The 57,088-nt window shown below is 66.8% G+C and carries 49 protein-coding genes and 2 pseudogenes (2 of these 51 running past the window's edge); 31 read left to right on the top strand and 20 right to left on the bottom strand.

The genetic code is table 11. The features are described from left to right. The 4 genes from astB to M3A49_RS13035 all read left to right on the top strand — a co-directional run. Window positions 1-839: the 3' portion of an N-succinylarginine dihydrolase gene (gene astB / locus M3A49_RS13050; RefSeq protein ID WP_266229020.1), read on the top strand. It extends 502 nt beyond the left edge of the window; 839 of the gene's 1,341 nt are visible here — the last part of the coding sequence; the start codon falls outside the window, past its left edge; the stop codon is at window positions 837-839. Beyond that, window positions 823-1,875: a succinylglutamate desuccinylase gene (gene astE, locus M3A49_RS13045; protein ID WP_266229019.1), complete on the top strand. Its 1,053-nt coding sequence runs from the start codon at window positions 823-825 to the stop codon at window positions 1,873-1,875. Before astB ends, astE begins: the two co-directional genes overlap by 17 nt. A gap of 325 nt (window positions 1,876-2,200) precedes the next feature. Beyond that, window positions 2,201-3,001, top strand: a complete 801-nt coding sequence (locus M3A49_RS13040; RefSeq protein ID WP_266229018.1) for an ABC transporter substrate-binding protein — start codon at window positions 2,201-2,203, stop codon at window positions 2,999-3,001. 322 nt (window positions 3,002-3,323) lie between these two features. Further along, window positions 3,324-4,709, top strand: coding sequence for an EAL and HDOD domain-containing protein (locus tag M3A49_RS13035; protein WP_266229017.1), 1,386 nt, complete (start codon window positions 3,324-3,326; stop codon window positions 4,707-4,709). A gap of 64 nt (window positions 4,710-4,773) precedes the next feature. Here the strand turns inward: M3A49_RS13035 and M3A49_RS13030 are convergent, their stop codons facing one another. Together M3A49_RS13030 and M3A49_RS13025 are read right to left on the bottom strand one after the other, a co-directional pair. Further along, window positions 4,774-6,216 carry an HDOD domain-containing protein gene (locus M3A49_RS13030; RefSeq protein ID WP_266229040.1) on the bottom strand — a complete coding sequence of 481 codons (1,443 nt, stop codon included), beginning with the start codon at window positions 6,214-6,216 and terminating at the stop codon, window positions 4,774-4,776. A 48-nt stretch (window positions 6,217-6,264) separates the two neighbouring features. After that, window positions 6,265-8,238: a putative bifunctional diguanylate cyclase/phosphodiesterase gene (locus tag M3A49_RS13025; RefSeq protein WP_266229016.1), complete on the bottom strand. Its 1,974-nt coding sequence runs from the start codon at window positions 8,236-8,238 to the stop codon at window positions 6,265-6,267. Window positions 8,239-8,646: 408 nt separating this feature from the next. On the opposite strand from M3A49_RS13025, the gene M3A49_RS13020 reads away from it, so the two are divergent. From M3A49_RS13020 to M3A49_RS13000, 5 genes are all read left to right on the top strand, one after another. Continuing rightward, a complete protein-coding gene (locus M3A49_RS13020; RefSeq protein ID WP_266229015.1) occupies window positions 8,647-9,939 on the top strand; it encodes an EAL and HDOD domain-containing protein in 1,293 nt (430 codons plus the stop codon). Window positions 9,940-10,101: 162 nt separating this feature from the next. Then, entirely contained in the window at window positions 10,102-10,665 is a 564-nt protein-coding gene (locus M3A49_RS13015) for a peroxiredoxin (RefSeq protein ID WP_266229014.1), read from the top strand. Between the two features lie 137 nt (window positions 10,666-10,802). Then, complete coding sequence (locus tag M3A49_RS13010; protein WP_266229013.1) at window positions 10,803-11,270, top strand: hypothetical protein; 468 nt, start codon at window positions 10,803-10,805, stop codon at window positions 11,268-11,270. A gap of 83 nt (window positions 11,271-11,353) precedes the next feature. Continuing rightward, window positions 11,354-11,896 (top strand): hypothetical protein, encoded by a 543-nt coding sequence (locus tag M3A49_RS13005; protein ID WP_266229012.1) that lies wholly within the window; start codon window positions 11,354-11,356, stop codon window positions 11,894-11,896. A gap of 43 nt (window positions 11,897-11,939) precedes the next feature. Then, the gene (locus M3A49_RS13000) at window positions 11,940-12,203 is read left to right on the top strand and encodes a hypothetical protein (RefSeq protein WP_266229011.1); all 264 of its coding nucleotides are present in this window, start codon (window positions 11,940-11,942) and stop codon (window positions 12,201-12,203) included. A 51-nt stretch (window positions 12,204-12,254) separates the two neighbouring features. Here the strand turns inward: M3A49_RS13000 and M3A49_RS12995 are convergent, their stop codons facing one another. From M3A49_RS12995 to M3A49_RS12975, 5 genes are all read right to left on the bottom strand, one after another. Continuing rightward, complete coding sequence (locus M3A49_RS12995) at window positions 12,255-15,554, bottom strand: efflux RND transporter permease subunit (RefSeq protein ID WP_266229010.1); 3,300 nt, start codon at window positions 15,552-15,554, stop codon at window positions 12,255-12,257. 4 nt (window positions 15,555-15,558) lie between these two features. After that, window positions 15,559-18,681: an MdtB/MuxB family multidrug efflux RND transporter permease subunit gene (locus M3A49_RS12990; RefSeq protein ID WP_266229009.1), complete on the bottom strand. Its 3,123-nt coding sequence runs from the start codon at window positions 18,679-18,681 to the stop codon at window positions 15,559-15,561. 6 nt (window positions 18,682-18,687) lie between these two features. After that, complete coding sequence (locus tag M3A49_RS12985) at window positions 18,688-20,052, bottom strand: MdtA/MuxA family multidrug efflux RND transporter periplasmic adaptor subunit (RefSeq protein WP_266229008.1); 1,365 nt, start codon at window positions 20,050-20,052, stop codon at window positions 18,688-18,690. A gap of 399 nt (window positions 20,053-20,451) precedes the next feature. Continuing rightward, on the bottom strand, window positions 20,452-21,288 hold the full coding sequence (locus M3A49_RS12980; RefSeq protein ID WP_266229007.1) for an IclR family transcriptional regulator: 837 nt from the start codon (window positions 21,286-21,288) through the stop codon (window positions 20,452-20,454). Between the two features lie 473 nt (window positions 21,289-21,761). Then, complete coding sequence (locus tag M3A49_RS12975; protein ID WP_266229006.1) at window positions 21,762-23,309, bottom strand: class I adenylate-forming enzyme family protein; 1,548 nt, start codon at window positions 23,307-23,309, stop codon at window positions 21,762-21,764. Window positions 23,310-23,585: 276 nt separating this feature from the next. On the opposite strand from M3A49_RS12975, the pseudogene M3A49_RS12970 reads away from it, so the two are divergent. Continuing rightward, window positions 23,586-23,976 (top strand): annotated as a pseudogene (locus tag M3A49_RS12970) (LysR family transcriptional regulator); the annotation flags it as partial. A 156-nt stretch (window positions 23,977-24,132) separates the two neighbouring features. Next, complete coding sequence (locus M3A49_RS12965) at window positions 24,133-24,882, top strand: SDR family oxidoreductase (RefSeq protein ID WP_266229039.1); 750 nt, start codon at window positions 24,133-24,135, stop codon at window positions 24,880-24,882. 69 nt (window positions 24,883-24,951) lie between these two features. Here M3A49_RS12965 and M3A49_RS12960 read toward each other — a convergent pair whose 3' ends face one another. Next, window positions 24,952-26,154, bottom strand: coding sequence for an ammonium transporter (locus tag M3A49_RS12960; protein ID WP_266229005.1), 1,203 nt, complete (start codon window positions 26,152-26,154; stop codon window positions 24,952-24,954). A 406-nt stretch (window positions 26,155-26,560) separates the two neighbouring features. Here M3A49_RS12960 and M3A49_RS12955 point away from each other — a divergent pair, with 406 nt between their 5' ends. Next, window positions 26,561-28,342 (top strand): sensor histidine kinase, encoded by a 1,782-nt coding sequence (locus tag M3A49_RS12955; protein WP_266229004.1) that lies wholly within the window; start codon window positions 26,561-26,563, stop codon window positions 28,340-28,342. 43 nt (window positions 28,343-28,385) lie between these two features. Here M3A49_RS12955 and M3A49_RS12950 read toward each other — a convergent pair whose 3' ends face one another. After that, the gene (locus M3A49_RS12950; RefSeq protein ID WP_266229003.1) at window positions 28,386-28,715 is read right to left on the bottom strand and encodes a hypothetical protein; all 330 of its coding nucleotides are present in this window, start codon (window positions 28,713-28,715) and stop codon (window positions 28,386-28,388) included. Window positions 28,716-28,860: 145 nt separating this feature from the next. Beyond that, a complete protein-coding gene (locus tag M3A49_RS12945; protein WP_266229002.1) occupies window positions 28,861-29,442 on the bottom strand; it encodes a DJ-1/PfpI family protein in 582 nt (193 codons plus the stop codon). A 59-nt stretch (window positions 29,443-29,501) separates the two neighbouring features. On the opposite strand from M3A49_RS12945, the gene M3A49_RS12940 reads away from it, so the two are divergent. From M3A49_RS12940 to M3A49_RS12920, 5 genes are all read left to right on the top strand, one after another. Then, window positions 29,502-30,038: a GNAT family N-acetyltransferase gene (locus M3A49_RS12940; RefSeq protein ID WP_266229001.1), complete on the top strand. Its 537-nt coding sequence runs from the start codon at window positions 29,502-29,504 to the stop codon at window positions 30,036-30,038. Then, complete coding sequence (locus M3A49_RS12935; protein WP_266229000.1) at window positions 30,035-30,499, top strand: hypothetical protein; 465 nt, start codon at window positions 30,035-30,037, stop codon at window positions 30,497-30,499. The genes M3A49_RS12940 and M3A49_RS12935 overlap by 4 nt, the downstream gene beginning before the upstream one ends. 125 nt (window positions 30,500-30,624) lie before the next feature. Then, entirely contained in the window at window positions 30,625-31,080 is a 456-nt protein-coding gene (locus M3A49_RS12930; protein WP_254357540.1) for an Rrf2 family transcriptional regulator, read from the top strand. A 105-nt stretch (window positions 31,081-31,185) separates the two neighbouring features. Next, window positions 31,186-31,830 carry an NAD(P)-dependent oxidoreductase gene (locus tag M3A49_RS12925; protein WP_266228999.1) on the top strand — a complete coding sequence of 215 codons (645 nt, stop codon included), beginning with the start codon at window positions 31,186-31,188 and terminating at the stop codon, window positions 31,828-31,830. Between the two features lie 107 nt (window positions 31,831-31,937). Further along, the gene (locus M3A49_RS12920) at window positions 31,938-34,460 is read left to right on the top strand and encodes a mechanosensitive ion channel family protein (protein ID WP_416338951.1); all 2,523 of its coding nucleotides are present in this window, start codon (window positions 31,938-31,940) and stop codon (window positions 34,458-34,460) included. A gap of 23 nt (window positions 34,461-34,483) precedes the next feature. Here M3A49_RS12920 and M3A49_RS12915 read toward each other — a convergent pair whose 3' ends face one another. After that, window positions 34,484-35,740, bottom strand: coding sequence for a CaiB/BaiF CoA transferase family protein (locus M3A49_RS12915; RefSeq protein WP_266228998.1), 1,257 nt, complete (start codon window positions 35,738-35,740; stop codon window positions 34,484-34,486). 186 nt (window positions 35,741-35,926) lie between these two features. On the opposite strand from M3A49_RS12915, the gene M3A49_RS12910 reads away from it, so the two are divergent. The 4 genes from M3A49_RS12910 to M3A49_RS12895 all read left to right on the top strand — a co-directional run bounded on the left by M3A49_RS12910 (window position 35,927) and on the right by M3A49_RS12895 (window position 40,658). Continuing rightward, a complete protein-coding gene (locus M3A49_RS12910; protein ID WP_254357542.1) occupies window positions 35,927-36,880 on the top strand; it encodes an IclR family transcriptional regulator in 954 nt (317 codons plus the stop codon). Window positions 36,881-36,914: 34 nt separating this feature from the next. Next, window positions 36,915-38,105, top strand: a complete 1,191-nt coding sequence (locus tag M3A49_RS12905; RefSeq protein WP_266228997.1) for an acyl-CoA dehydrogenase family protein — start codon at window positions 36,915-36,917, stop codon at window positions 38,103-38,105. 90 nt (window positions 38,106-38,195) lie between these two features. After that, window positions 38,196-39,239: an NAD(P)H-dependent flavin oxidoreductase gene (locus tag M3A49_RS12900; protein ID WP_266228996.1), complete on the top strand. Its 1,044-nt coding sequence runs from the start codon at window positions 38,196-38,198 to the stop codon at window positions 39,237-39,239. 60 nt (window positions 39,240-39,299) lie between these two features. After that, a complete protein-coding gene (locus M3A49_RS12895; RefSeq protein WP_266228995.1) occupies window positions 39,300-40,658 on the top strand; it encodes an MFS transporter in 1,359 nt (452 codons plus the stop codon). Here M3A49_RS12895 and M3A49_RS12890 read toward each other — a convergent pair. Next, window positions 40,655-41,260, bottom strand: a complete 606-nt coding sequence (locus M3A49_RS12890; protein ID WP_266228994.1) for a cysteine dioxygenase family protein — start codon at window positions 41,258-41,260, stop codon at window positions 40,655-40,657. The genes M3A49_RS12895 and M3A49_RS12890 overlap by 4 nt on opposite strands. Before the next feature lie 125 nt (window positions 41,261-41,385). Between M3A49_RS12890 and M3A49_RS12885 the strand changes: the two genes are divergently transcribed. Continuing rightward, on the top strand, window positions 41,386-41,847 hold the full coding sequence (locus M3A49_RS12885) for an Lrp/AsnC family transcriptional regulator (protein ID WP_028204798.1): 462 nt from the start codon (window positions 41,386-41,388) through the stop codon (window positions 41,845-41,847). A gap of 95 nt (window positions 41,848-41,942) precedes the next feature. Continuing rightward, complete coding sequence (locus tag M3A49_RS12880) at window positions 41,943-42,137, top strand: hypothetical protein (protein WP_254355093.1); 195 nt, start codon at window positions 41,943-41,945, stop codon at window positions 42,135-42,137. A 20-nt stretch (window positions 42,138-42,157) separates the two neighbouring features. On the opposite strand, the gene M3A49_RS12875 is transcribed toward M3A49_RS12880, so the two are convergent. Beyond that, entirely contained in the window at window positions 42,158-44,665 is a 2,508-nt protein-coding gene (locus tag M3A49_RS12875) for an FUSC family protein (RefSeq protein WP_266228993.1), read from the bottom strand. A gap of 123 nt (window positions 44,666-44,788) precedes the next feature. Next, the gene (locus tag M3A49_RS12870) at window positions 44,789-45,460 is read right to left on the bottom strand and encodes a VC0807 family protein (RefSeq protein ID WP_051481555.1); all 672 of its coding nucleotides are present in this window, start codon (window positions 45,458-45,460) and stop codon (window positions 44,789-44,791) included. A gap of 232 nt (window positions 45,461-45,692) precedes the next feature. Here M3A49_RS12870 and arfB point away from each other — a divergent pair, with 232 nt between their 5' ends. Next, on the top strand, window positions 45,693-46,097 hold the full coding sequence (arfB, locus tag M3A49_RS12865) for an alternative ribosome rescue aminoacyl-tRNA hydrolase ArfB (RefSeq protein ID WP_266229037.1): 405 nt from the start codon (window positions 45,693-45,695) through the stop codon (window positions 46,095-46,097). A gap of 21 nt (window positions 46,098-46,118) precedes the next feature. Here arfB and M3A49_RS12860 read toward each other — a convergent pair whose 3' ends face one another. From M3A49_RS12860 to M3A49_RS12845, 4 genes are all read right to left on the bottom strand, one after another. Continuing rightward, entirely contained in the window at window positions 46,119-46,601 is a 483-nt protein-coding gene (locus tag M3A49_RS12860; RefSeq protein ID WP_266228992.1) for a hypothetical protein, read from the bottom strand. A gap of 120 nt (window positions 46,602-46,721) precedes the next feature. After that, entirely contained in the window at window positions 46,722-46,982 is a 261-nt protein-coding gene (locus M3A49_RS12855; RefSeq protein WP_133184189.1) for a DNA-binding protein, read from the bottom strand. 303 nt (window positions 46,983-47,285) lie between these two features. Next, window positions 47,286-47,513 carry a hypothetical protein gene (locus M3A49_RS12850; RefSeq protein ID WP_266228991.1) on the bottom strand — a complete coding sequence of 76 codons (228 nt, stop codon included), beginning with the start codon at window positions 47,511-47,513 and terminating at the stop codon, window positions 47,286-47,288. 159 nt (window positions 47,514-47,672) lie between these two features. After that, the gene (locus M3A49_RS12845; protein ID WP_266228990.1) at window positions 47,673-48,395 is read right to left on the bottom strand and encodes a YdcF family protein; all 723 of its coding nucleotides are present in this window, start codon (window positions 48,393-48,395) and stop codon (window positions 47,673-47,675) included. 284 nt (window positions 48,396-48,679) lie between these two features. On the opposite strand from M3A49_RS12845, the gene M3A49_RS12840 reads away from it, so the two are divergent. Beyond that, a complete protein-coding gene (locus M3A49_RS12840) occupies window positions 48,680-48,994 on the top strand; it encodes a hypothetical protein (protein ID WP_069267881.1) in 315 nt (104 codons plus the stop codon). A 236-nt stretch (window positions 48,995-49,230) separates the two neighbouring features. Here the strand turns inward: M3A49_RS12840 and M3A49_RS12835 are convergent, their stop codons facing one another. After that, entirely contained in the window at window positions 49,231-49,518 is a 288-nt protein-coding gene (locus M3A49_RS12835) for a hypothetical protein (protein ID WP_266228989.1), read from the bottom strand. 287 nt (window positions 49,519-49,805) lie between these two features. Further along, window positions 49,806-50,201 (bottom strand): annotated as a pseudogene (locus M3A49_RS12830) (transposase); the annotation flags it as partial. Between the two features lie 425 nt (window positions 50,202-50,626). Between M3A49_RS12830 and M3A49_RS12825 the strand changes: the two are divergent. From M3A49_RS12825 to nusA, 6 genes are all read left to right on the top strand, one after another. Then, on the top strand, window positions 50,627-51,529 hold the full coding sequence (locus M3A49_RS12825; protein ID WP_028204809.1) for a LysR family transcriptional regulator: 903 nt from the start codon (window positions 50,627-50,629) through the stop codon (window positions 51,527-51,529). Between the two features lie 96 nt (window positions 51,530-51,625). Beyond that, window positions 51,626-52,825: a pyridoxal phosphate-dependent aminotransferase gene (locus tag M3A49_RS12820; RefSeq protein ID WP_266228988.1), complete on the top strand. Its 1,200-nt coding sequence runs from the start codon at window positions 51,626-51,628 to the stop codon at window positions 52,823-52,825. A gap of 359 nt (window positions 52,826-53,184) precedes the next feature. Next, a complete protein-coding gene (gene scpB / locus M3A49_RS12815; RefSeq protein ID WP_266228987.1) occupies window positions 53,185-54,156 on the top strand; it encodes an SMC-Scp complex subunit ScpB in 972 nt (323 codons plus the stop codon). 61 nt (window positions 54,157-54,217) lie between these two features. Next, entirely contained in the window at window positions 54,218-55,993 is a 1,776-nt protein-coding gene (gene rluB, locus M3A49_RS12810; RefSeq protein ID WP_266228986.1) for a 23S rRNA pseudouridine(2605) synthase RluB, read from the top strand. Window positions 55,994-56,487: 494 nt separating this feature from the next. Next, entirely contained in the window at window positions 56,488-56,946 is a 459-nt protein-coding gene (gene rimP, locus M3A49_RS12805; protein ID WP_028204813.1) for a ribosome maturation factor RimP, read from the top strand. Then, window positions 56,943-57,088: the beginning of a transcription termination factor NusA gene (gene nusA, locus M3A49_RS12800; protein WP_254355101.1), read on the top strand. Its footprint extends 1,330 nt past the window's final position; only the first 146 of its 1,476 coding nucleotides appear in the window; it begins with the start codon at window positions 56,943-56,945; its stop codon lies beyond the right edge, outside the window. The genes rimP and nusA overlap by 4 nt, the downstream gene beginning before the upstream one ends.

Below are 57,088 nucleotides of genomic sequence, written 5' to 3'. Positions count from 1 at the left end.
CGCCCGCGCTCGGCGACGAAGGCGCGGCCAACCATACGCGTTTTAGCGCGCAGTACGGCGAGCGCGGCGTGGAATTTTTCGTGTACGGGCGCAGCGAATACCGCCGAGGACCGGAGCCCAAGCGCTTCCCGGCGCGGCAGACGTTCGAGGCGAGCCGCGCCATTGCGCAGCGCCACGGCCTGACCGATGCCGGCACGGTGTTCGCGCAGCAGAATCCGGACGTGATCGACGCCGGTGTGTTCCATAACGACGTGATCGCCGTGGGCAACCGCAGCACGCTGTTTTGCCACGAGCGCGCGTTCGTCGACCAGAAAGCGGTCTACGACGAACTGCGCACGAAGCTCGCGGCGCACGACGCGCCGTTCCACGTGATCGAAGTGCCCGAAGCGCGCGTGAGCGTGGCCGACGCAGTGTCGTCCTATCTTTTCAACAGCCAGCTGCTGAGCCGCGCGGACGGCACGCAGATTCTCGTCGTGCCGCAGGAAAGCCGCGAGAATCCTCACGTGGCCATCTACCTCGACGAACTGGTCGCGAGCAGCGGGCCGGTGGACGAGGTGCTCGTGTTCGACCTGCGCGAGAGCATGAAGAACGGCGGCGGACCGGCGTGCCTGCGTCTGCGCGTGGTGCTCAGCGAGGAAGAACGCGCGGCGACGGCGCCTGGCGTGTGGATGAACGACGCGCTCTTCACGCGCCTCGACGGCTGGATCGAGCGGCACTATCGGGACCGGCTCGCGCCGCAGGATCTGACCGATCCGACACTGCTCGTCGAGTCGCGCACGGCGCTCGACGAACTCACGCAGATTCTCGGCCTCGGATCGCTCTATGACTTCCAGCGCTGATACCCCGCTCGAGGACTTTCTCGCATACACGCTCGCGGGCGCGCGCCCAGCCACGCCCGAGGCGGCGCGCGGCGAATGCGCGGGCGGCGTGCGCTGGCAATGGCTCGACGAGGGCGTGCTGGAGCTGGAACCGGCACACGTCGACGACACGACGCGCAGCGTGCTGGTTTCGGCGGGCGTGCACGGCGACGAGACCGCGCCGATCGAGCTGCTCTCGCAACTCGTGGCCGACATCGCGGCGGGCCGCGCGCCGCTCGCCTGCCGCGTGCTCGCGGTGCTCGGCAATGCCGGCGCAATGCGCGCCGGCGAGCGCTATCTCGACGACGATCTCAACCGCCTGTTCGGCGGCCGCCATGCGCGTGTGCCGGCGAGCCGCGAGGCGCCGCGCGCCGTGGCGCTCGAAGCGGCGGCGCAGCGCTTCTTCGCGAAGGCCGCGAGTTCTGCCGATGCGCCCTTCGCGCGCTGGCACCTCGACATGCATACGGCGATCCGCGCTTCGGCGTTCGAGCAGTTCGCGCTGCTGCCGCACACGGGCGAGCCGCCCGCGCGCGCGATGCTCGAATGGCTCGCCGACGCGCGCATCGCGGCCGTGCTGATCCACACCGAGAAGGGCGCGACCTTGTCGTCGTTTACGGCGGAGACGTGTGGCGCGCTCGCCTGCACGCTCGAGCTTGGCAAGGTGCGTCCGTTCGGCCAGAACGATCTGGCTCGCTTCGCCGGCGCCGATGCTGCCGTGCGCCGTCTCGTGGCTGGGGAATTGTCGTTGCCAAAGGGTGCGCAGATGCCGCGCATCTTCACGGTGATCGGCCAGATCACGAAGCAGAGCGCGGCGCTCAAGCTCAACGTGGCCGCCGACGTGCCCAACTTCACGCCGTTCCCACGCGGCGAGGTGCTGGCGGAAGACGGCGCCTACCGCTACGTCGTGCAGCACGACGAGGAGCGCATCGTGTTTCCGAATCCCGGCGTGAAGCCGGGCTTGCGCGCGGGCCTGCTCGTCGTCGACACGACCCGGGAGACGCTCGCCGCGCTCGCTTGAGCGCTAGCCGCAAGCGCACGCGCTTTCACGCGCTTGCGCATCCACGACACCCGTTTGCAGGTTCGAACGCATCGCGTCCGCTCGCTGCCGCGCGGGCGCGCCATGCGCCGCTTGCCGCACGCGCGGCGGGGCGGCGCCATCGCGGTACAATCGCGCCCTCGCGGTTGCTGCGGCGCACCACACACGGTGCGCGCGCTTGAGCCGTGGTTTTGGCGCAGCGATCCTGTGCCGGCGCCGGGAAGCCGTTTTTTAGCGGCGAATCGAGCCATGAAGCTGCCTGTACGGGCTTCGCCGGCGCACCCAATCTGACTGGAAAGAGACACTGATGAAGACGAACTGGAACAAGCTGGCAACGCTCGCATTCTGCGTGGCCGCCATGACGGCAGGCGCGGCAGGGGCCGCACACGCCGCCGATATCAAGGAAATCCGCTTTGGCGTGGAGGCGTCGTACGCGCCGTTCGAATCGAAGTCGCCCGCAGGCGAACTGCAGGGCTTCGATATCGACGTGGGCAATGCCGTCTGCGCGAAGCTCAAGGCAAAGTGCGTGTGGGTGGAAAACTCGTTCGACGGCCTGATTCCGGCGCTGCAGGCGCGCAAGTTCGCCGCGATCAATTCCGACATGTCGATTACGGACCAGCGCCGCCAGGCCATCGACTTCACCGACCCGATCTACGCGATTCCGAACCAGATGATCGCGAAGAAGGGCAGCACGCTGCAGCCCACGCCCGAGTCGCTCAAGGGCAAGCACGTGGGCGTGCTCCAGGGCACGATCCAGGAAACCTACGCGAAAGCGAAGTGGGCGCCCGCAGGCGTCGACGTCGTGCCGTACCCGACGCAGGACCAGATCTACGCGGACCTCGTTTCGGGCCGCCTCGACGCCTCGTTTCTCGACGCCGAAGCCGCTTCCAAGGGCTTCCTGAACAAGCCGCAGGGCGCGGCCTTCGCGTTCGCGGGCCCGCAGGTCGTGGACGTGAAGCTGCTCGGCGAGGGCGTGGGCTACGGTGTGCGCAAGAACGACGCGGCGCTCAAGGCCGCGCTGAACGGCGCGCTCAAGGACCTGAAGGCGGACGGCACGCTCGACCGCATCGCGGCGAAGTATTTCGACGTGAAGGTCGTGCTCAAGTAATCGGAAGTTGCTGATAGACCGACCGGCTGGACGAAATCCAGCCGGTCGGTTTTTTTTCGCGCCTTTGCTTCGGATTGCGTATCAAATCGTTCGTGCTTCGAGCGGCAACGCAGTGCCGGCGACGCATGTGGCACTGCAAAAACTACAAAAAAATCCCGCGGATCGCGCAGAACTTCATTTCCGCGCCTTACTTGCCAGGATAAAATCGAGCCAGGAAAGTGCCGCGTCCGGCGCGCCATGTGTGCGAAGCGCAAACGGTTGCGGCATGCCAAGAAACAAGACCAGGGCGCCGCCATGCGCGCGGCGCCGCGCGGGGGACCCCATGAGCTTCAACGCCGCAGACCGGCCGCAGACGACAGGAGTCGCGGGCAGCACGCAGTCGCCGGAACACGCCGGCCCGCCCATCGACGTGTATTTCGCGCGCCAGCCGATACTCGACCGGGAGGGCCTCCTCTGCGCGTTCGAGACGTCGCCGCGCCTCGTGGACCGGCGCGAAAGCGCCGAAATCGAACAAGAGGCCGAAGCGGCCGCCAAAGACCAGGCCTCGGGCCTGACGCCCAAGCCTTCCGCCACGAGCACCGCGCTCCTCAAAAGCTTCGCCGCGCCCGTCTTGCGCGCCTCGCTTGCGGGCCATCCCGCCTGGCTCGATATGACGCGCGACGCGCTTTTTCACGACGGCCTGCAGCGCGTGAGCCCCGAGCGCGTCATGTTCGAGTTGCCCGTAGACATCGGCGCGGATCCGGATCTGATCGCGCGGCTCGTCGAGTTGCACCGCCGCCGCTACCGCTTCGCGCTCGATCATGTGTCGAAGGCAGATGAGTCGCTTGCGAAACTGCTGCCGTATGTGGACGCCATCAAGATCGATATCCGCGAGATCGCGCCCACGGTGCTGCCGAAGTTCGCGAGCGTGATGAAGGCGGCGGGCAAGCTTCTCGTGGCCATGGGCGTCGAGACCCAGGAAGACTATCAGCGCGCGCACGACCTCGGCTTCGACCGCTTCCAGGGCTACTTCTTCGCGAAACCGCACGGCGGCGCGCGCCGCTCCAGCGCGCCGCGCCAGGCGTTGCTGAACCTGCTGCATCTGCTTGCGGCCGAGCCCACGGTCGCGCAGCTCGAAGCGGAGCTGAAGCTCAACCCCGTGCTCGTGATGCATCTGATGCGGCTTGCCAACTCGGGCAGCATGAACATCGGCCGCAAGGTGACGACGCTGCGCGAGGCGATCAATGCGACCGGCACCAACGCCATCGCGCGCTGGACGCAGTTGCTGCTTTACGCGGACGGCCGCAAGATCGCCGCCGAAGACGACCCGCTGCTGCAACTCGTCGCCACGCGCGCGCGCTTCATGGAAATCGCGGTGACGCAGCTTGCCCACGCACACCTCGAAGACGAAGACGCGGCGTTTCTCGTAGGGGTGTTCTCGTTCGTCGAGGCGGTATTCGGCGGCCCGCTCGAAAGCACGCTCGAAGTGCTCACGCTGGCCAAGCCGATCCGCACGGCGATCGTCAAGCGCGAGGGCGCGCTCGGGCGGCTGCTCGAACTTTCCGAGGCGCTGGAGCGCGCGGACTGGGCCCGCGTGGAGGCGCTGTGCGCGGAACTCGAGCCGCTCGACGCCGCGACGGTCGCGGCGATCTCGCTCACGGCCGCGGAATGGGCGGGCGCGTCCGGCCGCGACGCGGAAGACGAGGGGCTGGAACGGATCGAAGATTGAGCGGGCGGGGCGGTGCCGCGAAGCGATGCGGTGCGCCCCGGCTCAGTCGGGACTCAGTTGAGAGTCAGGCAGTCTGCGGAACGTGCGTGAAGAAGCGCGCGAGCTGCTGCGCGAGATCGTTCAACGCGCTCATCTCTTTCTGTGAAATGCGGCGCGGCTCCTGGTTCACGAGCCAGTCGCCATACATCAGCGCGACGGGCTCGACGCCAGGGGCGCCCACCGGCAGCAGGACGAACGCGCGCGCGTCGTCGAAGCTCGAGCGATACCAGCCGGGCAGGCGCGCGAGAATCTTCGCATCGCGCGCATTCTCGATGAAGATGCCGACCTTGTTCGCGATGGCGAGGTGAAACACGTCGGGCTGGAACGCGGCGGAAAACGCGAGCTTGGGCAGCACATCGCCCATGTGCGCGCCGAAGCCGTGCTGCGCCTCGAACATATTCGCCCCGCGTCGCACGAACACCACGCTGCGTGCGAAACCCAGGCCCGCGAGCACGGTTTCGGTTGCGAGCGTGAGGGCGGTGCTCAGTGCGCTGTCGGCCGGCAATGCGCGCAGGTCCTCGACGCCGGCCGCAATGCGCGCCTCGGGATCGAGCGCTTCGCGGGCGATGGCGTCGGCGTTGGCGCGCAATTCGACGATCTCGCGCATCACGCCGTCTTCGGCTTCCTCGCGCGCGAGCGCGAGGCTCATCTGCACGAGCACATCGGCATCGGTCGAGAGCGCGCGGCCGTAGTGCTGAGCGAGTTCGGCGATATGCGTCTCGCGCATCTCCTCGGAGAGGCCCTGCGTGGTCAGCACGCGCGCAACTTCCGTCGAATAGTTGGTGATGGCGCGCAGCCACTGCACGTCGCGCGGTCCCTTGTCGGCCGGGTCGTACTGGCGCATGCCCTCACGGATCGTGTCGGGCAGGCGCCAGCGCGTGGCGGCTTCGAGGCCGAGTTCTTCGAAGGTCACGCCGAGCACTTCGAGGCAGGCCTCGTCGTCGCTCGAGCCTTCATCGATCTCGCGGCGGATCTGGTCCCACTCGGGTTCGAGATAGAACACCACGAGCAGCTTGCCCACCTGGCGCATCAGCGTGCAGACCACGGCCTCTTCGCCCGCGCGCAGGTCGCCGTGCTCGGTGAGCTTGCGCGCGACGCAGCCCGAGAGCATGGTGCGGTTCAGTTCGAGCTTGGCGTCGATGCGGCGCGGCGCGCTGTGGTGAAAGTGATCGACGATCTTCAGGCCGACGACGAGATGGCCGACCGCGTCCATGCCAAGGACCATCAGCGCGCGCGTGACGGTCGTGATGTTGCCGCCGAACGCCATGTACATGGCCGAATTCGCGAGACGCAGCACTTTCTGCGTGAGCGCGAAATCCGAGAGCACGACCTTCACGAGTGCGCTGAAATCGTAGTCGTCGTTCGTCATCGCCGCGACCGTGGTGCGCAGCGATTGCGACAGCAAGGGGAAGTCCCCGCGTTCATTCATGCGGGCCCACAAGCGGTCTAGCAGGACGGCCTTTACCATCTGAACCATGTCAATTTCGCGAAAGCCCTGCTGTTTGCGATGCCCGCATCATTGCACCTCGTGCACGTGCAACGCACCCGAAACGAAGCGTTGCTGCAATTCTTCTGAAGGCAGCGCCTTGCAGACGAGCCATCCCTGGATATGCTCGCAACCCATGTTCGTCAGCAGTTCGCGCTGCGCCTCCGTCTCCACACCCTCGGCCACGAGCTCGAGATCGAGCGTACGCGCGAGCCCCACCACCGCGTTCACGATCGCCTGATCGTTGCGCGAAGTGATGAGGTTCTCGACGAAGCTTCGATCGATCTTCAGCTTCGAGAGCGGGAAGCGCTGCAGGTACGCAAGACTCGAATACCCCGTGCCGAAGTCGTCCACCGCGAAGCGAATGCCAAGCGAGGTGAGCTCTTCGAGCAGCGTTTTCGCATGCTGCGGATCGTGCATGAGCAGGCTTTCGGTGATCTCGAACACGAGCCGGCACGGATCGACTCCGGTGAGCTCGATCGCCTCCTCGACACTTTCCCTGAAACGCGGATTGCGGAACTGCTGGGGCGAGACATTGACCGCCACGTACTGCAGCTCGATGCCTTGCTCGTCCCATTGGGTCAGTTGCATACAGGCAGCCTTCAAAACCCAGTTGCCGAGATAATTAATCAGGCCGACCGATTCCGCAAGGGGAATAAATGTTGAAGGCGGCACGAGACCGTGCAATGGATGTTGCCAGCGGATCAATGCTTCCACGCCGACCACGCCGCGCGACGCGCTGCTCGTGATGGGCTGGAAGTGTAGCGAGAATTCGCCGTTGCGCACACCGTCGTAGAGGTCCGACTCCAGCTTCAGGCGCATGGCGTCGGTGGGATCGTCAACGGGCACGTGCAACGTCAGCGTGTTGCCGCCGATCGCCTTGGCCTGCTGGAGCGCCTGGTCCGCGCGGCGGATGAGCGGCGTGGTGTCGGCGCTGGCATCGGCGTCGCCCGCACCGGACGCACCCGGTTGCTGGTCCGGATGGAACGCAATGCCGATGCTCGCCGAAAGGTGCACGGGCTGATTGCGAAACGAGTACGGCTGCAGGATCGAGGTGAGCAGGCGCCGGCCGAGCGCTTCGGCGGCGGCGCGCACTTCGTCGGGCGCGGCGTGGCGTTGCGGCGTGATCAGAATGGCGAACTCGTCGCTGCCGATGCGCGCGATCATTTCGCCCTGCAGCGCGAGGTGCGTGAGTCGCCGCGCGGTCTCGCGCAGCAGCTCGTCGCCGGCGTCGTAGCCGAGCGCGCGGTTCACGCGCTGATAGTCGTCGAGGTCGAGCAGCAGCAGCGCCACCGGCACGCCGAAATGGTCCGCGTCGGCCTGGGCGCGCTGCAGCGCGGGCGCAAGCGCGGCCTGGTTGGGCAGACCGGTGAGCGGGTCGTGATGGAGCGCGTGGGTGAGCGCGGCCTCGGTGCCTTGCCAGCCCGAGACGTCGAAGCCCGCCACGGCGAAGCCGGCCGTCTCGCCATACTGGGCGCGCTGCACGCGCAGTTCCACGGGCAGCGGGTAGGTGAGCGCCTTGACGAGATCGACCGTGTCTTTTTCCACCGCGCCGCTGTGCGCGGCGCGCGCGATGAGCGCCTCGAGGCGCTCGTGATGCTCGGGCGTGACGATGTCGGCGAGCGTGGCGCCGAGCAGGAACTCGCGGTGATAGCCCGCGAAGCGCAGGCTCGCGTCCGAGACGTAGAGAAAGTGCAGCCTGGCGTCCACGTGCACGAGGAAGTCCACCGCGGCGGCCGTGTTCTCGAACGAGCGCGATACGGCGTCGGCGTAGTCGGGTTCGGCTGCGGCAGGCGAGGGCGGCACGAGCGGTGCGGCGCCTTTGTCATCGGATGCGTCGGCTACCTGCGCTGCGTGCTGTGCCTGCGCGGCATGTGGCGCGTTCGCGTCGCGAGGCATGGGCGGGTCGCCAGCAATACCCTCGAGGCCGGCAAGCGCGTAGAGCCGGTCGACGACCGTGCGCAACCAGCCCTGGCGGGGCGCGGAGATCCTGTTCGCTTCCATGTCTGTCGCTGGCAACCCTTTGTTTGTCTGTGGCGTCCTGGCCGGTTTCCGTATCCGGCTGAAGCCGCCCATCAGAGCAAGTTATCGACCCGGGACGAGAAATCTTTAGCCGCGGCGACCGAAAAAACACCTAACGCCTAAACGTGACGGGAGATCGGTGCGGCGGCGTCGAGATTCGGTTAAAGTGGCGCCGGTCGAGACGCCGTTCGCCATGCGCGATGGGTCGGCGCGCGTGAAGCGCCCGTCTTGCGGGCCGCAGGGGCGGCTCGGCGCGTCGGCGGCCATTACCGGCCATTCCATCCGTACGAGTCATCCGCCATGTCCGATTCATCGTCAGCGTTTGCCGCGCCGGCAAGCGAGGCTGCGCGAGACGATGCGGGCAGGGGCACCCCTGGTTCCGCGCCTTCTATGCCGTCAGCTTCACAACCCGGCCTTGCGCCCGGGTCATCAACCGGTCTGCAGCCGTTCGTCTATCTCGGGCGGCAGCCTATTCTCGATCGCAATGGCGTGCTCAACGCCTATGAGCTGCTGTTCCGCGGCGGCGCGCAGAACCGCGCGGACGTCGACGACGACGCGCTCGCCACGGCCCAGGTGATGACGCGCACGATCGGCCAGCTCGGCGTGCCCGCGGTGCTCGGCCGTCACTACGGCTATGTCAACATCAGCCGCGAGTTGCTGTTCGACGACATCGTGCATCTGCTGCCGCCGGCCCGCTTCGTGCTGGAGGTGCTCGAACACGTGCGCTTCGACGCCGCGGTGCTGGAGCGTCTCGCGCAACTGCGCCGCGCCGGCTACCGCATTGCCTTCGACGACGTGTGCGAGATCACGGAGAGCCTGCTGCGCGCCTTGCCTTACGCGGACATCATCAAGGTCGACCTGCTGCAGACCGAGCGCGCGGCGCTGCCCGGGCTGGTCGCGAGCCTCGCCGCGCATGGCAAGACGCTGATCGCCGAGAAGGTCGAGACGGGCGAGGACTTCGAACTGGCCTCGTCGCTCGGTTTCGAGCTTTTTCAGGGCTACTTCTTTGCGCGCCCGCAGGTGCTGCGCGCGCCGCGCGTGCGGTCGTCACGCCTTGCGCTCGTGCGCCTGCTCGCGCTGGTGGCCAACGACGTCGGCACGGCGGAACTCGAGCGCGAACTGCGCAGCCACCCGGGCGTAGTGGTGCAACTGTTGCGTCTCGTCAATTCGAGCGCGTACTCACCGGGGCGGCCGATTTCGTCGCTGCGCGAAGCGGTGCTCGCGGCGGGCACGCGCCAGATCGCGCGCTGGGCGCAACTGCTGCTCTACGCGAGCGGACGCGACCTGCCCTGGGGCTCGGACCCGCTCGTGCAGCTCGCGGGCACGCGCTCGCACTTCATGGAGCTTGCCGCGCGCAGCCTGAGCCCGCAGGACCCCGATTTCGCCGATGCCGCCTTCATGACCGGCATCTTCTCGCTCGTGCACGTGCTGGTGGGTTCGACGCCCGAGCACACGCTCGATCGTCTCGGCCTCGCGCGCGAGATCGTCGAGGCCGTGGACGGTCATCGCGGCGAGCTCGGCGCGCTGCTGCGCATCGCCACCGCCGCCGAGCGCGGCGATCACGATGGCGCGCAGCGCCTCGCGCGCGAGGCGGGCGGCATGTTCAACGCGCTCACGCCGCCGCTGCTCGGCGAGTTGAACCTGTGGGCCGGAGCGTGGTTCACGGCCTACGCCGAGGGTTGAAATCAGGTTGTAAGCTTTGCGCCGGGGCGCGCGCTGCGAGTGCCGCAATTGTGTGATCCAATATTGGTATCGCCGCGGCGTCATGCGTCTCATTTGCATGATGGGCAAGACCCGCGGGCAAAACGCGCGCCGACGTGGCGATTCAACTCGAGGGCATTTGACATGAAACCGAGGTTCTTTGCGGCGGGAGCCGCGGCGCTCGTCTGCGCCGGGCTTGCGCTCTTTACGCTGTCTGCACAGGCGACACTCAAGCCGGGCGATTCCGCGCCCGACTTCACGACCCAGGCATCGCTGGGTGGCAAGACCTACACCTATTCGCTCGCTTCGGAGCTGAAGAAGGGGCCGGTGATCGTGTACTTCTATCCGGCCGCGTTCACGAAGGGTTGCACGATCGAGGCGCACGAATTCGCTGAAGCGGTCGATCAGTACAAGCAGTACGGCGCGACCGTGATCGGCGTTTCGCACGACAACATCGACACGCTCACGAAGTTCTCGGTGAGCGAGTGCCGCAGCAAGTTCCCGGTGGCCGCCGACGAAGACTCGAAGATCATCAAGTCGTACGACGCGTCGATGCCGATGCACGAGTCGATGGCCAATCGCGTGTCGTATGTGATCGCGCCGGACGGCAAGATCATCTACGAATACACGAGCCTGTCGCCGGACCAGCATGTGACGAACACGTTGCGCGCCTTGAAGGAATGGGCCGCGCAGCATCCGCAGCAGTAGTTATTTCGAGTTATCGCGAGTCATCGCGAACCTCAGCAGGAAACGAGGCCCGCCACGCGCGCGGGCCTCGTCGCGATCTGTCCCGCTCGTCCCTCCACATTTGTCCTGGCCTTTCTCCCGCCGCACGGAATATCCGCATGCCGATCGTCGTCGTTCTATTTGCCTTCGCTGCGCTCGTCTACGGCGCGTACTGGTCTTTCAACGCCATCGCGGCGCAGTTCGGCACGGGTGTCGCCGTGGGCGCAGCCTTGCTTGCCGCGGCGTTGTTCGTCGCGCTCATCGCCTGGTGCTGGCGCCGGATGCGCGATGTGGCGCCCAATGTGCGCGGCGAAGGCGACTGGACGCATCGCGTGGGCGGCGCGTGGGGCGAGGCCCGTCTCGCGGCGGGCAAGCGCTTCTGCGAGCTGGCGCAGGGCGGCGCGCATGGCGCGTATATCTTCGCCGACCTGCAAGGCGCGCAGCCGGCGAGCGATGTCAACGGCTGGCACGTGGCGCTGCGTGTCGCCGATCCGAAGCACCCGCTTTGGCAATTGCCGATGCAAAGCGAGCGTGAGGCGAAGCGCTGGGCCCGCATTTTCAGGCTCGCGATTGCGCAGAAGCTGTGAGCGTGGCAACCGCGCCGAACGATCCGGCCGCACCGCTGTCTCAACTACTTCCCGGCGGTCCTGGCCGGCAACGCAAACTGGATATGTCACGAAAACCCTGGATCGCGGCGGCCTTGATCGCCGTCTGCGCCACGCTGCTCGCGGCGTGCGACCAGCAAAAGGTCGCTGACGCCGTCAACGCGATCAAACCCGATTCGATGGCGTTCGGCGGCCTGCGTATTGGCGTTTCGACGGTCGAGGACGTGCGCCGGCAGGCGGGCAAGCCCGAAATGGTGTGGGAGGACGACGACGGCGCGCAGCGCCTCGAATACCCGCGTGGGCCCAACGGCCTCACCACGTGGATGCTCGACTTCGACGCAGACGGCAAGCTCGTGGCGATGACCCAGGCGCTCACGGCGCAGAATATCGCCCAGGTCGTGCCGGGCATGCCGCAGGACGAAGTGCGGCGCCTGCTCGGCAAGCCGGCCACGGTAGCAAAATACGCGTTGAGCCACGAGGAAGTGTGGAGCTGGCACTGGGCCGAAGGCGGCGTGGCGGGGGACGGCATGTTCAACGCCCATTTCGCGCCGGATGGGCTCGTGATCAGGACGTCGCGCTCGGACGCACCGGGTCACGAGCAGCATTGAGGCGGCGAGCGCATCGATCGCGCCAGCCGCAAGGAGGAAGCAGATGAAACGTATCGCGTTGCTATGGCATGTGGTGAAGGGCGATGCGCGCGTGCTGTGGCACGCGCTGCGTCAGCCGGGGCGCCCCGTGTGGCTCGTGCCCGCCACGGCGCTGCTCGCGCTCTATGCGCTCGACCCGTTCAATATCGCGATGCCGGTCGCCGGTGTCGTGGACGACGGCATCATCGTGCCGCTGTTGCTGCATCTGATCGTGCGTTGCCTGCCCGCGCATTTGCGCCAGCGCGAGCCTCGACGGGCACACGCATAAAAATACGGCTGAAGCCACGCTTCAGCCGTTTTCTGCTGCAAGACCGCCCACTCACTCCGCCTGCGCCGCGGGCGCTGCGCGACCGCGCTTCGCATCCCACCACACGCGCAGCCGGTCCATGTAAAGGTACACCACCGGCGTCGTATAGAGCGTGAGCATCTGGCTCACGATCAGCCCGCCCACGATCGAGATACCGAGCGGGGCGCGCAGTTCCGCGCCTTCGCCGCGCCCGAACGCGAGCGGCAGCGCGCCCAGCAGCGCCGCGCAGGTCGTCATCATGATCGGCCGGAAGCGCAGCAGGCAGGCCTGATAGATCGCATCGCGCGAACTCAGCCCCTCACGCGACGCCTGGATCGCGAAGTCCACCATCATGATCGCGTTCTTCTTCACGATGCCGATCAGCAGAATCACGCCGATCAGCGCGATGATGCTGAACTCCGTCTTGAAGAGCAGCAGCGCGAGCAGCGCGCCCACGCCCGCCGAGGGCAAGGTGGAGAGAATCGTGAGCGGGTGGATGTAGCTCTCGTACAGAATGCCCAAAACGATATACACGGCTGCGAGCGCCGCGAGAATCAGGAGCGGCTGGTTGTCGAGCGACTGCTGGAACGCCTGCGCCGTGCCCTGGAAGCTGCCGTGAATCGTCGCGGGCATGCCGATCTCGCCCATCGTGTCGTAGATCGCCTGGGTGGCGTCGGAGAGTGATCTGCCGGGCGGCAGGTTGAACGAGATCGTCGAGGCCACGAACTGGCTCTGGTGGTTCACCGAAAGCGGCGTCGTGCCGGGGCCGAACGAGGCGATCGACGAGAGCGGCACCATGGTTTCCTTCGACGTTGAGACGGCCGCGCCCGACGACGCGCTCGACTTGCCGCTCGCGGCGAGCGAGTTGGTCGCGAGGTTGCGCGCGGAGTCGGCGGCGATGGTCGCGGCGCTCGATGCGGTAGTGGCGGCCGTGCCGCCCGTCGAGGCGGTGGTCGGGCCCGTCACCGTGCCTGCCGTCGCGTTGGTGCTCTGCGCGCCGCTCGCCGTGCCGCCCGAGGTGCTCACCCAGATCTCGTTGAGCATGGTCGGGCTCTGCCAGTACTTCGGCGCGACTTCCATCACCACGTGGTACTGGTTGAGCGGGTTGTAGATGGTCGAGACCTGGCGCTGGCCGAACGCGTCGTAGAGCGTGTTGTCGATCTGCGAGGGCGTGATGTTCAGCCGCGCGGCGCTCTGCCGGTCGATGTTGATCATCGATTCGAGGCCGCCTTGCTGCTGGTCCGAATTCACGTCGGCGAGTTCGGGGCGCGCCTGCAACGCCTCGGTGAGCTTCGGCCCCCACTTGTAGAGGTCGGCGGTGTTGTCCGCGAGCAGCGTGAACTGGTACTGCGCGTTCGACTGCCGGCCGCCCACGCGGATGTCCTGCACCGCCTGCAGGAAGGTGCGCGCCCCCGCCACGTTCGAGAGCGGCTCGCGCAGCTGCGCGATCACCTCATCGGCGGAAAGCTTGCGCTCGCTCTTGGGCTTGAGCGAGATGAACATGAAGCCCGAGTTGGTCGCGCGCCCGCCCGAAAATCCCGCGACCGATTCCACTGCCGGATTCGCCTGCACGATGCGCATCATCTCGGAGAACTTCACCTTCATCGCCTGGAACGAGGTGGCCTGGTCGGCCTGGATGCCGCCGACGAGGCGCCCCGTGTCCTGCTGCGGGAAGAAGCCCTTGGGCACGACCACGTAGAGCGCGACGTTCAGCGCGATGGTCGCGACGAGCGTGAGCAGGATGACGATCGGATGTGCCAGCGCCCAGCCGAGCGTGCGCTCGTAGCCGCCCTGCATGCGCAGGAAGCCGCGTTCGAGCCATTGCGCGAAGCGGCCTTCCTCCTTCTTCTCGTGCGCTTCCTGGAGCAGGCGCGAGCACATCATCGGCGTGAGCGTGAGCGAGACGACGAGCGACACCGCAATGGCGAGCGAAAGCGTGAGCGCGAACTCGCGGAACAGGCGCCCGACGATGCCGCCCATCAGCAAAATCGGCAGGAACACGGCGACGAGCGACACGCTGATCGAGAGCACCGTGAAGCCCACCTCGCGCGCGCCGAGCAGCGCCGCCTTCATGCGCGGCACGCCGTTTTCGATATGCCGCGAAATGTTCTCCAGCACGACGATGGCGTCGTCCACGACGAAGCCGGTCGCGATGGTGAGCGCCATCAGCGAGAGGTTGTCGAGCGAGAAGCCCATCAGGTACATGGCCGCGAAGGTGCCGATGATCGAGATGGGCACGGCCACGCTCGGAATGAGCGTCGCGCGCCAGTTGCGCAGGAACAGGAACACCACCATCACGACGAGCGCCACGGCGATCATGAGCGTGCGCTCGGTGTCCTTGAGCGAGGAGCGGATCGTGACGGAGCGGTCGGACGTCGGGATCACCTCGACGTCGGCGGGCAGCGACGCCTTGAGTTGCGGCAGCATGGCGACCACGCGGTCGACCGTCTCGATGATGTTCGCGCCCGGCTGGCGGTAGAGGATCACGAGCACGGAACGTTTGCCGTTGGCCAGCCCGATGTTGCGCAGGTCTTCCACCGAATCGACTACTTCGCCCACGTCCGAGAGTTTCACGCCCGCGCCGTTGCGGTAGGCGATCACGAGGTCCTTGTACTGGCTCGCCTTGCTCGCCTGGTCGTTGGTGTAGAGCTGAAAGCGCTGCGGGCCGAATTCGATATCGCCCTTGGGACTGTTGGCGTTGGCCGAGGCGAGCGCCGCGCGTACGTCTTCGAGGCCGATGCCGTAGTGAAACAGCGCGTGCGGCTCCAGCTCCACGCGCACGGCCGGATTCGCCGAGCCGCTCACGTCGACTTCGCCCACGCCGTCCACCTGCGAGAGCGACTGCTGCAGCACCGTGGCCGCCGAGTCGTAGAGCTGGCCCGCGCTCAACGTGGGCGAGGTGAGCGCGAGAATCAGAATCGGCGCGTCGGCGGGGTTGACCTTGTGGTAGGTCGGGTTCTGCCGCAGGCTCGTGGGCAGGTCCGCGCGCGCGGCGTTGATCGCCGCCTGCACGTCGCGCGCCGCGCCGTCGATATCGCGGTTCAGGCCGAATTGCAGCGTGATGCGCGTGCTGCCCACCGAGCTTTGCGAGGTCATCTCGGTGACGTCGGCGATCGAGCCGAGGTGCCGCTCCAGCGGGCTCGCCACGCTGGTCGCCACCGTTTCGGGGCCCGCGCCCGGCAAGGTAGCCTGCACGGAGATGGTCGGAAAGTCCACCTGCGGCAAGGGCGCGACCGGCAGCTTCGTGAACGCGAAGAGGCCGGCCAGTGCGATGCCGATGGCGAGCAGCGTGGTCGCGACGGGGCGCGAGATGAACGGGCGCGAGAGATTCATCGCGTCAGCTCTCCGACGAAGACGACGTCGCGCCGTGCGTGCCGCTGCCGAAGCGCTGGCGCAGACGCTGCGCGATCCGGTCGAACGCGAGGTAGATCACCGGCGTCGTAAAGAGCGTGAGCGCCTGGCTCACGATCAGGCCGCCCGCGATCGCGATGCCGAGCGGCCGGCGCAGCTCGCTGCCCGCGCCGTAGCCGAGGATCAGCGGCACGGCGCCGAGCAGCGCCGCCATCGTCGTCATCATGATCGGTCGGAAGCGCAACAGACACGCCTGGTAGATCGCCTCGCGCGGCGATTTGCCTTCGTGGCGCTCGGCCTCGAGCGCGAAGTCGATCATCATGATGGCGTTCTTCTTCACGATGCCGATCAGCAGCACGATGCCGATGATGCCGATGATGTCGAGATCGTGCCCGGTCAGGATCAGCGCGAGCAGCGCGCCGATCCCGGCCGACGGCAGCGTGGAGAGAATCGTGATCGGATGCACGAAGCTCTCGTACAGCACGCCGAGCACGATGTACATCGTGACGATGGCCGCGAGAATCAGGAACAGCTCGTTGGACAGCGACGCCTGGAACGCGAGCGCGGCGCCCTGGAAGCGCGTCTGGAACGAGCCCGGCAGGCCGATGTCCTTTTCCGCCTGCTGAATCGCCTTCACTGCCGCGCCAAGCGAAGAACCCGGAGCCAGGTTAAACGAGATCGTCGTGGCCGGGAACTGCGAGAGATGCGTGACGAGCAGCGGCGCGGGCCGCTCGTGGAACTTCGCGATGGCCGAGAGCGGGACCTGGCCCGTGCTCGAGGTCGAAGAGGGCAGGTAGATCGAGTTCAGCGCGTCGGTGTAGTGCTGCATAACCGGATCGGCTTCGAGAATCACGCGGTACTGGTTCGACTGCGTGAAGATCGTCGAGATGATGCGCTGGCCGTAGGCGTCGTACAGCGCGTTGTCCACCGTCGCGGGCGTGATGCCGTAGCGCGCCGCGCTCGCGCGGTCGATCTCGATGAACACGGAGCTGCCCTGGTCCTGCAGGTCGGTCGCGACATCCGCGAGTTCGGGCAGTTGCTGCAAACGCTGCACGAGCTTCGGCACCCAGGTCGTGAAGTCCTGGAAGTTCGGCGTGGTGAGCATGAACTGGTACTGCGTCGGGCTCACCGTCGAGTCGATCGTGAGGTCCTGCACCGGCTGCATGTAGAGCGTCGCGCCCGGCACGTGGGCCACGCTCTTTTGCAGGTCGCGGATGATCTCGCTCGCCGTTTCGCTGCGGTCGTCGCGCGGCTTCAGGTTGATCAGCATGCGGCCGCTGTTGAGCGTGATGTTGGTGCCGTCCACGCCGATGAACGAGGTGAGGCTCTCGACGTTCTCGTTCTTGAGGATCTCCGCGGCGAGCGCCTGCTGGCGCTCGGCCATCGACGTATAGGACACCGACTGCGGCATCTGCGTGATGGCCTGGATCACGCCCGTATCCTGCACGGGGAAGAAGCCCTTGGGCACGATCACGTAGAGAATGCCGGTGAGCACGAGCGTGATGAGGAACACGATCATCGTGAGGCGCTGGCGCGCGAGCACCCATTCGAGCGCCACGCCATAGCGGCCGATCACATAGTCGAAGAACGCATGCACGCGCGCCTCGAAGCGGTGGCTTTCGGGCGGCGGCGTGTGGCGCAGCATCTTCGCGCACATCATCGGCACGAGCGTGAGCGAGACCACGGCCGAGATCACGATCGTCACCGCGAGTGTGATGGCGAATTCGTGGAACAGGCGGCCCACCACGTCGCCCATGAAGAGCAGCGGAATCAGCACGGCGATGAGCGACACAGTGAGCGAGATGATGGTGAAGCCGATCTGCTTGCTGCCCTTTAGCGCCGCTTCGAGCGGTGTTTCGCCATCCTCGACGTAGCGCGCGATGTTCTCGATCATGACGATGGCGTCGTCCACCACGAAGCCTGTCGCGATGGTGAGCGCCATCAACGACAGGTTGTCGAGCGAGAAGCCGCACAGGTACATGACCGCGAGCGTGCCGATGAGCGAGAGCGGCACCGAAAGGCTCGGAATGATCGTGGCGTAGATGTTCGCGAGGAACAGGTACATCACCAGCACCACGAGCACCACCGACATCAGCAGCTCGAACTGCACGTCGCGCACCGAGGCGCGGATCGTGGTGGTGCGGTCGGTGACGATCTGCACGTCGAGCGAAGACGGCAGCGCTTCCTGCAGCTGCGGCAAGAGCGCCTTGATGCTGTCCACCACCTGGATCACGTTCGCGCCCGGCTGGCGCTGCACGTTCAGGATGATCGCGGGCGTGCCGTCCGCCCACGCGCCGAGCTTGGTGTTTTCCGCACCCTGCACGATGTTCGCGACGTCGGTGAGCATGACGGGGCGGCCGTTGCGGTAGGCGATCACGGCGTCTTTATACGCGTCGGCGTCGGTGAGCTGGTCGTTCGCGTTGATCGTATAGGCGCGCGTGGGGCCGTCGAAGTTGCCCTTGGGCGTGTTGACGTTCAGGTTCGAGATGCTCGTGCGCAGGTCGTCGAGGTTCAGGCCGTAGGCCGCAAGCGCGCGCGGATTCGCCTGGATGCGCACGGCCGGGCGCTGGCCGCCCGAAAGGCTCACGAGGCCCACGCCCGCCACCTGCGAAATTTTCTGCGCGAGGCGGGTGTCGGCGAGATCCTGGATCTGCGTGAGCGGCAGCGTCTTCGAGGTGATCGCGAGCGTGAGGATCGGCGCGTCGGCGGGGTTGACCTTGGCGTAGATCGGCGGCGCGGGCAGGTCCGAAGGCAGCAGGTTGCCGGCCGCGTTGATGGCGGCCTGCACTTCCTGTTCGGCCACGTCGAGCGGCAGGTCGAGGCTGAACTGGAGCGTGATGACCGAGGAGCCCGCCGAACTCTGCGACGACATCTGGTTGAGCGACGGCATCTGCCCGAACTGACGTTCGAGCGGCGCCGTGACCGAGGACGTCATCACGTCCGGGCTCGCCCCCGGGTAGAAGGTCTGCACCTGAATGGTCGGGTAATCGACTTCGGGCAGGGCGGAAAGCGGCAGAAAGCGCAGCGCGACGAGGCCGACCAGCATGATCGCCGCCATGAGCAGCGCCGTGCCGACCGGCCGCAGGATAAAGGCGCGGGATGGATTCATGCTGGCTTACTGGGCTTGCGTCTGCGAGGCGTGGCGGTGGCCATGACGCGCGCCCGAGGCCGCGCCGGCCCACGATGCGCCTTTCGCGCCCGATGCGCCCGACGCCCCCTTCGCGTGTTGCGGATGCTCGGCGGGAATCGTGATCTTCGCGCCTTCGCGCAGACGGTCGGAGCCGTCGGTCACCACGCGCTCGCCCACGGCGAGGCCCGAGGCGATGCTGGTGCGCTCGGCATCGACGGGGCCGACCTTCACGAGCCGCACCGTCACCGTGTTGTCGGGTTTCGCGACATAGACGTACTGCCCCTGCGAGCCGTTGAGCACGGCCGAAGTGGGCACGATCACGGCGTCGTGGATCGTATCGACGAGCAGGCGCGCGTTCACGAACTGATTCGGAAAGAGCCCTTGTTCGTGGTTCGTGAAGCTCGCGCGCAGCTTGACGGTACCCGTGGTGGTGTCGATCTGGTTGTCGATGGTCTGGAGCGACCCGGCTTCGAGCATCGTTGTGTTGCTGCGGTCGTAGGCCATGACCGACATTTTCGTGCCCGCGCGCAGCTGCTTCATGATGGGCGGCAGGTTGTCCTCCGAGGTCGTGAAGATCACGCTGATCGGCTCGAGCTGCGTGAGCACGACGATGCCGTTGGTGTCGCTGGGCGTCACGTAGTTGCCCGGATCGACCTGGCGCAGGCCCACGCGGCCCGATACGGGCGCCGTGATGCGCGCGTAGGTGAGGTCGAGCTTGTAGGTATCGACGCTGGCCTGATCGGACTTGACGGTGCCCTCATATTGCTTGACCAGCGAGGCCTGCGTGTCGACCTGCTGGCTCGCGATCGAGTCTTGCGAGAGCAGCGTCTGGTAGCGCTTGAGGTCGAGGCGCGCCGTGGCGAGCAACGCCTGGTCGCGGGCGAGCTGGCCTTCGGCGTTGGCGAGCGAGATCTGGTACGGGCGCGGGTCGATCTGCGCGAGCACGTCACCCTTTTTCACCATCTGGCCTTCCTGGAAGTACACGTCCTGAAGCGTGCCGGATAGTTGTGTGCGCACCGTGATGTCGGCGAGCGGCGTGACCGTGCCGAGCGCGGTGATGACGATGGGCATGTCGCCGGCCTTCGCCGTGGCCACGCTCACTGGCTGCGGCATGTTGGCCATGGCGCCCGGACCGCCGCGACGCATTTGCGCGCCGGCCGCCGGTGTCGCGTTGCCGCCCGAGAGCGCCTTGTTCCACGGCTGCCAGCGCGCGAGCACGATGCCGGCGATCACGATGACCACACCCAGCGCGATGAATTTGCCCTTGCCGCGCCTCGCGGCGACCGGAGCGGGGGACTGCGGCGGCGTATCTTTACGGGGGGAATCCGGGCGCTTTTCTTGTTGATCCATCGGTCAGGTCGGTAACAGGTTCTCGAAGCGGGTTCTCGAAGGCTCTTGGCTGAGCTCACTACAGGGGGCCGGCCGCGAAGTTCTCGCAGAAGCGCGCACAGCAGCGCACGGAGCCGGCGCAGCGGGCGCGCGCCGATGCTACGCAGGTCCTGCACAAGCAAGATGTCAGGACGCGCCGCGCTGCGGCCCGGGTGCCGCGCCATGCGCTCACGGGCACGGGCGGCGTCGCTGGCGGCCGGCTGGCGTTACGGGCGAAGGACGGCGGCGCAGCAGGCTCTTGCCGCCAAAAAACATGATGCTACGTTGCCCGCTTCGTTACAGTCCAGTGCCGTTTCTTTCGAGACGTTACGAGCGTTACACCCTTCGTGTGTTTTTTGTAAGGCGCCGGCTCGCGCGTTGTCAGGTCGCGTGGGGCAGGCGCAGGGCGCCGCCGATTTCGTCGACGATGCGCGCGACGCATTCGCGCATCAGCGGCACGACGTGGCTGACGAGCCACTCGCGCGGGCACTGCTGCGCGGCGCCGCCGCAGTTGATGGCGTAAATCTCGCCGTGGGGACCCGCGAACGCCGTCGCAATGGCGTTGAGTCCCTCGTACCACTCGCCGATCGCGAGCCCGTAGCCGTGGGCGGCGGTCTCGGCGAGCGCGGCGTCGAGCCGGCTGCCGAAGACGCCCCAGTCGTTGCCGGTCGAGGTCTGCAGCGCGGCGGTGAGTTCGGCGCGCGCGTGCGGATCGAGCGCGGCGAGGTAGGCGCGCCCGACGGCGGTGCGGCCCATGTCGATGCGCGAGCCGACCTCGAGGCGCGTGACGAGCACGGCGGTGCGCGGGCGGATCGCGTCGATCACGACCATCTCCAGACGGTCGCGCACGGTCAGATGCACCGAGAGCGCGGTGCGCTCGGCCAGCCGCGTGAGAAAAGGCCGCGCCCGGCTGCGGATGTCGGAGTTGCGCAGGAAGCCGTTGGACAGCGCAAGCACCGACGAGGTGAGCACGAAGCGATCGCTGTCAGGCAGCCGGGCGAGAAAGCCCGTGCTCACGAGCGTGCCGGTGAGGCGCGAAAGCGTGGGCTTGGGAATGCCCGTCAGCTCGGTCAGTTCACGGTTGCTGAGCGGCGCGTCGGCGGCCGCGACGCAGCGCAGGACGGCAAGGCCGCGCGCGAGCGCGGTCACTTCGTCGGCGCCGCCGTCTTTATCTCGCGGAGTGTCGTCAGGATGGCGCGAATCGGGCGCGGAAGTCATTGGCGGGACAATTTTCCGAAACAGGATTTCAGTTTTGAGATTTCGCGCGAGGCGTTACAAAGTCAGCGCGGACGTGCCGCGCGGTACAGTCATTTGCGTTCGATCAACGCGGCGCTCCCTAAATTAGGGCGCAAATTTTCAGACGATTGTAATAGATGCCAGAAGCTCGACGATTGGCGCATTTTGGCGAGATTTTGCTTGACTTAGTCAGCATGTCGGTAAAAAATGGAATCCAATTTCGGTAATACGCCTCAACCCCGCAAAATTGCGGGGTTTTAATGTGCCTTGCGCTATGCAATTCGCATAATTGCGCATCTTTTTCCGATGGCATGGCGCAGCCGAATACCGTCTCTCAGGTTCTAGCACGGCCCTCGGAATGGCTAGAACTTTTCAAGGCGCCACGTGCAAACGTGGCGCTTTTTTTTCCGCCGGCGGCAAACGGACGAACGGGCAAACCCGCGATTAGCGGCCGGTCAGGCGACCTTGCCGCTAAAGCGCTCCCGCAACTCACGCTTGAGCACCTTGCCGATCGGGCTGCGCGGTAGCGCGTCGACGATCACCAAGTCGGCAAGTCGTTGCATCTTCCCCAATTGCCTGTTGGCCCAGTCGGCGAGCGCGTCGGCGGTCAATGCCGAACCGCGCCGGAGCGTGACGAACGCCACCGGCGTTTCGCCCCAGCGTGCCGATGGCACGCCGACCACCGCCGATTCAAGGACTTCGGGGTGCCGGGCGAGCACCTGTTCCAGATCGCTTGGGTAGATGTTGAAGCCGCCCGAGATGATCATGTCCTTCTTGCGGTCCATCAGCACGAGGAAGCCGTCTTCGTCGAAGCGGCCGACATCCCCGGTCCGGATGAAGCGCCGGCCATCGCTGTCATACCACTCGGCTTGCGCCGTCTGGTCCGGTTGCCGGTAGTAGCCGGTCATCATGGCAGGCGAACGCCCGACGATTTCACCGGCTTCCCCGGCCGCGGCCTCGCGTCCATTGGCATCGATCAGGCGCATTTCATGGCCGTTCAACGGGCGGCCAACCGTGTGCAGCTTGTCGGGAAACTCATCCGCGCACAGTTCGCATGACGCGCCGCCTTCGGTCATGCCATAGAACTCGGTGAGCTTGCCGGGCCATCTGCGCAGGGCGTCCGCCTTGAGTGCCGCCGCGAACGGCGCGCTCGTGCAGAACTTCGAGTGGAAGCTGGACAGGTCGTAGCGATCGAAGTCCGGATGGCCGAGGATGCGCTGGTATTGCACCGGCACCAGCATGGTGTGCGTGACGTGTTTGCGCTCGGCAAGCTCGAGGTATTGCTTCGCATCGAACCTGGGCATGAGGACAACCGTTCCGCCGAGCGCCAGCGTCGGGAAGAAGCTCACCAGCGTGGTGTTCGAATAGAGCGGCGTCGCGATCAAGGTGACGCACTCCGGCCCGTATCCGCGCTCGAGGCTTCGCAGCGTATAGGCGTAGCGCATCGCGTGCGACTGGACGATCCCTTTGGGCGCGCCCGTCGTGCCGGACGAGTAAATGATGTTGAACGCCCACTCCGGTCGAATCTCCACATGCCGGGGCGCGGCGCCCACGGGTGCGAGCCAGGCATCGTATTGTCCGGCTGCGCTGATGTCGATGACGCGCAGCGCGGGCGGCAGCGTGACGCCCGCAAGCAGCTGGCAAACCGCGTCGTCGGCGAAGAGGATCTGCGCCCGGGAGTTTTCCAGCATGGCGACGAGGCTGTCCGGATGCGTGGAGGGCGATAGCGGGGCGACTGCGAGTCCTGCCCGGAGCGCGCCGAAGAAGACGGCGGCATAGGAGATGGAACTCGACGCACAGATGGCGACGACGTTTTCGGGTGCCAGTCCGTCACGCTGGAGCGCGGCAGCGCAGCGGTCGATCAGCGCATCGAGCGCGGCGAACGTGACCGTCTCGTCTTCGCAGACAATGGCCGCGCGCGCGCCGTGTTCCGCCGCGCGTTGGCGAATCATGGCGGTCAAGTCGACGAACGGGGACTCGGGTGACGGGGACTTCACGGACATGGCCTCATACCTCAGTGAAAAGATGGCTTGGCGATGGAGTGCTACGGTGCTCGTGCGCAATGATCTCCGTTCTGATGCACGCGGCTCGCTTCATGGTTTGTGAACGCGCGTTCGATTTTCTGCCCGGTCATTACGCCCGGCAACGACAATTTTGTTGGACAGTCCGTCAAGGCGCCTTTGACAGTTTGCCGCGCAAGGCGGCGGCGCCATGTGATCTGGTTCATACCCCCGTTTCTGCCATACCATCGCGTGATCACCCGTTTGATGGAGTCGCACATGCTCTCCGAAGAGGAACTGGCGTTGCTCGACGCCATCCGCGAAACCGGCAGCCTGTCGCGCGCGGCGGCACGCCTGAACAAGGCGCCTTCCACGATTTCGCATGCCACGCGCCAACTCGAGGCGCGCTTCGACGCGCTGCTCTTCGACCGCCGGCGCTACCGGCTGCAGCTCACCCCGGCCGGGCATCTGCTCGCCGAGGAGGGTGCTGCGGCGGCGCGCGGCGAAGCTCATCGAGCGCGGCGAACTGGTCGAGAAGGTCACGGCGAACCCGCGCGAGCCGAACGTGCTTTACGTGGCGTGGCGCGGTGAGCACGCGGGGCGCGCACTGCACTGGTGGATCGACAGGCTGCGCGAGCCGCGTCTTGCCAGGCGCCTCGTGGAAGGGATCCGAGGTCACGGGCTGAGGCCGGCTGCCCGCACAACGGCACAAACGTTCGATAGCTTCGAACGTTTGCGCCAGGACCGTCGTACGGCAGGCAGCGCGCCGCCCGGCAATATGGCATCACAGTCCCAGATCGAGACTATCCCCTCCAAGGAGAACGTCATGAACCGCTTTGCAAACAAAACTGTCCTCGTCACCGGCGGAACCAGCGGCATCGGCCTCGCTGCCGCGCAAGCCTATGCCGGCGAAGGCGCGCACGTCATCGTTACGGGCCGCGACGAAGCCGGCCTCGAAGCCGCGCGGCGCGCGCTCGGCCCGAACGCGCACGCGTGGCGCAACGACGCGGCCTCGATCACCGGTGCGCGCGAGCTGGCCGCCGCCGTGCGCGACGCCGGCCTGCGCCTCGACGCGGTGTTCATCAACGCGGGCGTGGCGAAGCTCGCGCCGTTCGAGCAAGTGGACGAAGCGCTCTGGGACGTCACCTTCGACACCAACGTGAAGGGCGCGTACTTCCAGATTCAGTCGCTCCTGCCGGTGCTGAACGACGGTGCGGCCATCGTGCTCAACGGTTCGATCAACGCGCATATCGGCATGCCCACTTCGTCGGTGTATGCGGCGAGCAAGGCCGCGCTGATCTCGTTCGCGAAGACGCTCTCGGCCGAACTGCTGCCGCGCGGCATTCGCGTGAACGTGGTGAGCCCCGGTCCCGTGAAGACGCCGCTCTACAACAAGTTCGGCATGGACGCCGCCGCGCTCGCGGCGGCCGAGGAATCGATTCGTGGGCTGGTGCCGCTCAAGCGCTTTGCGACGGCGGAGGAGATCGCCTCGACCGTGCTGCATCTGAGCGCCGCCGAGTCGGCCTTCATGATCGGCACCGAGGTGATCGTCGCCGGTGGCATGGGCCAGCTTTGATGGTCCGTGAGTGATGCGTACGGAGTGCGGGCGGCAGGGCGCCGCCCGCATGAGCGTCTTGCGCGCCGGTCAGGAAACCGTTTCGCGTTCCGGCGTGGCCGTGATCTTGTGGATCGACAGGTCGGTGCCGTTGAATTCCTGTTCGCGATCGATGCGCAGGCCGACGAATTTGCGCAGCAGGCCGTACACCACGAGGCCGCCAAGGAAGGCGATCACGATGCCCGCAAGCGTGCCGACGGCCTGTGCGCCGAGCGAGACGCCGCCGAGCCCGCCGAGCCAGTGCTGGCCGAAAATGCCCGCGGCGATGCCGCCCCACGCGCCGCACAGGCCGTGCAGCGGCCACACGCCGAGTACGTCGTCGATGCGCCAGCGGTTCTGCACGCAGGTGAACATATAGACGAACAGCGCGCCGGCGACCGCCCCGGTCACGAGCGCGCCGAGCGGATGCATGATGTCCGAGCCCGCGCACACGGCCACGAGCCCCGCGAGCGGCCCGTTGTACGTGAAGCCCGGATCGTTGCGGCCCGCGAACCACGCGGCGAGCGTGCCGCCCACCATCGCCATGAGCGAGTTGACGGCGACGAGACCGCTGATCTTGTCGATGGTCTGCGCGCTCATCACGTTGAAGCCGAACCAGCCCACCGCGAGCACCCATGCGCCGAGCGCGAGGAACGGGATGTTCGAAGGCGGATGCGCGGCGATGCGGCCGTCGCGCGTATAGCGGCCGTGGCGCGGCCCGAGCAGCAGCACGGCCGGCAGCGCGATCCAGCCGCCGAACGCGTGGACGACCACCGAGCCCGCGAAGTCATGGAACGGCACGCCGAACCCGTGCGTCATCGCATCCTCGAAACCGAGGCGGTTGTTCCACACCATCCCCTCGAAGAACGGGTAGATGAAGCCGACGATCACGAAGGTCGCGAACAGCTGCGGATTGAACTTCGAGCGCTCGGCGATGCCGCCCGACACGATGGCCGGAATGGCCGCCGCGAAGGTGAGCAGGAAGAAGAAGCGCACGAGCGCGTAGCCATTGTGCTCGGCGAGCACGTCGGCGTGCGAGAAGAACTGCACGCCGTAGGCGAGCGTATAGCCGATGAAGAAGTAGGCGATCGTCGAAATCGAAAAATCGACGAGGATCTTCACGAGCGCATTGACCTGGTTCTTCTTGCGCACGGTGCCAAGTTCGAGAAACGCGAACCCCGCATGCATGGCGAGCACCATGGCGGCGCCCAGCAGCAGAAATAGCGTGTCGGTGCCGGTTTTTAGATTGTCCATCTGGCGTACCCAGTTTGCCCAAAATGGGCGCATAGTCAGCAAGATGCGGGCCAGCTTCAGCGCCAAACTGGTGAATTTGCGGCCGCAACAGGCGTCAAGCCGGTGCGGCCGTGCACCGATGCGGAAAAATCGCCGGTACCGTGTCGTCGGTGCGGGTGCTGGGATCTGGGGCGCATGCACCACGTTTCGGCACAAACTCGGGGCTTGCGCGCAAAGGTGGGGAAATTGCGCGCCAAGATAGGGCGATTGATTCGATTTTCATTTCCGAATCAATGGATTGTTGGCTAATCGAAATAATCTCGCGTTTTCGTGAGGGCAAACTTCGGGCGCACATAGGGCGCAAACGCCGACATAATGGCCAGATTGCCACCTCACGCACGTCCGGTCGCCCGGTACCCGCCACGCAATGCGCCTCACGACCAAAGGGCTTCTGCTGATCGCGATTCCCGCCGTCTTCGAACTGAGCTTGCTGTCGGCCATCGTGAAGGCCGAGACCGACGCCGCCGCCGCGGAGCGCTGGGGCCAGCACAGCCAGGCGGTGCTGGCGCAGGCGTCGCGCGTGCTCGAACCGGTGCTGGTCGAGTCGGTCAAGCTGCGCGGTGCGGTGGCGGCCAACGACATGAGCTACTCCACACCGGTTTCGATGTGGATGGACGTGGACCGCCGCATCGACCGGCTTGTCGATCTCGTCGCCGATAATCCCTCGCAGGTCGAGCGCGCCGTGCAGATTCGCCACGCCGTGCAGAACTATCGCCAATGGTCGGACCGCGTGCAGGACCTGCTGCGCTCGGGCCGCCGCGCCGACCTCGCCGAGCGCTTTCGCGCGCTCATGGCTGCCGACGTCCTCGACCGCGTGCGCACGCAGATCGTCTCGCTCCAGACCGAGGAGCGCCGCCTCGACGTATTGCGGGTGTCCGCCGCCGAAGCGGCGCGCGCCCAGCAGCAGACCCTCGTGATGACGGCCGTGCTCGGCTCGATCGTGCTGGTCGCGCTCGCCGTCTGGGTGTTTACGCGCGGCGTGCGCGGGCGGCTCGATGCGCTTTCCGACAACGCCAACCGGCTGGCCGCAAACGAACCGCTCGCACCGCTCACGGCGGGCAACGACGAAATTGCCGAACTCGACCTCACGCTGCACCAGATCAGCCAGCGACTGATCGAGGCCGAGCGGCTGCGCCTCGGTTTTCAGGCCGACCTCGCGCGACGCGCGGACCAGCTCGCGCGCATCAACGAAAACCTGCGCCAGCAGACTCAGGAAAACGAGATGTTCATCCACGGCGTGTCGCACGATCTGCGCGCGCCGCTCGTGAACCTGCAGGGATTCTCGCGCGAGCTCAATCACGCGTGCAACGACCTGCGCGAGCGCATCGCGCATTCTTCGCTTTCACCGCAGGCGCGCGCGCGCATCGAGCGCACCATCACCGAGGATATCGGCGAGGCGCTGCGCTATCTGCAAACGGCCGTGCTGCGCGCATCGCACATCATCGACGCGCTGCTGCGGCTCGCGCGCGTGGGGCGCGTGGAGTACCGGCGACAGCGCGTGAGCGTGCAGGAGCTCGTGCAGCGCGTGGTCGACGCGATGCACGCGTCGATTCGCGCACGCGGTGCGCAGGTGAGCGTGCAAACGCTGCCCGACGTATGGGGCGACCCGACGGCGCTCGAGCAGGTGTTTGCAAACCTGATCGGCAACGCGCTCAACTATCTCGATCCGGCGCGCGACGGACGCGTCGAGATCGGCACGGCTCATGCGCCGCCTGGCGTGGAGTCGCTGCAGATTTTCTATGTGCGCGACAACGGGCTCGGCATTCCCGAGGTGGGCTTGCCGCGGCTCTTTCAGGCGTTCCAGCGTATGCACGGCAACATGACGCCGGGCGAGGGCATCGGGCTCGCGCTCGTGCGCCGCGTCGTCGAGCGGCACGGTGGACGCGTGTGGGTGGAGTCGACGGAAGGCGAGGGGACGACGTTCTATCTGTCGCTGCCCGATGCGCTTGCGGTCGCGCCGCCTTTGCCCGGCGACGCGGAGCAGATCATCAGCGCGCTCGAACGCGCGGAGCGTTCGGAAGCTTCGCCTGGTGGCCCTGCGGAATATGGTGCGAGCGATGGCTCGGGTGGCGCGAACGCGAAGGGGAGCGTGCGAAGCGAGTTGCGGGCGGCGCCCGCGACGGCGTTGCGACCGCCGGCAGGCGCTTAGATACTTCCAGTGACGCTCCCGGGCAAGCGCACTCCCGATGCGCTCAGCACGCGCTGAAGATGCGGCGCGGCTTGAGCAGGCGGCTCGCGCGAAATGTCCAGATGGTGCCAACGCCGGCGAGCGCCAGCGCAATGGCCAGCATGGTGTGATGACTGACGGCGATGCCGAACGGCTCGCCGAGCGGCAAGACGAAGCTGCGCACGAGCATGAGCAGGGCTGCCCACAGCGCAAACGCCCCCAGCAGGAGCAGACGCGTGCCGTGCACGTGGCGCGCCCGGTCGGTCAAGCTGCCTTTGCGGCCGCTGCGGCTGCAAAAAAAGAGGATCGCCGCCAGGGCGATCGCGAGTATCACCAGCCAGTCCGTTAGTTCCACGACACGCACTCCGCACTCCAGAACAATTGGCGGCTATTCTGGCCAGCGGCGCGGTGCGGTGTTATCGGACCAGTCCGAATTGGCGGTCGGCGCGCGCCGCGCCCCGTGCGAAACAGGGGCGACGCGCCACTGGATCAGCGCTCGCTCACGGCTCGATGCGTGTGCCGAGGAGCGCGAGGAACTGGCGCAGCCATTCGGGATGAGCGGGCCACGCCGGCGCGGTGACGAAGGGGGCGTCCGTCACGGCGCTGTTGATGGCGATGTCGGCGTATTCGCCGCCTGCGAGCCGCACCTCGGGCGCGCAGGCCGGATAGGCCGAAATGCGCTTGCCGCGGATCACCTCGGCCGCGGCGAGCAGCTGGGCCGCATGGCAGATCGCCGCGATGGGCTTGTTCGCCTGGGCGAAGTGACGCACCATCTCGATGACCTTCGGGTCGAGGCGCAGGTATTCGGGCGCGCGCCCCCCTGCGATGGCGAGCGCGTCGTAGCTGGCGGCGTCGATTTCGTCGAAGGTCGCGTTGAGCGCGAACTGGTGCCCCGGCTTTTCGGTGTAGGTCTGGTCGCCCTCGAAGTCGTGGATGGCAGTCTTCACGCGCTCGCCGGCCTTCTTGCCCGGGCACACCGCGTCGACGCGGTGGCCGACGGCCTGCAGCGCCTGGAACGGCACCATCGTTTCATAGTCTTCGGCAAAATCGCCGGTGAGGAACAGGATCTTCTTGACGGCCATCGTTTGTCTCCAGAGGTGGACGGTGGAACAGATCGTGCGCGTGGGCAGTCTACTCCATCATGTTTGACGATTTCGCAAAGCACGGCGTCGCGGGCGACGCACTGCAAACCATCGACTGGCGGCGCTACGTGCCGGGCCGCGATGCGAGCGCGCTGGCCGCCTTGTTTCGCGCGTCCGTGACCACGCTCGCGGCCTCGCGCTACGACGCGGCGCAGTGCAGCGCGTGGGCCGCGGCCGCCGACGATCTCGCGGACTTCGACGCGCGCCTTTTACGCGGCGTCACGCTCGTGGCGCACTGTGACGGCGCGGCAGCGGCGTTCGGGCAGCTCTTTCCGCTCGATCACGTCGAGTTGCTTTACGTCGCGCCGGCATGGTCGCGCCGCGGCCTCGCGACGGCGTTGCTGGCGCGGCTCGAAGCGCTCGCGCGCGAGGCGCGCTCGACGGTATTGAGCGCCGATGCGAGCGCCGTGTCGCGGCCGGTCTTCGAGCGCGCGGGCTTTTCGCTCATTTCGTCGGAGTCGGTGTTGCGCGACGGCGTATCATTGCCGCGTTTTCATCTATGCAAGCCGCTTCATGCGGCGAATTTTTCAGGATGACCATGTATTCGAAGGTTTCGACGCAAAGGCTGGCGCTTGCCTCCCTGCTCGTGTGTGTGGCGTTCGCCGCCGGCTGTAACAAGCACGACGCTTCCGCGCCCGATCTGAGCAAGCAGTCCGCCGACGCCGTAAAGCAGGCTACGCAGGACGCCGCCAACCAGGCCGCGCAGCAGGCGGCGCAAACGCTCGGCAAGGCCGCGAGCTTCGTCAATCAGCAGCTCGGTGTGGCGCAGCAGAAGCTCGATTCGGCGGCCTCGCAAGGTCAGCAGGCGAGCGCATCCACGGCCGAGCTGGCTTCGGCGGCGCAGGGCCAGTTGCGCGGCGCGGCAAGCACGGCGCAAGCCTTGCTCGGGCAGGCCGCCGCGACCACCGGCACCGGTTTGACGAATGCGGGGCACTCGTTGCAACGCTGGGCGAGCAACGCCGCCGCGTCGGCGCCGGCATCGGATGCCTCGAAGTAATGCCGCAGCCGTGCAGGCTGCGGCTGCCGGCTTGACGCTCTGAATTAATGTAATTATGATGGTTACACTTTTTGGCGCCGATGGCTCGATCCATTCGCGCGCCGCTCAGCAGTGGCAGGTTCGCCGTGAATACGAGTAGCCGTTTCGCTTTTGCCGTTCACGTGCTCGCGCTACTGGCGCAGCAGGAGGGCGTGCCGCTGTCGTCGGAGATCATCGCGGGCAGCGTGAACACGAATCCCGCGCTGATTCGCCGGCTCCTGTCGATGCTTGCCAGCGCGGGCCTCACGACGTCGCAACTGGGCGCGGGCGGAGGCGCGCTGCTGGCGCGCGAAGCGCAGGCGATCACGCTGCTCGACGTCTACCATGCGGTCGACGACGCGCAGTTGTTCGCCATGCACCGCGAGGAGCCGAATCCGGCGTGCCTCGTCGGGCGTCATATCCAGCAGACGCTGCGCGGCGTGATCGACGACGCACAGCGCGCCATGGAGGCGTCGCTCGCCACCCGCACGCTCGCGGACGTCGTCGACGACATGGAGCGCAGCGAGCGCAAGCTCGAACGCGCGCGGGCGCGGCGAGCCTGAGCGGAACGCGCGCTGCCAGATTCATCAGCGGGGCATTGCCCCGTTTTTTCACCCCTGAAATGTAACTTCATTAGTTACATAAATACGGAAAACAGGAGTCAGTTCATGAGCAAGACACTGAAAATCGCCCTCTTTGGCGCAACGGGCATGGTCGGCTCGCGCATCGCCGCCGAAGCGGCGCGCCGCGGCCACCAGGTGAGCGCGCTGGTGCGCCAGCCCGAGCGCGTGGCGGCCGCACCGAACGTCCACGCGGCGAAGGCCGATCTGCTCGACGCGGCGAGCGTCGCCGCCGCGGTGCGCGGCCACGATGTGGTGGCGAGCGCCTACGCGCCGCCCAAAGATCAGCTCGGCGACCTGCTGGTCGCGAGCCGCGCGCTCGTGGAAGGCGTGCGCGCCGCGGGGCTCAAGCGTCTCGTGGTGGTGGGCGGCGCCGGCTCGCTGGAGGTGGCGCCCGGCAAGCAGCTCGTCGATACCGAAGGCTTCCCCGACGCCTACAAGGCGATCGCGCTCGCCCATCGCGAGGCGTTCGACTACTACCGCACGGTCACCGACATCGACTGGACCTTCTTCGCGCCGGCCGCGATCATCGCACCCGGCGAGCGCACGGGCACGTTCCGCACGGGCGCCACTTCGCTGATCGCCGATGCGAAGGGCGAGAGCCGCATTTCGGCCGAGGACTACGCGATCGCCTTCGTCGACGAGCTGGAGCAGGACCGCTTCATTCGTCAGATCACAACGGTGGCCTACTGAGGTGCGAAGCGGCGCCCCCTGCGCGCTGACAAACTGTTACGCAAGCGCGAGGCGCGGTGAGGTGGAGTGCGGCTAAACTGGAACGTCCTGTTTTTTGCCCCTCCGCCATGAATTCCAGCATCGGACGCGATGGCGCGGGCGCCGGGCCGTCGCGCATGCGCTTCTACCCGGCGGATCGTGCACTACTTTCGCGCGCCGCGCCGGCGCGCTTGTGTGTTCGCGCGTTCTATCGCGCGCTCATGCTCCTCGCATGCCTCGCGGCGTGCCTCACCATGCCGCTGCGGGCCGCCGCCCAAGCCGTGCCGGCACCTGTGCTGCCCGTGCTCAAGAGCATCATCACCGGGGCGCCGGCGGCTGCCTCGGGGGCTTCGGCGGCCGAGGCGGCCTCGGCGCCGTCACCGGCGAGCCAGGCTGAGTTCACGCGCTCGCTCGACAGCGTCATTACCACGCTCGACAACGAGCGCCAGCGCACCGCACTCCTGAATCAGCTCAAGAAGCTGCGCAGCGCATCGCAAAACGTGGCGCCGGCGCCCGCTTCGGGCGCGGCGGCGACCTCGGGGCTGCTGGGCGCGATCGCATCCGGACTAGCCTCGGTCGAGGCAGACGCGCGCCGCGGCCGCAGTCCGTTTCACTACTGGGCGGGGCGCTTCAGGGCAGCCGGCATCGAGCTTTACGACATCGCCTCGGGCGGCGAGGGCGAAAGCCTCGGCCGTATTGTGTTCGATCTGTTCGCTATGCTGGCCGGCTGGGGCGCGTGCGCAGCGGTGCTGCGCTGGATCGAGCGGCGCCTGCTCAGGCGTTTCGATGTCGAGACCGGCCTGCGGCCCGATCCACGCACCACCGATCTGCTGATTTTCGTCGTGCATCGCGCGGCGCCATGGATCGTGGCGTTCGTCGGCGCGCTCGTGGTCGAGCGCTCGCTACCGGACGCGCTCGGGCGCACGCTCGCCCTCGTGATCGCCTACGCGATCGTCGCGGGCGCGGTGTTCTCGTCGATCTGCCTGATCATGTTTTCGCTGTTCGGCTCGGGCCACCGGCGCGCGGCCGTGCGCCTGCTGATCGCGCGCTCGCGCCGGCTGCTCTTTGCGATCGGCGTGCTGGCCGCGCTCGGCGACGCCGCGACCAATTTCGAAGTCGCGCGCCAGTTGGGCGCGAACCTGGCCGCACTGGTGAGCACTGCCGCGAACATGGCGGCGGCCGTGCTGACGGCGGTGTTCGCGATCGGCTTTAGGCGGCCGGTCGCGCATCTCATCCGCAACCGCAGCTATTCGCTGCGCCACGGTCACAAGGCGCTCACCGAAGTCCTCGACGTGCTCGCTTCGCTCTGGCAACTGCCGATGCTGCTGCTCGCCGGCGCTTCGATCGTCGCCACGTTCGGCGGTATCGGCAGCCGCGACGACGTGCTGCAGATCTCCGTGGTCTCCGCGCTCCTGCTCGTGCTCGCGTTCTTCCTCTCGGCGGTCGTGCTGCGCATCACGCGCCCGAACCCCGCGCGCGTGCGGCGGAGCTCGCCGTATCTGCGGCGCCTGTTGCGCTTTGCCGGCACGCTGCTCGTGGTGTTCATCTGGTTCGCGTATTTCGAATCGTGCGCGCGCCTCTGGGACATTTCGCTCGCCGCGATCATCGAGGCGAGCGTGGCCGCGCGCGGCATCGCGCACGCCATCTTCGCGATCGTGTCGACGGTGTTTCTCGCGTGGCTCGTGTGGATCACGGTCGATACCGCGATTCTCGAAGCGCTCAATCCGAGCGGTCCGCGCACCAAGGGCCGCGCGCCCAGCACGCGCGCGCGCACCATGCTGCCGCTCGTGCGCAACGCGGTGCTCGTGACGATCCTCACCATCACCGGCATCGTCACCGCGGCGAATCTCGGCATCAACGTCACGCCGCTGCTCGCCGGCGCGGGCGTGATCGGTCTTGCCATCGGCTTTGGCGCGCAGTCGCTCGTAGCCGATCTCATCACCGGTCTGTTCATCATCATCGAGGAGACGATTTCGGTGGGCGACTGGATCGACATCGACAACGGCCATGCGGGCACGGTCGAGCATCTGTCGATCCGCACCGTGCGGCTGCGCGACGGGCAGGGCGCGATCCACGCCATTCCGTTCTCGCAGATCAAGATCGTGAAGAACCTCTCGCGCGACTTCGCGTTTGCCGTGTTCGAAGTGCGCGTGCCGTTCTCGGTCGATCTCGATACGGTCACGCGCATGATTCGCGAGACCGGCGCGGAACTCGTGGCCGACTTCCGCTATCGCCGCGAGATACTCGGGCCCGTGGAAGTGTGGGGGCTCGACCGGTTCGACCCGAACTGGATGGTCGTGAAAGGGCAGATCAAGACCCGGCCGCTGCAGCAGTGGAGCGTGGCGCGTGCATTCAATGCGCGCCTGAAGCGCCACATGGACGAAGCCGGCATCGAGATGCCGGTGCCGCAGATGCAGGTGCACATGTCCACGCGCAGCGGCGATATCGAGGAGCCGCACGGCGCGGCGCATGGTCATCCGCATCCGCCTGGCGTGCACGCGGCTGGCGGCGTTGCGCGCGACGCCTCGCACGAGCCGCGGCCCGCACCGCCGCCGACGGCGGGCCCCGAGGGCGCGCCGCCGCAGATTCCCACGGCGGGCAGCCGCGGCTGAACGTCTGCGCCGCTCAGGCCAACTCAAATCACCTTGTCGCGCCGCAGTTGCGCGAGCGCTGAGGCGCTCAGACCCAGCGCGCCGTACACCGCTTCGTTATGCTCGCCGAGCGCCGGCCCGCTGCGCGGCACGCCCGCAGGCCGCCCCTTCACGCGCGGCACCACGCAGGGCGCCGGCACCGAGCCCAGATCCGCATCGGGCAGACGAATGATCGTCTCGCGCGCGATGAAATGCGGGTCCGCGGCGATGTCGTCGATGGTGTAGATCTTCGTGTGCGGCACGCCGGCCTCGGTCAGACGCGTAGTTAGCAAGGCGAAGGGCAGTGCGGCGAAAACATTTTCGAGACGCGCGTCGAGTTCCGCCGCGTGCGCCACGCGGCTCACGTTGTCGACGAAGCGCGCGTCGTCAGGCACGTCGTGAAGCTCGAGCGCCGCGCACAGCCGCCGGAAGATGGGTTGCGACGACGCCACGAGCGAGACCATCACGCCGTCGGCACTGCGATACATGTTCGAGGGCGCGGTATAGGTCGCGCGGTTGCCGTGGTGGCCGCGCACGAGCCCGAGCTGTTCGCGCTCCACCGCGAGCGGCTCCAGCATGCGAAAGAGCGCCTCAGTGGCCGAAAGATCGATCTCCACACCGCGTGCGGCCGGGTCCGAGCGCATCCGCACCATCTCCGCGGCGATCGCGAACGCGGCGAACAGGCCTGCTACCGTATCGCCCATCGGGAAGTTCATGTGCAGCGGCGCACCGTTCGTTTCGCCGGTGAGTTGCGTGAGGCCGCTCATGGCCTCGAAGATACGCGCGAAGCCGCCGCGCTGCCGGTACGGGCCGGTCTGGCCGAACCCGGTCAGACGCAGCACGACGAGGCGCGGATTGGCCGCGTGCAGCGTCTCGAAGTCGAGCCCCCATTCCTCGAGCTTGCCCGCGCGGAAGTTCTCGACGAGCACGTCCGCCTGCGCCGCGAGCCGCAGCAGCAGCGCGCGCCCCTCGGCCTTGCGTACATCGAGCGTGATGCCGCGCTTGCCGCGGTTCGTCACTTTCCAGTAGAGCGAAATATCGTCCTTGACGGGCTGCAGCTTGCGCAGCGCGTCGCTGCCGTCGGGCAACTCGATCTTCGTGACGTCAGCGCCGAGATCGGCGCACAGCGTGGCGCCGAACGGACCGGCCACGACCGTCGAGAGGTCGAGTATGCGCACGCCGGAAAGTGGCCCTGCTTGCTGGCCTTGTGGCGTGTCTTCTGGCGCGCCGGTGGCGGTGGCGAGAGCGCTGTCCGTGAGCATCGTGTCTCCTCGTGCCAAATGAGAATTGTCTGCCCGCAACAGTAGGCGAGAGACGCGCCTAGGTTCAACTGGCGTACCGCAGAGCGAAACACTATGCTGATTTTCTTGACCCCCGGAAGGCGTTTATCGACCATGAGTTCGTCTAATTCCAGATCGCCCAACCCGCCTCGACGCCCGACTACGCAGATGCAAACGCCCACGTCATCCGTCACCGAAAGCCGCGCCACGCCCTCCGGCGGCGTGCGGCGCCGCACGAGCCGGCCGGATGCCGCTGCCGTGCACGGCGAGGACGGTGTGCATGTGCCGCGCGCTGGCGAACCGCTCTTGCCCGCGCCGCCCGACGCCGAATCGACCGACCGCCAGTTCGCGATCAACCTCGCGCGCGGCCTGCAGGTACTGCGCGCGTTCACGCCGGCCGAGCCGATGCTCGGCAACCGCGAACTGGCCGACCGCACGGGGCTGCCCAAGGCCACCATCTCACGGCTCACTTACACCCTGACGCTGCTCGGCTATCTGAACCGCAGCGAGAAGTACCAGCGCTACCGGCTCGGTGCCGGTGTGCTGACACTGGGCTATCCGATGCTCGCCGCCATGCAGATCCGGCAGATTGCGCGGCCCTATATGGAAAAGCTCGCACGTGAGACGCGCTGCTCCGTGAACCTCGGCATGCGCGACCGGCTGAACGTGGTCTACGTCGATACCTGCCGCCCGGGGCGCGACAACAACGCGCAACCCGACATCGGCAGCACGCGGCCGCTGCTGGCCACGTCGATCGGGCGCGCGCTGCTGATCGGCGAGGGCGCGAAGGAGCGCGAGGCCGTGCTCAACCGCCTGCGCCTCGACGACCCCGAACGCTACGCCGCCGACTGGCCGCTGTGGGACGCCGACCAGGCCGCCTTCGCCGCGCGTGGCTACACGCTGAGCCGCGGCGACTGGGTCCGCGATATTCACGCCATCGCCGTGCCGGTGCGCCAGCCGCCCGACGACGAACGCATCGCGCTCAACTGCACGATCGTGAGCCGCCGTCTCGCCGACGACTGGATCGAGCGCACGGTCGCGCCGCTGCTGCTCGAAGCGGCGCTGCGCATCGAGCGCGCTTGCGGTGTGACGGATGCGAGCGCGGCAGCGGGGCCGCGCTGATACCGAACGCACGCAACCACCAACAGGAGACTCCATGATTCGCGACGCCGCACGCCTGAACCGCCTGCTCACGCAGCTCTACCGCTTCGTGCTTGACGAGTGCATTCCGCTCGAGGCGGAAATCGACCGCACCGACGTGCTGCCCGAAACGCTTGTCGCACGCATGCGCGAACTGGGTCTCTTTGGCCACAGCATTCCTGAGGCATACGGCGGCGCGGGCCTCACGACCGAAGAGCTCGCGTGCGTCAACATGGTCGTTTCCCAGGCTGCGCCGACCTTCCGTGCGCGCTTTGGCGGCAATACCGGCATCGGCTCCGAGGCGCTGATCGCCGACGGCACCGAGGAGCAGAAGCGCCGCTATCTGCCGCGTCTCGCGAGCGGCGAAATCACGGGCTGTTTCGCGCTGACCGAGCCCGACGCGGGCTCGGACGCCACCGCGCTCACCACCACGGCGCGCCGCGAAGGCGACGACTATGTGCTCAACGGCAGCAAGCGCTACATCACGAACGCACCGATCGCCGACCTGTTCACCGTGTTCGCGCGCACGAATCCGGACGATCCAGGTGCGGGCGGAATCTCAGCATTCCTGATCGAACGCGGCACGCCGGGGCTGACGACCTCGGCCGGCTATCGCATGATGGGGCAGCGCGGGTCGCCGGTGGGCGAAGTGCATTTGCAGGATTGCCGCGTGAGCGCGTCGGCAGTGCTCGGCGGCGAGCCCGGGCGCGGCTTCAGGAGCGCGATGAAGGCGCTCAACAAGCAGCGCATCAACCTGGCGGGGCTGTGCGTGGGGCCGGCGATCCGCCTGCTCGACGAGATGCTGGCCCATGCGAAGGCGCGCGAACAGTTCGGCAAGCCGATCGCCGAATTCCAGCTCGTGCAGCAGCTCATCGCGCAAAGCAACACCGATATTCACGCGGCGCGCGCTCTCGTGCTGCAGACAGCCAGCGCGCGGGACCGCGGCGAGGACGTGACGATGGCGGCTTCCATGTGCAAGCTGTTCGCCTCGGAAATGTGCGGACGCGTGGCGGATCGCGCCGTGCAGGTCTATGGCGGCAGCGGGTACGTTGCCGACAACGCCGTCGAGCGTCTCTATCGCGACGTGCGGTTGTTCCGGCTCTACGAGGGCACGTCGCAGATTCACGAGCTCAACATCGCGAAGCTGACGCTGCGTGCGCCATTGCACGACGCGCGCCATCACCAGCTGCATCAGAGCGCCGAGTAGGCACGCAGCGCAACGCCAGCCCATTGGAGACGCCTCATGATCTGACTCGGTCCCACCGCCATCTGCCGCGAACTCGGCGCGCACTACCCGGTGTTCGGCTTTTCGCATTCGTCCGATGTGATCGTCGCGCTCGCCGAAGCCGGCGGGTTTGGCGTGCTAGGCCTCGCGCGCGAGATGCCCGAAGACATAGCGCCGATCATCGCTCAGCTCGAGAAAAGACTCGCGGGCAAGCCGTATGGCATCGACCTGATGCTGCCCGCCGGCGTGCCCGAGCATGCCGATATCGGCGGCGTGCGCGCCGGGTTGCCGGCCGCGCACGTCGAATTCGTTGCGGTATTGCGCGAGCGCTTCGGACTCGCCGCCCCCACGCGGCCGAGCTTCTTCACGACGCAGGTGCGCAGCGAGGCGCTCTTCGATGCGCAGATCGATGCCGTGCTCGCGTCGAAGGCGCGTGCCGTGGCGACGGCGATCGGCATCCGGTCTGAGCTGATCGCGCGTGCGAAAGCCGCGGGCAAGTACACGATCTCGCTCGTCGGCTCGCCGCGCCACGCGCAAAAGGCGCTCGCGCTCGGTGTCGATGCGCTCGTCGCCCAGGGCGCGGATGCGGGCGGCCACACCGGCCCGATCGGCACCTTCTCGCTCGTGCCGCAAATTGTGGCCGTGGCGGGGGGGCGGCCCGTGCTCGCGGCGGGCGGCATCGGCACGGGGGCGCAGGTTGCCGCCTCGCTCGCGATGGGCGCACAAGGGGCGTGGCTGGGGACGCTCTGGCTCGCGGCGAAGGAGAACCATACGTCGCCGGCGCTGCTGCAACGTCTCATCGAGGCGGACAGTGGCGACACGCTCGTCACGCGCGCCCATAGCGGCAAGCCGTGCCGCGTCGTGCGCAGCGCATGGATCGACGCGTGGCAGGCGAGCGACGCGCCGGTGCCGCTGCCCATGCCGCAGCAGCAGGCGCTCACGGGCGGCGACTTCAGCGCGATGCACGAATACGACCGCGCGGATCTCATCTACGAGGCGGCGGGGCAGAGCGTCTTTGCCATCGATGCACCGACGACGGTCGCGGCGCAAATGGCCACGCTGATCGCGGATGCGAACGCGGCGCTCGCAACGCTCGAAGCGGCGATGTCCGACTGAAGCAATGGCGCTGGCGAAAGTACAGACGCCGGACGAAAACAAAACGACACGGAGACGACAATGGATGCAAAGGCATCAGGCGGATCGATACGCGCGTGGCTGATCGTCGCCATGCTGTTCCTGTTCATGGTGATCAATTTCGCCGACAAAGCCGTGTTCGGCCTCGCTGCCGTGCCGATGATGCGCGACCTGAATCTCAGCCCGCGCGAGTTTGGGTTGGTCGGCAGCAGCTTTTTCCTGCTGTTCTCGCTCTCGGGCATCGGCTTTGGCTTCGTCGCGAACCGGGTGCAGAGCAAATGGCTGCTCGCGCTGCTGGCCCTGGTGTGGAGCGCGGTCCAGTTTCCGCTCGTGGCCGCGAGCGTGACCTTGCCCTTGCTGATCGCCTCGCGCGTGCTGCTCGGCGCTGGCGAGGGCCCCGCGTTTCCACTCGCGCAGCACGCCTGCTACAAGTGGTTCGACAATGCACACCGCAATGTGCCGAACACTATCGTGCAGCAGGGCGCGAGCGCGGGCCTCATGCTCGCGGGGCCGATTCTTTCGTACCTCATCGTGCGCTACGACTGGCACATGGCGTTCTTTGCGCTCGGGATCGTCGGGCTCGCGTGGACGGCGCTGTGGCTCGCGATCGGTCGCGACGGACCGGTGGGCGCGGCAAGCCATGCACCGGGCGTGGCGCATGACGGCGCGGGGGAAACGATCGCCTATCGTCACCTGCTGCTCAACCGCACGTTCATCGGCGTGCTCTTCATCTACTTCGTGGAGTACGCGGTCATTTCGCTCGCGTTCACCTGGTTCCCGGTTTATCTGCGGCTGGGACTGGGCTACGCCCCCATCGTGACCGGCTGGCTCTTTTCAGCCATCGTCGGCTCGTTCATTCCGGTCACGCTGCTCCTCGCGTGGGTCTCGCAGCGGCTCATCCGCAAGGGCGTCAGCTCGCGTCTCGCCCGCGGTGTGATGGTGAGCGGCTTTGCCATACTCGGCGGCGTGCTGTTCCTCGCGACGTCGAGCGGGCTAAGTCCCGCGCTCAAGGTGGCCTGTCTCGCGATCGGCGGTGCGCTCAGCCAGCTCGTGTTTTCGTTCGGACCGCTGATGATCAGCGATATCGTGTCGGTCAGGCAGCGCGGCGCGCTGCTCGGCATCAACAGCTCGATCGGCACGCTCGCCGGCTTGATTGCGCCGGCGCTGATGGGCGGCATCGTGCAGGCCAATCATGGCAACCCGGCGCTCGGCTACGAGCACGGTTTCATCGTGGTGGGAGCGCTGCTGCTCGCGAGCGGCGCGCTCGGTCTCGTGCTGCTGAACCCGGAGCAATCGCGTCAGCGCATTCTCGAAGCGGCCCGGCGCGATGCGGCGCCGGTCAACGAGGGCGCACAGCAGCGCGCTATGACGCCTTCGTTGGATATGGGGCGGTCGCGTTAAGACACGAGCGCCGTCTTGCGCACGAGCGGCAGCACGTCGTTGACCTGTGTGGCAATGTCCTCGGCGGCGACGCCGTAAACATGCAGCGAGACGGCCTGCGCGTCGCCGCCGTTCGAAAGCCGGTGAATGCTGGTGCGGCCGCGTCCGCCGAACGACACCGCGCCGCTCGCGCGCGGATGCGAGCGAACCACGGCGGCGCCCAGGCGGGCGTCGTCCCACGCGTAGAGCGTTTCGGTCAGCGTACCGTCGAGCACGGCGTAACCGCACCAGGTGTGATGCGCATGGATCGGGCTTGCGTGGCCCGGCTGCCAGACCAGCGCCGCGACCGTGTAGCGGCCCAGGCTGTCGGCCGCGATGACATGACGCCGGTACGTGTCGGCGCTGCCTTCGCGCTGCGCATGCGTGACGAGCGCCGGGTCGGCGAGCGCACGCGTGAGCGCCGCGCGCATGCCGCGCGCGAAGCGTGCGCAGCGCGACGGGTCGCCGGGCGTCGCGCAGGCATCGAAGGCGCCGTCGAGTGCGGCGGTGAAGCGCACGGCGGCGGCGTGCTGCTCCGCGGTGTGGAAGGCGCTCAGCAGGGCGAGTTCGGCAGGGGCGTTCATGGCGTGTTCTTCTTGCGGTTTCTACAAGAAGATTTATAGCCGTTCGCGCCTAGAAAGAGTTTTCCTATTTTTTTCCCGTTTGCCCATCGTGTAGAATAAATTTCTACGCTTCGGGGAGTGCGGAAATGGATCTCATCGACAGAAAGCTGGTTGAGCTGCTGCAGCAGGACGCGACCATGCCGGTCGCGGAATTGGCGCAGCGCGTCAATCTTTCGCAAACCCCGTGCTGGAAACGCGTGCAGCGCCTGAAGGAAACGGGCGTGATCCGCGCGCAGGTCGCGCTGTGCGATCCGCGCAAGCTCGGCGTGGGGACAACGGTGTTCGTCGCCGTGCGCACGAACCAGCACACCGAGGCTTGGGCGCAGACCTTCACGCGCGCCGTGCAGGAGATTCCCGAGATCGTCGAGGCGTATCGCATGAGCGGCGAGACCGACTACCTGCTGCGCATCGTGGTCTCCGATATCGACGACTTCGACCGCGTCTACAAGCAGCTCATTCGCGCCGTGCCGCTGTTCGACGTCAGTTCGAGCTTCGCGATGGAGCAGCTCAAATATTCGACGGCGCTGCCCGTGCGCAGCGGCACGTAGAGCGGTACCGGGCGGCCCGCGGCGCAAGCCGTCTGCAAGGCATGGCGGCGTAGAATGCCCGTTCCTGTCATCCAATTCGAGGCTGGGCACGATCGATGAACGAACCGCGCAAGAAGAACCCCACCGTTGGCGTTGCCGTGCTCATCGTCGTGGTGGTGCTGTTCGTGATCGGCACCGTGCTGTTCAACGCGCTGAAAAGCAAGCGCGAGTACGACGAGACCGTGGGCGCCAGCGCGGCGCATGCATCGGCGAGCACGGCCGCCTCGCAAGCCAGCGGCTCCACGCAGTGACGCGCCGGGCCGCGTCCTTCTTATTCCTCCGGTAGCCGGATAACGCTCGCGTCCCGGCGAATCAGCCAGGACGCCGTGATCATCTGCTTGCACTGGTGTGCGAGCAGCCTGAGTTCCTGCGGCAGTTCCGCGGCGGCGCCGAGCGCGCGCTCGGCTTCCACCACCATCGCATCGAGTTCGCGCGTGAGTTGCTTCGTGATGTCGCCCTGATCGACGGGCGCAGCCGTGCCCGCTTCGGCGGCGACGAGATTCTCGCGCACGCACGAAAGCGCGCTCTCGAGCGCGTCGAGCTTGACTTCCGGCTGGTCGGGCCGCGCCGTGCTGCGCAGGAGCGGAGCGGTGGCGGTGATCTGCGAGGCGAGCACGTGGCTGCGCACGAGCAGATCGTTGAGTTCGGGCACGAACTTCTGCGCGGCCTTCGGTTCGAGCATCATGCGCTGGAACGCCTGGCCGAGATTCGCGAACGCGACGTGAACGTTCTTGCGCGCGAGCCGGTAGCGGAAGTCGCGCGCGAGCGACGGCGCTGCGGCGGCTGCGCCCGCCGTGGACTGCGCGGTTTGGGCGGTGGCTTTCGCGCCCACGGCCGACACGGGCGAGCCGGGAGCGCCCGCTGTGGGCGAGTCGTCGAGGGTTGCGGTGATGGCGGCGACGGATTCGTCGGCGACGCTCGCCGCGTTCGCCGAAGCGCTCGCCATGGCGCTCACGCTGCCCGCATCGGCTGCGAGCGCCGCCGTGGGCGCTGCACGGGCTGCCACGCGTGCGCCGGCCTCGCTCACCGCGGCTCCCGCGAACGCCGGCTGCGGCGCGCTCGTGCGCCCGCTCCACCACCAGCTCGCCTCGAGATAGCTGCGCGTCGCGGCGATCATGTCGTGCACGAGCTTGCCCATCAGGCGGTATTCCCAGTACGGGAACAGATGGCTCGCGGCGATGGCGATCATGCAGCCCACCACCGTGTCGATCGCGCGCTCGCCGATGATGCGCATGCTGCCCGGCGCGAGCAGATGGAACATCAGGAGCACGTAGGCCGACGTGAACACCACGCTCGCCGTGTAGTTGAAGAGCAGCAGGCTGTAGCTCATCACCATCGCCGCGAACATCGAGACGAGCAGCACGAGCGGCTGCTTCACGAGCAGGATCAACGCGATGCTGGCGATACAGCCGATCAGCGTGCCGACGATACGCTGCGCGTTGCGCTGGCGCGTGAGCGAGTAGCCCGGCTTCAGGATGATGATGCTCGTCATCACGATCCAGTAAGCGTTGGTGAGCGGCAGAAGCCGCCCGAGCCAGAAGCCCACCGCCACGGCGATCGTCACGCGCAGCGCGTGGCGAAAGCTCGGCGAAGCCATCGTGAGATTCGAGAAGATCTGCAGCCAGGACACGCGGCGGTTCGTCACGAAGCGTGTGAGCGCTTCGTCGATGCGCAGCTCGGTCTCGGTCGTCGGCACTTCGCTCGCGAGGTTGCGGCGCATGCGGTCGATCAGGCGTGTCGCGCTCCAGATGCGCCGGAACGACGCCGAGATCGCCGCGTAGGCCTCCGGGTCGGTCGCGGCCAGGTCGCGCTTTTTCAGCTGCTCGAGCTCGTATTCGATGGCGCGCAACTCGGCCTTCACGTTCACGCTCGCGCGCGGCGCCTCGTTTTGCAGCACCGCGAGGCCGATGTCTTCGAGATCGGCGGCGGCCTTGCGGATCAGGTCGCGGTAGAACACGAGCAGGTCGGAGCCGCCGAAGGTGTTGCGCACGAGCGGGTAGTCGGTGTGCGCGCCCACGAACAGCTCATGCAGATCGACCGTGTTGATGAACAGGTTGAAGTGCATCGCGCGCCGCGCATCGATCTTGCCGGCTCTGAGCTTGGGCAGGTTGCGCAGCACGATGTCGCGCGCCGCGTCCTGGCGCTCGACGGCGGCGATCTGCTTCGCGACGAGGTTGCGATAGCACTCGTCGAGATCGTTGTCGAGGTCGAAGAACTGGGCGCGTGCGAGCAGATAGTCGGCGCAGGCGAACACGCTTTCGGCGAGCGCCTGCTGCTCGATGCGATCGAGCATGAGCTGGCTGATCAAGGTCGACCACGCCGTGTACCAGAGGCCGCCCAGCAGAATCCATAGCGCATTGACGAGGGCGAGGTGCGGCGTGAAATGCTCCTCGAGCGTCATCACCATCATGAAGAGGGTGGCGAAGCTGATCTGCGGCCAGCGGTTGCCGTAGACCACGATCAGCGAGAGCGCGAAGGTGAGCGGCACCACGGTGGCCCATAGCGCGATGGGACTGAAGGTGGCGAGGCCGGTCGCGTAAGCGGAGAGAAACCCGATCACGCTGCACGCGAGCATTTCGTTGCGCTTGTACTTGAGCGGCCCTGGCATGTCGACCACGCAGGCACCGAGCGCGCCGGTCGAGATGGTGAAGCCCAGCTCGCTCTTGTGAAAGACGAACAGGCACAGGACAGCCGGAAGCGAGATGCCGATCGCGATGCGCAGGCCGCCGTAAAAGTACTGGCTATAGAGGAATTTCCTGATTTCTACGGAGTAGCGCATCGACTGCCGGGGAAGTTCGAGAGCGGACGGTCCGCCGCGGAGTGTGGCGCTGAGTCTATCGTATTTCGGGCGCGATCTGACCGCCGGTGCGTGCCGGACCAGGCCGAAGCCGGCGCTGGCGCCTCAGTCCACGCTGAGCGTGCTCGCGTTCGTTGCCGCGGCCGCGTCGCCGAGCAGGCCGTGCGTGCCGTGAATGCGCCGCATGCGCGTGCGATACCAGAAGGTCCAGGCCATCAGGCCGCCGAACACGCCATAACCGATGATCGGCGAGACGACGAGAAAGCGCTCGATCGGCCAGGTGGCGGCCAGATACGTGCGCAGCGCGGAATCGAGACAAAGCCCGAAGCCCCAGATGAACGTGAGGAGCCGCATCGCTGCCGCGAAGCTCGCGTTCTCCTTCCAGAGCTGTTCGAGCCGCGCGACGCCCTCGCGAGTCTCGCGCGCGACCGTCGCGCGCGTGAGATAGAACACGAGCGGGCGCTTCGCGAGAAGCGAGATCAGGAACGCGACGCCGATCGCGCCGGAGGCGAGGCTTTCGCGCATCAACAGCACGCGCGGGCTGCCGCCGAACGCCACGGCGACAAGCGAGAGCACGATGCCGAGCAGAATGACGGCGGAGAGCGCATCCACGCGCCGAAAGCGCACCAGTTCGACGATGCTCCAGGCAAGCGGCGGCGCGGCCGAGGCAATGAGGCCGCCGACTTCGCCCCAGTGCGGCTCGGCGAGACGGTAGGCAACCCAGGGAAGCAGCAGGTTGACCGCCAGTTCGGCAACGAATGCGGGACGCAGCTTCATGGGGTGCGTGCTCCTGAGGGTTCGCCCAAGGGAATGTCGCAAGTATGGTTCATGCGCCCCGCGGCGGCAAACTGGCTGCGCAGCGGGGCGGCATTTCGCATGCCCGCGGCGGATCGGCCTGCCGCTTGCGCCAGGAGGTGTCACGCCTGTGTCATACCTGTGCCGATTCAGTCGCGCTATGCGACACTGCCGCGTGTCCGGCCCGATGCGGCCTGCCTTTTTCTATTCGCCCATGACCGCACGCGCGCCCATCCCGTTGCAGGAAATCGAACTCGTCGCCGTTCGCGCACAGGGCGCGGGCGGCCAGAACGTGAACAAGGTATCGAGCGCGATTCATCTGCGCTTCGACATCCGCGCCTCGTCGTTGCCCGAGGTGCTCAAGATGCGCCTGCTCGCGCTCGCCGACCGGCGGATTACGAGCGAGGGCGTCGTCGTGATCAAGTCGCAGGAATACCGCACCCAGGAACAGAATCGCGTGGCTGCGCTTGCGCGCCTCGAGGAGCTGGTCGACCGCGTGAGCGTGACGCGAAAGGCGCGCGTGGCGACGCGCCCGACACGTGCCTCGAAGGTGCGCCGGCTCGACAGCAAGGCGCGCACCGGTGAGCTGAAGGCGGGACGTCGGGGCGTCTCCGAATAGCGACGAGGACGGCGCGGCCGCTTAACCCGGCACGCGCCACGGGCGCTCGCGCGGCCCGGGCTCGGGCGGAAAGTCCGCGCACAACACGTGCGTCGCGCCGCCGTAGTCGAGCGCGATAGCCGCGGTGTAGCAGAGCTCGCCGTCGTTGAGCGAATAGTGCGGACCCATCACCGCAACCCGGCCGGGCGCGGCGAGCGCACGCCGGAAATACTCGCGGCGCGACCAGTTGCTGTCGGTGTCGGGATAGAAAGTTGCGAGGCGCGCGGGCGGCCCGACGCCGGGCACGGCAATCGAAGGCTCGTGCTGCTCGCCGTGTTCATCCGCGGTGAATACGCGCTGGGCGTGGCTGCCGTTGTCGCCAAAAATTGCCTCGGCGGCCGCTTCGAGCGTTCCGCCACCCGTGAGTACGCGCGCGCCGCGCAGGATGGTGTGCGAGAGCGCGCCGAAATTGACCTGCTCGATGATCTCGGTGCTGCGCTGATAATCGGCGAAGCGCCGCCACATTGACTGCGCGAGCGCGGGCGAGGCATGCCATGACAGGCGGGGGGAGGCGAAGCCGCGAGAGGGCGCGCGCGTCAGGTGCGAGCGCCTCGCATGCCGCCTGCTGGCGGCACGGTTTGCCGGTCAGTGCGCCGTGTCGGGCACGTCGAGAATCAGAATGATAGTCCAGTCCGCGTCGCCCTCGTGATGGTATTGACGCTCCGCCACGATGAACGGCTGCTGTTTGCCAGCCGGGCCGAGAAACAGCACGTCGCCTTCCATCGGTAGGCATTCGATGGGGGGCAGCGCGAGATACGCGTCCTGGTTGCCGCCGCGCGGCATCAGTTTTTCGATCTTGCGTGAGGCCGCTTCGGTCCATTCGATGTCGAGCTGGATGTTGCTCATTGCGTATCTCCGCGCGTGGCGCGCACAAAAGGTTGGGTCTATGCCGACCGCATCTAGCCGACCGCATCTAGCCGATCGCGTCTCGCCGACCGCGTCTGGCCGACCGGGGCGTTTTCGAGGTGCGCGACTTTAGCATACCGCGCCGGCGCACCGGCGCGGTGGCGATCCGCGCGCGGGGCATACACGCAGCGGCGCGGCGTGGCGAATAAAAAAGCCGATGGCGGCTAGACCGGCATCGGCTTCATTCCAGGGACGGTGCTGCCCGCGTGACCAGGGCAGCACGTGGCCAGGCCTCGCCCATTCTTACTGGGCGGGGGCCTTCTTGTGATGCGGATGCCCCGATTTGTGATGCGTCATGGGCGCCGGCGCGGGCGCGGCTTCCTGTTGCTGCTGCAGGGCCTGCGCGCGTTGCAGGACGTCGTCGGCCTTGGCCGGGTCGGTGCTCATCGTGATGCCGTTATCCGACTGCGCATGCGCAGCGCCCGCCAGTGCGGAAAGTGAAATCAGGACTGCGAGGGACACTTTTTTCATCTCTACCTCCGAAGGAGCGGTTTATGGACCCAGCCGTTACCTGTCCAAGCAGGATGGACATGCCATTCTAACGATCAAATACTCGCGCCAGATGACATCGTGTAAGCCGTTCGCACGGGAGTTACATCTCGTTACATCTGGCGCCGCTTAACGGTCATACTAGAACCAGCCGATCATCCGATACACATAAAACTGCGCAACCCCAATTGATTCGTGGAGCGCCGTTTCGGCGGACTTGAGATTCGCGCTGCGCGGGAGCAGGCCGCGCTCGACGCGGCGCACGCTGGAAACCGCAGGCAGCGGGTTCATGTCGAAGCGCCGGAAATCGAGCATCGCGCGGCGCATCTGGTACGAGGACGTCACGAGCAGGAGCGTTTCGTCGTTGCCGGCCCGGACGATGGGCGCGACGTTGCGTGCGTTCTGATACGTCGTAAGGCTCTGGTTCTCGAGCACGAGATCGGCGCTCGGCACGCCGGCGCGCAGCAAGTAGGGCGCGTAGTTGTCGGCCTCGGCGCTCGCATGGTGCTCCGGGTTGCCGCCACTCACGATCACGCGGCACATGCCGCCCGCGCGCGCGCACTGCGCGTACAGTTCGGCGGCAAGGGCAATGCGTGCGTAGACGTCGCGCGCGGGGAACAGTTGGCCGTGGCGAGATTCGGTGCCGCCGCCCAGCATGATGATGGCGGTGCGCGCACCGAAGCGCGCCGGGCCGATTTTCGCCTGATCGTAGGGAGTGCGATACAACTCCGGCTGGGCAATATCGAGCAGCACCCCGGTGAGCCAGCCGGCCGCGAGCAGCCAGAAGACCCCGGCCGCGCAGGCTGCGACCCGCCAGCGCGCGCTGCGCCACAGCAGGCCGAGCGCAACAAATAGCACAAACAAAACGAATAGAATCAATTTGGATGAGGTAACGTATTGTTTTCGGGAAAATGCGCGTCTGACCGACCTCCGCGCCGCGAGCGTGGCGCGGATGGCCGTGCGGGAAGCAGTGATGCTGCTTTCACGGGGGCCCGGATAACCTGCAGTCCCTGCCGCTGCACAGCGCACGGATGGGGCGCGTGGGCCCGCCAGGGCACAGTCCGCGCCGTTCTCAGGTCCGCATTGCGCCGCAGCCGGCCCGCGCGAGGCTCAATGATCGCAGGACTGCATTTTAAGAAAGAAGTGAGATGACCACGTATTCCAACGAAGCAGTACTCGAAGCGCTGAGGCGGGTGCAGTATCGGCAGGTCCCGTGGGCGCGTCGTCCTGAAGTGTTCCAGTATTTGCGCGATCTCGGCATGATGGACATCGTCCGGCAGCGCACGGTTGCGCCGGCGCCGGGTTTCCATGCGCCCGTCGATATCGCGGTGCTGACCGATCGCGGCCGCGCCGAATTCGCCCGGCTCGCACGCGACGAGCGCACGGTGCAGTGGAGCGCGCATCGCGTGGCCGACTACGTCGCGGAGCGCGTGCCCCAATCCGGCCTCGAAGCCAGCCAGTAGCGCTGAATCCTCTTTCCCGCCAAAAAAAAGCCCGCATCGAAAGATACGGGCTTACCGGAATTACTGCTGCCACGCTGTGCTTGATGGCGTAAGGATAGACCGCACATGAAGCGCGGTGGTTCCCCGGGGCAGGGTATATGCTGAGCCGCGACCTGCCGGACGGTCTTGCCGGCGCCCGTAATCGCGGCGCTTTCATCGGTTCCGGCCGTCCCCTCGATGGTGTTTCGCTGGCCGGCTTACCGGCGCTGCGTCGGTTCCTGCTTCTGCGGCGCGCTGCGGCGGGCATTGTCCGCAATGTCGCCGCGCAAGTCGCCGCGCGGCACGGGCGGCTTGCCCGCGTTCGGGCCAGGCGCTACGGGCGGCATGGCGCGCGCGCCGGTGCGTGATATCGACCATGTCGGTGCGGAGGCATGCGGCGGCTGGGCCGCGGCGCTGAACGAAACGAACGAGGCCGTTGGCGCGAAGAGGGCGAGGGCGGACAGCGAAACCATGATGCCCCGAATGTGCAGGTTCATGGATTTCATGGTGGTTCCCGTCAATCCGGTTTCTTGACGTTAGTGGGTATGCTCCTAAGCTAACGTCGGCCGCGAAAGCGCGCTGTAAATATTGGTAAAGAGATGTATCGCGGTGCCGGTCGCCTGGTTGCGGACGCAGCGATGTCGATGCAGTCTGCATCGGCTGGAGAGGGGCGGCGCTATTAGTGCATGACCGGAAAGCAGTCTGCAACTGACCGCGAAGTGCGGAAGGGGTCAGAGAAAAACACGCCGGGCGCACGAGGCGCCCGGCGGAAAAGCAAGTGAAGCGTGGCTCAGGCCATCTTGACCGGCGCGCGCCACGATTCCGGATTGGTCCAGAACGCGCCGCGCAGGCGATCACGGCTGGGCGGCGCCGGCGGCTTGGTCGCCGTGGCGCCGATACGGCCGCGCAGCGAAATTTCACGCCCGCTCGTGCTAAGCCGCTTGACGATCTCTGCAAGCGTCCCGTCTGCCTGCCACTCGTCGAAACGACGGCGGCAAGTCGGCGGCGACGGGTAGCGGCCCGGCAGCTTGGACCAGCCCTCACCCGTCGAAAGCACCCAGAGCACCGCGTTGACCACAGCACGCGCTTCGACGCGAGGCCGTCCGCGCCGTTCGCTCCGTGCCGGTTCGGCACAGAACAACGCCTCGACCAGCGCCCATTCGTTGTCTCTCAAATCGTCGAACAGCATCATGTTTCACCTCAGCGAAGCTATCTCCGGTGCGCTGCCCCGCGCTGCGCACTCTTCATGTACTCCCGGCCGGATGCCGGAGTACCAGGCGGGCCCGGCTGGATCGTCCCGGACTCAATGTTTCCGGTACGTCCATCGAACCTGTGCGTGCCTTAATGCGAAAACCGTGCCAGCACGTACGTTCTCGTCTTGAAGCCGCGTGGCGCCAAGCCCGCGCGGGAGATTGCCAGGGGCGTATAAGACTCGAAAACACCTATCGAGAAAATCGGGAGAATCACCAATCTTGTGCAGGCAAGCCCGTCCGACGTGCGTTTGCGCCGTATTGCTGCATTGCGGCGAACAATGGGCAGTGAGGGTCATCTACCCGTAACAGTGGGTGTCCGGCATAGAATTGCATGAAAACGGACAATTCATGAGGCGAGTGGATGAATGTGACGCTGCGGCAGTTGCGGGTGTTCATCGAGGTCGCCCGGCTGCAGAGTTTTAGCCGGGCAGGGGACGAAATCGGGCTCACGCAGTCTGCGGTGAGCCGCTGCGTGCGCGAACTCGAAGCCGAGATTGGCGTGAAGCTCGTCGACCGGACCACGCGCGAGGTGCAGCTCACCGATGTGGGCGCGAACCTGATCGCAAGCATTCCGCGCCTGCTCAACGATCTCGACGATGCCTTGCGCGAGATTCGCGAGATCGGCGAGCAGCGGCGTGGCCGCGTCGTCGTGGCGGCCAGTCCGACGGTCGCGTGCCGCTTGATGCCTCAGGTCGTTGCCGCGTGCGGGCGGCAGTTTCCCTACATTACGCTTGGATTGCGCGACGATGTGCAGAGCGACGTCGTCCGCAAGATCCGCTCGGGCGAGGTGGACTTCGGTGTCATCATCGGACCCTTTGCCGCTGAGGATCTCGAAACGGAATGCCTGACCACGGACTCGTTCTGCGTGGTCGTGCGCGGCGATCACGCGCTCGCGCTGAGCCAGGAAGTCCCCTGGAAGGAGCTGGACGGCGAGCGTCTGGTGATGCTGGACTACGCCTCGGGCAGCCGCCCGCTCATCGACGCCGTGATGAGCGAGCAGGGCGTGCGCGCACGCGTGGTGCAGGAGCTGGGTCATCCGGCCACGGTCTTCGGCCTCGTCGAGGCGGGCGTAGGCATCAGCGTGTTGCCCTGGCTCGCGCTGCCGGTGCCGGCGGGCGCGCCCCTGCTTGCGCGGCCGCTCGTGCCGCGCGCGGAGCGCACCGTCGAGCTCGTGCGGCGGCGCGACCGCTCGCTTTCGCCTGCCGCCGAAGCCGTCTGGTCGCTGATCCGTCAACTTGCCGGCCAGCCCGAAGCGCAACGTTGACGCCGTTGCGCTGACGCTTGCAGGCGTGGTCCTCATCGCGCGGGGCCGCGCGCTACACTGCATGTTTTCCCACATTCTGTGCCACCCGGAACCCCGATGAGCGATTTCGAACCGTCGTCCTCCATCTCCCTGCCGCGTGAAGCGGTGCGTGCGTTGCGCTCGTCGCAGATCCGCGAAGTGGCGAACGCCGGGTTCGGCGTTCCCGACGTGCTGCCGTTCTGGTTCGGCGAGTCGGACCGCGTGACGCCGCCGTTCATTCGCGAGGCGGCCGCCGAGGCGCTGGGGCGCGGCGACACGTTCTATACGCACAACCTCGGCATCGCGCCGCTGCGCGAATCGCTCGCGCGCTACGTGAGCGAACTGCACGGCGCGACGTCGGTGGACAGCCTGGCGGTCACGAGCGCCGGCGTCAACGCGCTGATGCTCGCGGCGCAGCTCGTCGTCGGCGCGGGCGACCGGGTGGTGGCGGTGACCCCGCTGTGGCCGAACCTCGTCGAAATCCCGAAGATCCTCGGCGCCACGGTCGAGACGGTCTCGCTCAGCTACGGCGAGCACGGCTGGACGCTCGATCTCGACCGGCTGCTGGCGGCGCTCACGCCCGATACGCGCCTGCTCATGATCAACTCGCCGAACAATCCGACCGGCTGGGTGATGACGCGCGACCAGCAGCGCACGGTGCTCGAGCATTGCCGGCGCCTCGGCATCTGGATCGTCGCCGACGAGGTCTACGAGCGCCTTTACTACGGCGACGCGAGTGAGCGCACCGCCCCCTCGTTCCTCGACATGGCGTCGCGCGAAGAGCGGCTGATCTGCGTCAATTCGTTTTCGAAGGCCTGGCTCATGACCGGCTGGCGGCTCGGCTGGATGGTCGTGCCGCGCACCTTGACCGACGATCTCAGCAAGCTGGTCGAGTACAACACCTCGTGCGCGCCCTCGTTCGTGCAGCAGGCCGGCATTGCGGCTGTCGAGCACGGAGAGCCGTTCACGCGGGCGCTGGTGGCCGATCTGCGCGCTTCGCGCGACCACCTCGCCGCGGCGCTGGCGAAACTGCCCGGCGTCGACGTGAAGGTGCCACACGGCGCGATGTACCTCTTTTTCCGGCTGGCCGGCGCGCAGAATAGCCTCGAGCTATGCAAGGCGCTGGTGCGCGACGCGGGCCTCGGGCTCGCGCCGGGCAGCGCGTTCGGACCGCAAGGGGAAGGCTTCGTGCGCTGGTGCTATGCGTGCGATCCGGCGCGGCTCGACGCAGGCGTCGAGCGACTCGCGCGCTATCTGGAGGCGGTGCGAGCGTATTGAGCCGGCACTGGGCGTGCGTACGGCCGGCATGCGCCGCGCCATGCGGCCGCGTGGCGCGAGCGCACATAAAGCGATGGCGGGGCCCGGATTAAAATGAGGCGCCTCATGCGGAATGGCGTCTTTACGCACCCAGCGTTTTTGCGTAATATGGCGCTCAGTCAAGCGAATCCCTGCGGGAATTTCGCGGCTCCCTCCGGCTGGGTCTGGCTCTTGCCTGAATTTCGGCCCCCCGGTGCGTGCTCCCATCAATATGACCGATCAGAATCGGGCGAGCGCGTCTCCAGTTCCATATCGTCTTTCGTCTGTCTGATCCGGTTCCTTGAACCTGATTTACCTTACTTAGGGTCTGACCTGGCTGCATGAATACCCAAGAGGCGAAAATCGTCCTCGAGACTGCATTGATCTGCACGCAGGAGCCGTTGAAGATCGGCGAACTGCGCAAACTGTTTGCCGACGACATTTCGGCCGACACGGTCCGCAACCTGCTCGAAGACCTGCGGCATGAATGGTCCGGGCGCGGCGTCGAGCTGGTGGGGCTCGCGTCGGGCTGGCGCTTTCAGAGCAAGCCGGCCATGCGGACGTACCTTGACCGGTTGCACCCCGAAAAGCCGCCGCGCTATTCGCGCGCGGTCCTCGAAACGCTCGCGATCATCGCGTACCGGCAGCCGGTCACGCGCGGCGACATCGAGGAAATTCGTGGCGTCACGGTCAACACGCAGGTCGTCAAACAGCTCGAGGACCGTAACTGGATCGAAGTCATCGGTCATCGTGACGTGCCGGGCCGCCCGGCGCTCTATGCAACGACACGGGAGTTTCTCGACGATCTCGGACTGAAGTCGCTCGACGAATTGCCGCCGCTCGACGATCCGTCGAGCCAGTTCGGGGAGCAACTGCTTGCGCAGCATGCGATCGAGTTTCCCGATAGCGCCGCGGCGCAGCTCGTCGCGGAAGGCCAGCCCGAGGCGGCCACCGAAGCAGCGGGCGCGGAAGATGCGCTGACGCCGGTAGCCGAGGGCGAAGCGTCGGGCGTCGAAACGTCCGGCGTCGAAACGCCCGCACAGCCCGAAAGCGCAGCGTACGAGACGCACGCGACGGAACAAACGCACGAGGCGGCAGGCGCAGACGTTGCATACGCAGCCGATGCCTCGGGCGAAGCGGTACCTGACGAAACAAGCCTCGCGCAGCACGGGCTAGCCCCGGAGACTCACGCGCAGGATGCCGCGCACGCAGCAGATGCGGCGGGCGAAGAAGAACACGAAGACCGCCGCGACGCGGCGCAGGACGACCCCGTCTCAACGACGGACGACGAAGCCGCACGACGCGGCATCTGAAGCAACAAGCATTTTTGACGCGCCCCGCAAGCGGGCGCGCAACCTGACATTTGAGGTTGTTTTGACTGATATCCACGACACCGATTCGACCGACGCGCCCGAATCCGCGCGCCGCGCGTCCTCCGCGCGCGACGACGACACGCGTGCTACGCAGGTCGAAGGCGAAGCACAGGGCGGCGAGGGCGAAGAGCGCCCACGCCGCGGCCTGCGCCGCGGGCCGCGCAGCCTGATCGCGCGCCGCCGCGCGGGCGCGAAGACAAAGTCTGCTGAAGGCGCCGACGCGTCCGAAGCGCCTGCTGCCGCGCCGGAAGCGGCGGCTGAGCGCGCTCCCGCCGGGCGCGCACCGCGCAACAAGGACGCAGGCGCGAAGAAGCCGGCCCGCCGCCAGAACACCGGCGCCCCCGCTCAGGGTGAGCGTCGAGGCGAACGCCAGCAGGGCGAGCGCCAGCAAGGCGCGGGCAAACGCCAGAAGGGCCAAGGTCAGGGCCAGGGTCGAGGCGAAGGCCAGCCGGCAGCCGCCGCCGCGGGCGAGTCCACGCAGGACGACCTGTTCCTCTATGTGACGTCGCCGGCGTTCGACGCCGACAACGGCGCCAGTTCGGGCGTGCACGCACCGATGCTGCGCCGCGGCCGTGCCCAGCAGCCCAAGCGCGTGCTGAGCCCGGACGACGACGCGCCCAAGCTCCACAAGGTGCTGGCGGATGCGGGCATGGGCTCGCGCCGCGACATGGAAGAGCTGATCATCGCCGGGCGCGTCTCAGTGAACGGCGAGCCCGCGCACATTGGCCAGCGCATTCTGCCGACCGACCAGGTCCGCATCAATGGCAAGCCCATCAAGCGCAAGCTGCAGAACAAGCCGCCGCGCGTGCTGATCTATCACAAGCCGACCGGCGAAATCGTGAGCCACGCCGATCCGGAAGGCCGCCCGTCGGTGTTCGACCGCCTGCCGCCGATGAAAACGGCGAAGTGGCTGGCTGTCGGCCGTCTGGACTTCAACACCGAAGGTCTGCTGATGCTGACCACCTCGGGGGACCTGGCCAACCGTTTCATGCACCCGCGCTACAGCGTGGAGCGCGAATATGCCGTGCGCGTCGTGGGCGAGCTGACCGAGGGTAATCGCCAGAAGCTGCTCAAGGGCGTCGAGCTCGAGGACGGCCCCGCGAGTTTCCTGCGCATCCGCGACGGCGGCGGCGAAGGCACGAATCACTGGTATCACGTCGCGCTGGCCGAAGGGCGTAACCGCGAAGTGCGCCGTATGTTCGAGGCGGCAGGCCTGATGGTGAGCCGCCTGATCCGCACGCGCCACGGCCCGATCGCGCTGCCCAAGGGCCTCAAGCGTGGCCGCTGGGAAGAGCTCGAAGACAACGAGGTGCGCGCGCTGATGGCAGCGGTCGGCCTGAAGGCGCCGAGCGAAGAGAAGGGCGGTCGTGGCGGCAAGGAGCAGGAGCGTCGCCAGCCCGATCCGATGCAGACGTCGATGGGCTTCATCAACCGCGAGCCGGTGCTGAGCTCGCACGGTGCGATGGGTCAGCCGCGTCAGGGCCAGGGACGGCGCGGCGCGACGGGCGGATTCGGCGGCGGCGCGGGCGCCGGTCATGGCAATTTCGGCGCGGGCTCCGGTTTCGGCGGCCGTGGCGGCAACCGTGCAGGCGGCCGCGAAGTCGACGGCAACCGTGCGCCGGGCGCGCAGGGTAAGCGTGCGGGCGGCAATGCCAACGGGAATCGCCGCAGCGGTCCCGGCAACGCTGGCAATGCCAACTCCAGTGGCGACCGCGCGGGCGGCAACAGCCGTGGCGGCCAGCGTGGCACGCCTCGCAACCGCACTCGCGGGCATTGACCCGCGAGGCGCGACGCCCGGCCGCACCATGCGGCGGGCGTCGCGGCCACGCAACGGCGGCGATACGCGTGGTTAGCGCGCAAAACACCGGAAAATCCCCTTGCGAGCCCATAAATAACGGTAAAAGGCCGCTCCGGCTTGACCTGTGATTTGCGTTAATGTGTAAAAAAGGCTAGAATCACAAAGTCGCTGGGCGTGCGGCTGTTATTTGCGCCCCAGGTGCGACCACCTGGCTAAGTGAGAAGATGGGCGTTTCGCCCATTTTTTTTTGGTTCGCCCCAAACTGGTTACCAAAATGCCGACGTTTCACGTTCGGCATTGTCAATTTGGGGGCGTCTAAAGTCACCAACGCGCCAGGTCGTTCGTCATCGTGGGGCAGGTAGGTGAGAAGCGCGCGCGCTCACCTGGCGCGCGGCCCGCGAATCCCTAGCGAAGCAAGAATTAGAGCGAAGGAAGTTGCTGGCCCGCTGCGCAGAACATCTGGAGTGGGCATTGTGCAACTGACGGAACTGATTGAAACCACGGTCACCGGGCTCGGTTACGAGCTGGTCGACCTCGAGCGCACCGGGCGCGGCATGCTGACCATCTTCATCGATCAGCCCGCGGGGATCGCGATCGAGGACTGCGAGAAGGTCACGCGTCAGCTGCAGCACGTTCTGACGGTCGAGAACATCGACTACGAGCGACTCGAGGTTTCGTCGCCGGGTCTCGACCGTCCGCTGAAAAAACTGGCGGACTTCGAACGCTTCGCAGGCTGCGAAGCGGTAATCACGTTGAAAAAGCCATTAGACGGACGGAAATCGTACCGGGGCATCGTGCATGCTCCCGAAGGCGAATCCATCGGTCTGGAATTCGAAGGGAAGGCGGGTCCTGCGATGCTCGATTTCACGCTCGCGGACATCGACAAAGCACGCCTTGTCCCCAAAGTTGACTTTAGGAGCCGCAAACAATGAGTCGCGAAGTGTTGATGCTGGTGGATGCGCTGGCACGCGAGAAGAATGTCGACAAGGACGTGGTGTTCGCCGCCCTTGAAGCGGCGCTTGCGTCGGCCTCCAAGAAACTCTTCGACGAGGATGCGGATATTCGCGTGCATAT

It is taken from the genome of Paraburkholderia sp. CNPSo 3076, assembly GCF_026343935.1.
Taxonomy (GTDB): domain Bacteria; phylum Pseudomonadota; class Gammaproteobacteria; order Burkholderiales; family Burkholderiaceae; genus Paraburkholderia; species Paraburkholderia nodosa.
The sequence above is the reverse complement of the archived record's forward strand: the minus strand, read 5'-3'. Positions and strand labels throughout refer to the sequence as shown.

Excerpts from the sequence above, each read along its gene's own strand:
- astE (WP_266229019.1), top strand. The coding sequence starts at position 823 with ATGACTTCCAGCGCTGATACCCCGCTCGAGGACTTTCTCGCATACACG.
- M3A49_RS13040 (WP_266229018.1), top strand. The coding sequence starts at position 2,201 with ATGAAGACGAACTGGAACAAGCTGGCAACGCTCGCATTCTGCGTGGCC.
- M3A49_RS13035 (WP_266229017.1), top strand. The coding sequence starts at position 3,324 with ATGAGCTTCAACGCCGCAGACCGGCCGCAGACGACAGGAGTCGCGGGC.
- M3A49_RS13030 (WP_266229040.1), bottom strand. The coding sequence starts at position 6,216 with ATGGTAAAGGCCGTCCTGCTAGACCGCTTGTGGGCCCGCATGAATGAA.
- M3A49_RS13025 (WP_266229016.1), bottom strand. The coding sequence starts at position 8,238 with ATGGAAGCGAACAGGATCTCCGCGCCCCGCCAGGGCTGGTTGCGCACG.
- M3A49_RS13020 (WP_266229015.1), top strand. The coding sequence starts at position 8,647 with ATGCCGTCAGCTTCACAACCCGGCCTTGCGCCCGGGTCATCAACCGGT.
- M3A49_RS13015 (WP_266229014.1), top strand. The coding sequence starts at position 10,102 with ATGAAACCGAGGTTCTTTGCGGCGGGAGCCGCGGCGCTCGTCTGCGCC.
- M3A49_RS13010 (WP_266229013.1), top strand. The coding sequence starts at position 10,803 with ATGCCGATCGTCGTCGTTCTATTTGCCTTCGCTGCGCTCGTCTACGGC.
- M3A49_RS13005 (WP_266229012.1), top strand. The coding sequence starts at position 11,354 with ATGTCACGAAAACCCTGGATCGCGGCGGCCTTGATCGCCGTCTGCGCC.
- M3A49_RS13000 (WP_266229011.1), top strand. The coding sequence starts at position 11,940 with ATGAAACGTATCGCGTTGCTATGGCATGTGGTGAAGGGCGATGCGCGC.
- M3A49_RS12995 (WP_266229010.1), bottom strand. The coding sequence starts at position 15,554 with ATGAATCTCTCGCGCCCGTTCATCTCGCGCCCCGTCGCGACCACGCTG.
- M3A49_RS12990 (WP_266229009.1), bottom strand. The coding sequence starts at position 18,681 with ATGAATCCATCCCGCGCCTTTATCCTGCGGCCGGTCGGCACGGCGCTG.
- M3A49_RS12985 (WP_266229008.1), bottom strand. The coding sequence starts at position 20,052 with ATGGATCAACAAGAAAAGCGCCCGGATTCCCCCCGTAAAGATACGCCG.
- M3A49_RS12980 (WP_266229007.1), bottom strand. The coding sequence starts at position 21,288 with ATGACTTCCGCGCCCGATTCGCGCCATCCTGACGACACTCCGCGAGAT.
- M3A49_RS12975 (WP_266229006.1), bottom strand. The coding sequence starts at position 23,309 with ATGTCCGTGAAGTCCCCGTCACCCGAGTCCCCGTTCGTCGACTTGACC.
- M3A49_RS12965 (WP_266229039.1), top strand. The coding sequence starts at position 24,133 with ATGAACCGCTTTGCAAACAAAACTGTCCTCGTCACCGGCGGAACCAGC.
- M3A49_RS12960 (WP_266229005.1), bottom strand. The coding sequence starts at position 26,154 with ATGGACAATCTAAAAACCGGCACCGACACGCTATTTCTGCTGCTGGGC.
- M3A49_RS12955 (WP_266229004.1), top strand. The coding sequence starts at position 26,561 with ATGCGCCTCACGACCAAAGGGCTTCTGCTGATCGCGATTCCCGCCGTC.
- M3A49_RS12945 (WP_266229002.1), bottom strand. The coding sequence starts at position 29,442 with ATGGCCGTCAAGAAGATCCTGTTCCTCACCGGCGATTTTGCCGAAGAC.
- M3A49_RS12940 (WP_266229001.1), top strand. The coding sequence starts at position 29,502 with ATGTTTGACGATTTCGCAAAGCACGGCGTCGCGGGCGACGCACTGCAA.
- M3A49_RS12935 (WP_266229000.1), top strand. The coding sequence starts at position 30,035 with ATGACCATGTATTCGAAGGTTTCGACGCAAAGGCTGGCGCTTGCCTCC.
- M3A49_RS12925 (WP_266228999.1), top strand. The coding sequence starts at position 31,186 with ATGAGCAAGACACTGAAAATCGCCCTCTTTGGCGCAACGGGCATGGTC.
- M3A49_RS12920 (WP_416338951.1), top strand. The coding sequence starts at position 31,938 with ATGAATTCCAGCATCGGACGCGATGGCGCGGGCGCCGGGCCGTCGCGC.
- M3A49_RS12915 (WP_266228998.1), bottom strand. The coding sequence starts at position 35,740 with ATGCTCACGGACAGCGCTCTCGCCACCGCCACCGGCGCGCCAGAAGAC.
- M3A49_RS12910 (WP_254357542.1), top strand. The coding sequence starts at position 35,927 with ATGCAAACGCCCACGTCATCCGTCACCGAAAGCCGCGCCACGCCCTCC.
- M3A49_RS12905 (WP_266228997.1), top strand. The coding sequence starts at position 36,915 with ATGATTCGCGACGCCGCACGCCTGAACCGCCTGCTCACGCAGCTCTAC.
- M3A49_RS12895 (WP_266228995.1), top strand. The coding sequence starts at position 39,300 with ATGGATGCAAAGGCATCAGGCGGATCGATACGCGCGTGGCTGATCGTC.
- M3A49_RS12890 (WP_266228994.1), bottom strand. The coding sequence starts at position 41,260 with ATGAACGCCCCTGCCGAACTCGCCCTGCTGAGCGCCTTCCACACCGCG.
- M3A49_RS12885 (WP_028204798.1), top strand. The coding sequence starts at position 41,386 with ATGGATCTCATCGACAGAAAGCTGGTTGAGCTGCTGCAGCAGGACGCG.
- M3A49_RS12880 (WP_254355093.1), top strand. The coding sequence starts at position 41,943 with ATGAACGAACCGCGCAAGAAGAACCCCACCGTTGGCGTTGCCGTGCTC.
- M3A49_RS12875 (WP_266228993.1), bottom strand. The coding sequence starts at position 44,665 with ATGCGCTACTCCGTAGAAATCAGGAAATTCCTCTATAGCCAGTACTTT.
- M3A49_RS12870 (WP_051481555.1), bottom strand. The coding sequence starts at position 45,460 with ATGAAGCTGCGTCCCGCATTCGTTGCCGAACTGGCGGTCAACCTGCTG.
- arfB (WP_266229037.1), top strand. The coding sequence starts at position 45,693 with ATGACCGCACGCGCGCCCATCCCGTTGCAGGAAATCGAACTCGTCGCC.
- M3A49_RS12860 (WP_266228992.1), bottom strand. The coding sequence starts at position 46,601 with ATGTGGCGGCGCTTCGCCGATTATCAGCGCAGCACCGAGATCATCGAG.
- M3A49_RS12855 (WP_133184189.1), bottom strand. The coding sequence starts at position 46,982 with ATGAGCAACATCCAGCTCGACATCGAATGGACCGAAGCGGCCTCACGC.
- M3A49_RS12850 (WP_266228991.1), bottom strand. The coding sequence starts at position 47,513 with ATGAAAAAAGTGTCCCTCGCAGTCCTGATTTCACTTTCCGCACTGGCG.
- M3A49_RS12840 (WP_069267881.1), top strand. The coding sequence starts at position 48,680 with ATGACCACGTATTCCAACGAAGCAGTACTCGAAGCGCTGAGGCGGGTG.
- M3A49_RS12835 (WP_266228989.1), bottom strand. The coding sequence starts at position 49,518 with ATGAAATCCATGAACCTGCACATTCGGGGCATCATGGTTTCGCTGTCC.
- M3A49_RS12825 (WP_028204809.1), top strand. The coding sequence starts at position 50,627 with ATGAATGTGACGCTGCGGCAGTTGCGGGTGTTCATCGAGGTCGCCCGG.
- M3A49_RS12820 (WP_266228988.1), top strand. The coding sequence starts at position 51,626 with ATGAGCGATTTCGAACCGTCGTCCTCCATCTCCCTGCCGCGTGAAGCG.
- scpB (WP_266228987.1), top strand. The coding sequence starts at position 53,185 with ATGAATACCCAAGAGGCGAAAATCGTCCTCGAGACTGCATTGATCTGC.